General features: G+C 42.0%; 52 protein-coding genes, 1 tRNA gene and 3 pseudogenes (2 of these 56 running past the window's edge). 28 read left to right on the forward strand and 28 right to left on the reverse strand.

Annotated features, from left to right (window positions below):
* Nucleotides 1–221: the final stretch of a pyridoxal phosphate-dependent aminotransferase gene (locus tag RM347_RS15925; protein WP_322719371.1), read on the forward strand. Its footprint begins 946 nt before the window's first position; 221 of the gene's 1,167 nt are visible here — the last part of the coding sequence; its start codon lies beyond the left edge, outside the window; it ends in the stop codon at nt 219–221.
* A gap of 129 nt (nt 222–350) precedes the next feature.
* Here the strand turns inward: RM347_RS15925 and RM347_RS15930 are convergent, their stop codons facing one another.
* The 4 genes and pseudogenes from RM347_RS15930 to RM347_RS15945 all read right to left on the reverse strand — a co-directional run bounded on the left by RM347_RS15930 (nt 351) and on the right by RM347_RS15945 (nt 2,819).
* Nucleotides 351–608 (reverse strand): helix-turn-helix domain-containing protein, encoded by a 258-nt coding sequence (locus RM347_RS15930; protein ID WP_322719370.1) that lies wholly within the window; start codon nt 606–608, stop codon nt 351–353.
* Between the two features lie 101 nt (nt 609–709).
* Entirely contained in the window at nt 710–1,168 is a 459-nt protein-coding gene (locus tag RM347_RS15935; RefSeq protein WP_322719369.1) for a DUF3592 domain-containing protein, read from the reverse strand.
* A 167-nt stretch (nt 1,169–1,335) separates the two neighbouring features.
* Nucleotides 1,336–1,586: pseudogene (locus RM347_RS15940) on the reverse strand (Uma2 family endonuclease); the annotation flags it as partial.
* Between the two features lie 45 nt (nt 1,587–1,631).
* Nucleotides 1,632–2,819, reverse strand: a complete 1,188-nt coding sequence (locus RM347_RS15945) for a tetratricopeptide repeat protein (RefSeq protein ID WP_322719368.1) — start codon at nt 2,817–2,819, stop codon at nt 1,632–1,634.
* Between the two features lie 221 nt (nt 2,820–3,040).
* Here RM347_RS15945 and RM347_RS15950 point away from each other — a divergent pair, with 221 nt between their 5' ends.
* The 11 genes from RM347_RS15950 (at nt 3,041) to RM347_RS16000 (ending at nt 14,706) form a co-directional block, all read left to right on the forward strand.
* On the forward strand, nt 3,041–4,324 hold the full coding sequence (locus tag RM347_RS15950) for a proton extrusion protein PcxA (RefSeq protein WP_322719367.1): 1,284 nt from the start codon (nt 3,041–3,043) through the stop codon (nt 4,322–4,324).
* Between the two features lie 227 nt (nt 4,325–4,551).
* Nucleotides 4,552–5,028: a hypothetical protein gene (locus tag RM347_RS15955; protein WP_322719366.1), complete on the forward strand. Its 477-nt coding sequence runs from the start codon at nt 4,552–4,554 to the stop codon at nt 5,026–5,028.
* A 201-nt stretch (nt 5,029–5,229) separates the two neighbouring features.
* Nucleotides 5,230–6,099 (forward strand): polyphosphate kinase 2 family protein, encoded by an 870-nt coding sequence (locus RM347_RS15960; protein WP_322719365.1) that lies wholly within the window; start codon nt 5,230–5,232, stop codon nt 6,097–6,099.
* Between the two features lie 118 nt (nt 6,100–6,217).
* Nucleotides 6,218–6,844, forward strand: coding sequence for a chemotaxis protein CheB (locus RM347_RS15965; protein ID WP_322719364.1), 627 nt, complete (start codon nt 6,218–6,220; stop codon nt 6,842–6,844).
* A gap of 426 nt (nt 6,845–7,270) precedes the next feature.
* Nucleotides 7,271–9,166: a CheR family methyltransferase gene (locus RM347_RS15970; RefSeq protein ID WP_322719363.1), complete on the forward strand. Its 1,896-nt coding sequence runs from the start codon at nt 7,271–7,273 to the stop codon at nt 9,164–9,166.
* 206 nt (nt 9,167–9,372) lie between these two features.
* Nucleotides 9,373–9,969, forward strand: coding sequence for a tRNA-(ms[2]io[6]A)-hydroxylase (locus RM347_RS15975; protein WP_190893861.1), 597 nt, complete (start codon nt 9,373–9,375; stop codon nt 9,967–9,969).
* Nucleotides 9,970–9,987: 18 nt separating this feature from the next.
* Entirely contained in the window at nt 9,988–10,392 is a 405-nt protein-coding gene (locus RM347_RS15980) for a VOC family protein (RefSeq protein WP_322719362.1), read from the forward strand.
* 1,048 nt (nt 10,393–11,440) lie between these two features.
* Nucleotides 11,441–12,778 (forward strand): alkaline phosphatase PhoX, encoded by a 1,338-nt coding sequence (locus RM347_RS15985; protein WP_322719361.1) that lies wholly within the window; start codon nt 11,441–11,443, stop codon nt 12,776–12,778.
* A 218-nt stretch (nt 12,779–12,996) separates the two neighbouring features.
* Entirely contained in the window at nt 12,997–13,485 is a 489-nt protein-coding gene (locus tag RM347_RS15990) for a GNAT family N-acetyltransferase (protein ID WP_322719360.1), read from the forward strand.
* Nucleotides 13,486–14,163, forward strand: a complete 678-nt coding sequence (locus RM347_RS15995; RefSeq protein WP_322719359.1) for a ComF family protein — start codon at nt 13,486–13,488, stop codon at nt 14,161–14,163.
* A gap of 87 nt (nt 14,164–14,250) precedes the next feature.
* A complete protein-coding gene (locus RM347_RS16000) occupies nt 14,251–14,706 on the forward strand; it encodes a PPC domain-containing protein (protein ID WP_322719358.1) in 456 nt (151 codons plus the stop codon).
* Between the two features lie 119 nt (nt 14,707–14,825).
* Here RM347_RS16000 and cobS read toward each other — a convergent pair whose 3' ends face one another.
* Nucleotides 14,826–15,599 carry an adenosylcobinamide-GDP ribazoletransferase gene (gene cobS, locus RM347_RS16005; RefSeq protein WP_322719357.1) on the reverse strand — a complete coding sequence of 258 codons (774 nt, stop codon included), beginning with the start codon at nt 15,597–15,599 and terminating at the stop codon, nt 14,826–14,828.
* Nucleotides 15,600–15,979: 380 nt separating this feature from the next.
* On the opposite strand from cobS, the gene RM347_RS16010 reads away from it, so the two are divergent.
* The 5 genes from RM347_RS16010 to psbM all read left to right on the forward strand — a co-directional run bounded on the left by RM347_RS16010 (nt 15,980) and on the right by psbM (nt 18,829).
* Nucleotides 15,980–16,432, forward strand: coding sequence for a hypothetical protein (locus tag RM347_RS16010; RefSeq protein ID WP_322676276.1), 453 nt, complete (start codon nt 15,980–15,982; stop codon nt 16,430–16,432).
* A gap of 259 nt (nt 16,433–16,691) precedes the next feature.
* Entirely contained in the window at nt 16,692–17,840 is a 1,149-nt protein-coding gene (tgt, locus tag RM347_RS16015) for a tRNA guanosine(34) transglycosylase Tgt (RefSeq protein WP_322719356.1), read from the forward strand.
* Between the two features lie 78 nt (nt 17,841–17,918).
* The gene (locus tag RM347_RS16020) at nt 17,919–18,056 is read left to right on the forward strand and encodes a photosystem II reaction center protein K (protein ID WP_006195022.1); all 138 of its coding nucleotides are present in this window, start codon (nt 17,919–17,921) and stop codon (nt 18,054–18,056) included.
* A gap of 185 nt (nt 18,057–18,241) precedes the next feature.
* Entirely contained in the window at nt 18,242–18,538 is a 297-nt protein-coding gene (locus RM347_RS16025; RefSeq protein ID WP_322719355.1) for a 2Fe-2S iron-sulfur cluster-binding protein, read from the forward strand.
* 174 nt (nt 18,539–18,712) lie between these two features.
* Nucleotides 18,713–18,829, forward strand: a complete 117-nt coding sequence (gene psbM / locus RM347_RS16030; RefSeq protein WP_084227279.1) for a photosystem II reaction center protein PsbM — start codon at nt 18,713–18,715, stop codon at nt 18,827–18,829.
* Nucleotides 18,830–18,909: 80 nt separating this feature from the next.
* Here the strand turns inward: psbM and RM347_RS16035 are convergent, their stop codons facing one another.
* Nucleotides 18,910–19,761: a universal stress protein gene (locus RM347_RS16035; RefSeq protein ID WP_322719354.1), complete on the reverse strand. Its 852-nt coding sequence runs from the start codon at nt 19,759–19,761 to the stop codon at nt 18,910–18,912.
* 599 nt (nt 19,762–20,360) lie between these two features.
* Nucleotides 20,361–21,932 carry an alkaline phosphatase D family protein gene (locus RM347_RS16040; protein WP_322719353.1) on the reverse strand — a complete coding sequence of 524 codons (1,572 nt, stop codon included), beginning with the start codon at nt 21,930–21,932 and terminating at the stop codon, nt 20,361–20,363.
* 59 nt (nt 21,933–21,991) lie between these two features.
* Here RM347_RS16040 and RM347_RS16045 point away from each other — a divergent pair, with 59 nt between their 5' ends.
* Entirely contained in the window at nt 21,992–22,168 is a 177-nt protein-coding gene (locus tag RM347_RS16045; protein WP_428850563.1) for a hypothetical protein, read from the forward strand.
* A gap of 136 nt (nt 22,169–22,304) precedes the next feature.
* On the opposite strand, the gene RM347_RS16050 is transcribed toward RM347_RS16045, so the two are convergent.
* From RM347_RS16050 to psbZ, 5 genes are all read right to left on the reverse strand, one after another.
* A complete protein-coding gene (locus RM347_RS16050; protein WP_322719352.1) occupies nt 22,305–23,570 on the reverse strand; it encodes a glutamate-5-semialdehyde dehydrogenase in 1,266 nt (421 codons plus the stop codon).
* A 4-nt stretch (nt 23,571–23,574) separates the two neighbouring features.
* Entirely contained in the window at nt 23,575–23,982 is a 408-nt protein-coding gene (locus RM347_RS16055; RefSeq protein ID WP_094348002.1) for a hypothetical protein, read from the reverse strand.
* Between the two features lie 901 nt (nt 23,983–24,883).
* A tRNA-Gly gene (locus RM347_RS16060) sits at nt 24,884–24,955 on the reverse strand.
* A gap of 121 nt (nt 24,956–25,076) precedes the next feature.
* The gene (ribH, locus tag RM347_RS16065) at nt 25,077–25,655 is read right to left on the reverse strand and encodes a 6,7-dimethyl-8-ribityllumazine synthase (protein ID WP_322719351.1); all 579 of its coding nucleotides are present in this window, start codon (nt 25,653–25,655) and stop codon (nt 25,077–25,079) included.
* Nucleotides 25,656–25,847: 192 nt separating this feature from the next.
* Nucleotides 25,848–26,036, reverse strand: a complete 189-nt coding sequence (gene psbZ, locus RM347_RS16070) for a photosystem II reaction center protein PsbZ (RefSeq protein WP_322640982.1) — start codon at nt 26,034–26,036, stop codon at nt 25,848–25,850.
* A 216-nt stretch (nt 26,037–26,252) separates the two neighbouring features.
* Here psbZ and RM347_RS16075 point away from each other — a divergent pair, with 216 nt between their 5' ends.
* Complete coding sequence (locus tag RM347_RS16075; RefSeq protein WP_322719350.1) at nt 26,253–28,961, forward strand: CBS domain-containing protein; 2,709 nt, start codon at nt 26,253–26,255, stop codon at nt 28,959–28,961.
* Between the two features lie 12 nt (nt 28,962–28,973).
* On the opposite strand, the pseudogene RM347_RS16080 reads toward RM347_RS16075, so the two are convergent.
* A pseudogene (locus RM347_RS16080) lies at nt 28,974–29,378 on the reverse strand (Uma2 family endonuclease); the annotation flags it as partial.
* A gap of 290 nt (nt 29,379–29,668) precedes the next feature.
* On the opposite strand from RM347_RS16080, the gene abc-f reads away from it, so the two are divergent.
* Nucleotides 29,669–31,282 carry a ribosomal protection-like ABC-F family protein gene (abc-f, locus tag RM347_RS16085; protein ID WP_322719349.1) on the forward strand — a complete coding sequence of 538 codons (1,614 nt, stop codon included), beginning with the start codon at nt 29,669–29,671 and terminating at the stop codon, nt 31,280–31,282.
* A 16-nt stretch (nt 31,283–31,298) separates the two neighbouring features.
* Here abc-f and RM347_RS16090 read toward each other — a convergent pair whose 3' ends face one another.
* Together RM347_RS16090 and RM347_RS16095 are read right to left on the reverse strand one after the other, a co-directional pair.
* Entirely contained in the window at nt 31,299–31,523 is a 225-nt protein-coding gene (locus RM347_RS16090; protein WP_322719348.1) for a hypothetical protein, read from the reverse strand.
* Between the two features lie 66 nt (nt 31,524–31,589).
* Nucleotides 31,590–31,772 (reverse strand): hypothetical protein, encoded by a 183-nt coding sequence (locus RM347_RS16095; RefSeq protein ID WP_322719347.1) that lies wholly within the window; start codon nt 31,770–31,772, stop codon nt 31,590–31,592.
* Nucleotides 31,773–31,905: 133 nt separating this feature from the next.
* Here RM347_RS16095 and RM347_RS16100 point away from each other — a divergent pair, with 133 nt between their 5' ends.
* The 4 genes from RM347_RS16100 (at nt 31,906) to RM347_RS16115 (ending at nt 35,731) form a co-directional block, all read left to right on the forward strand.
* Nucleotides 31,906–32,232 carry a DUF6825 family protein gene (locus RM347_RS16100; protein WP_322719346.1) on the forward strand — a complete coding sequence of 109 codons (327 nt, stop codon included), beginning with the start codon at nt 31,906–31,908 and terminating at the stop codon, nt 32,230–32,232.
* A gap of 231 nt (nt 32,233–32,463) precedes the next feature.
* On the forward strand, nt 32,464–34,149 hold the full coding sequence (locus RM347_RS16105) for an ABC1 kinase family protein (protein WP_322719345.1): 1,686 nt from the start codon (nt 32,464–32,466) through the stop codon (nt 34,147–34,149).
* An 18-nt stretch (nt 34,150–34,167) separates the two neighbouring features.
* Nucleotides 34,168–34,905: a Stp1/IreP family PP2C-type Ser/Thr phosphatase gene (locus RM347_RS16110; protein ID WP_322719344.1), complete on the forward strand. Its 738-nt coding sequence runs from the start codon at nt 34,168–34,170 to the stop codon at nt 34,903–34,905.
* A gap of 628 nt (nt 34,906–35,533) precedes the next feature.
* Complete coding sequence (locus RM347_RS16115) at nt 35,534–35,731, forward strand: NblA/ycf18 family protein (RefSeq protein ID WP_073640650.1); 198 nt, start codon at nt 35,534–35,536, stop codon at nt 35,729–35,731.
* A 475-nt stretch (nt 35,732–36,206) separates the two neighbouring features.
* On the opposite strand, the gene RM347_RS16120 is transcribed toward RM347_RS16115, so the two are convergent.
* The 5 genes and pseudogenes from RM347_RS16120 to RM347_RS16140 form a co-directional block, all read right to left on the reverse strand.
* Nucleotides 36,207–37,760 carry a serine/threonine-protein kinase gene (locus tag RM347_RS16120; RefSeq protein WP_322719343.1) on the reverse strand — a complete coding sequence of 518 codons (1,554 nt, stop codon included), beginning with the start codon at nt 37,758–37,760 and terminating at the stop codon, nt 36,207–36,209.
* A gap of 488 nt (nt 37,761–38,248) precedes the next feature.
* Nucleotides 38,249–38,359: pseudogene (locus RM347_RS16125) on the reverse strand (IS630 family transposase); the annotation flags it as partial.
* A gap of 369 nt (nt 38,360–38,728) precedes the next feature.
* Entirely contained in the window at nt 38,729–39,742 is a 1,014-nt protein-coding gene (locus RM347_RS16130) for a glycosyltransferase family 2 protein (RefSeq protein ID WP_322719342.1), read from the reverse strand.
* A gap of 291 nt (nt 39,743–40,033) precedes the next feature.
* Nucleotides 40,034–40,480 (reverse strand): hypothetical protein, encoded by a 447-nt coding sequence (locus RM347_RS16135; protein ID WP_322719341.1) that lies wholly within the window; start codon nt 40,478–40,480, stop codon nt 40,034–40,036.
* A 127-nt stretch (nt 40,481–40,607) separates the two neighbouring features.
* Entirely contained in the window at nt 40,608–41,828 is a 1,221-nt protein-coding gene (locus RM347_RS16140) for an anhydro-N-acetylmuramic acid kinase (protein ID WP_322719340.1), read from the reverse strand.
* 503 nt (nt 41,829–42,331) lie between these two features.
* Here RM347_RS16140 and RM347_RS16145 point away from each other — a divergent pair.
* Complete coding sequence (locus RM347_RS16145) at nt 42,332–43,093, forward strand: PEP-CTERM sorting domain-containing protein (RefSeq protein ID WP_322719339.1); 762 nt, start codon at nt 42,332–42,334, stop codon at nt 43,091–43,093.
* A gap of 408 nt (nt 43,094–43,501) precedes the next feature.
* Nucleotides 43,502–44,917 (forward strand): folate/biopterin family MFS transporter, encoded by a 1,416-nt coding sequence (locus tag RM347_RS16150; protein WP_322719338.1) that lies wholly within the window; start codon nt 43,502–43,504, stop codon nt 44,915–44,917.
* Between the two features lie 22 nt (nt 44,918–44,939).
* Here RM347_RS16150 and RM347_RS16155 read toward each other — a convergent pair whose 3' ends face one another.
* The 5 genes from RM347_RS16155 to kdpA form a co-directional block, all read right to left on the reverse strand.
* The gene (locus RM347_RS16155) at nt 44,940–46,097 is read right to left on the reverse strand and encodes a universal stress protein (protein ID WP_322719337.1); all 1,158 of its coding nucleotides are present in this window, start codon (nt 46,095–46,097) and stop codon (nt 44,940–44,942) included.
* Nucleotides 46,098–46,233: 136 nt separating this feature from the next.
* Nucleotides 46,234–46,836 carry a K(+)-transporting ATPase subunit C gene (gene kdpC / locus RM347_RS16160; RefSeq protein ID WP_322719336.1) on the reverse strand — a complete coding sequence of 201 codons (603 nt, stop codon included), beginning with the start codon at nt 46,834–46,836 and terminating at the stop codon, nt 46,234–46,236.
* A 27-nt stretch (nt 46,837–46,863) separates the two neighbouring features.
* Entirely contained in the window at nt 46,864–47,088 is a 225-nt protein-coding gene (locus RM347_RS16165; RefSeq protein WP_322719335.1) for a hypothetical protein, read from the reverse strand.
* Nucleotides 47,089–47,185: 97 nt separating this feature from the next.
* The gene (gene kdpB / locus RM347_RS16170) at nt 47,186–49,291 is read right to left on the reverse strand and encodes a potassium-transporting ATPase subunit KdpB (RefSeq protein WP_322719334.1); all 2,106 of its coding nucleotides are present in this window, start codon (nt 49,289–49,291) and stop codon (nt 47,186–47,188) included.
* Nucleotides 49,292–49,557: 266 nt separating this feature from the next.
* Nucleotides 49,558–51,243: a potassium-transporting ATPase subunit KdpA gene (kdpA, locus tag RM347_RS16175; protein WP_322719333.1), complete on the reverse strand. Its 1,686-nt coding sequence runs from the start codon at nt 51,241–51,243 to the stop codon at nt 49,558–49,560.
* A gap of 547 nt (nt 51,244–51,790) precedes the next feature.
* Between kdpA and RM347_RS16180 the strand changes: the two genes are divergently transcribed.
* Entirely contained in the window at nt 51,791–52,888 is a 1,098-nt protein-coding gene (locus RM347_RS16180) for a sensor histidine kinase (RefSeq protein WP_322719332.1), read from the forward strand.
* A gap of 105 nt (nt 52,889–52,993) precedes the next feature.
* A complete protein-coding gene (locus tag RM347_RS16185; RefSeq protein WP_322719331.1) occupies nt 52,994–53,668 on the forward strand; it encodes a response regulator transcription factor in 675 nt (224 codons plus the stop codon).
* A 117-nt stretch (nt 53,669–53,785) separates the two neighbouring features.
* Here the strand turns inward: RM347_RS16185 and RM347_RS16190 are convergent, their stop codons facing one another.
* The 3 genes from RM347_RS16190 to RM347_RS16200 form a co-directional block, all read right to left on the reverse strand.
* Complete coding sequence (locus RM347_RS16190; protein ID WP_322719330.1) at nt 53,786–55,180, reverse strand: hybrid sensor histidine kinase/response regulator; 1,395 nt, start codon at nt 55,178–55,180, stop codon at nt 53,786–53,788.
* Nucleotides 55,181–55,449: 269 nt separating this feature from the next.
* The gene (locus RM347_RS16195) at nt 55,450–57,285 is read right to left on the reverse strand and encodes a two-component system response regulator (protein ID WP_322719329.1); all 1,836 of its coding nucleotides are present in this window, start codon (nt 57,283–57,285) and stop codon (nt 55,450–55,452) included.
* Nucleotides 57,282–57,671, reverse strand: partial view of an ATP-binding protein gene (locus RM347_RS16200; protein WP_322719328.1) — the 3' end only. It continues 3,375 nt past the right edge of the window; only the last 390 of its 3,765 coding nucleotides appear in the window; the start codon falls outside the window, past its right edge; the stop codon is at nt 57,282–57,284. The genes RM347_RS16195 and RM347_RS16200 overlap by 4 nt, the downstream gene beginning before the upstream one ends.

The raw sequence follows: 57,671 nt of genomic DNA on the forward strand, positions 1-57,671 counted from the left end.
CAAAACCAGATGGCGCTTTTTATCTGTTCCCTGATATCAGCAAAACCGGTCTAAAATCCCTAGAATTTTGTGACGCCTTGCTGGAAAAACACCAAGTTGCAGTCATTCCTGGAATTGCTTTTGGTGCTGATGACAACATTCGCCTTTCCTACGCCACAGATATGGCGACGATTGAAAAGGGAATGGATAGATTAGAGAAATTTGTCAAGTCTCGTATTTAATTAGTTGTCATTTGTGAGGAGAATTTACCAACTCCCCAACTTTTTAACTCCACCTTTTCGACTCAGAACGGGTGGAGTTGATTTTAAAACCTGATGTTTTGTGTTCCAAACTTGAAGTTTCAAATTCTTTTAGCAAGACATCGCTTGTTTAATTGGCTCTAATTCATCCAAAAACAACTCACGGGATTCGAGATAATATAAGATTGCTTCAATAGGATCTAGTGCTTCGATTGGGTAATGCCCTTGCTCGTATGTTTCCACAAGCGTAATTAAAACTTCCAAGCGGTCAAACTCTGGTGTATTTAGTTCTGCATCAAACAATCTTTCAATTTCATCAAGTGCAGCACGATAATCAGCTTTGGTGCGGATCGGACAGGGTTCAAGCATAGGTATTACTGGCTCAAATATTTAATTACATATTCTTAATACAGATTTCAGTCAGAATTTTGATCCAAGATTAAAAAATAAGTCTATTTTCCAAAAAACTTTTATTTAGAACTTATCAAACGCGGAAATGACCTGACTAGTACAATTCCTCCAATCAAGGCAAAAATTGATCCTAAGCTGATAAACATAACAGGTAAAAACCATAAACTTAGCCAGGAGTTGATCGTGGCAGAATTTGGCTTTTCAGGACTGTATAATATTTCTACCTGCTGACCTTTAGTAAATTCTGGTGGATTACTGCCTGAATTTGCTTCAAAAACTGTTGGTTCACCAGAGGGAGTGGTAAATTTCACCACTGGATAGTAGGCATAAGAGAAACGACCTTTACTGTCGGTTGATGAACGTTGCACTAAATCGATTATTGTCCCTTGTGCTGGTATTGCCTTGCCCACAAAAGAACGAGTATTCAGTCCAATTATTATGCCCGTGACGGCAATTATGCTACCAACACCGCCGAATATTGAACCAAATATCCGAAAGAACTTTGTATCTTCATTCATAAAATGTTCAAAAGTTTGATTTCACCAAAAGTTTTGATTTCAACTTTTAGGTTGATATTTTTAGATTAGGTAAAAATCGGGGAGAACTAGGGGAGACAAGTCTTGAGACTATAACCCAATCTGAAATTGGGCGTTCCCAGCCTCATGTTTTTGAAGTTCCGCACATTCTAGACAAACAACCGCGCCACAGTGCAAACAAAATTTGGTAACAGAGGTGAAGAGAGGTCATCTGTTGCAAATAATGTTGCCACTAATTTCAGAACTGCTTTTTCTCGACGATACACTTCAACTTGTTGTAATTGCCAGTTCAAAATCCAATATTCTTGAACTCCTCTAGAAGCATATAATTTTAGCTTGACTTCGCGTAGGCGTAGCCCGCCGTAGCATCGCGTCGCTCGTTTTGGACTCCAGGGGGAAGGGTACAGAGGAGAGGAATTTTCCCCCTTGCCCCCTGCCCTCTCTCCTACATCAACTCCATCTCTCGCAACCCCTGGCGTAGTCTCTTCGCCTCTTCGGGATTATACCTTTCATGAAGGGCGATCGCTTTTTTAAAAGCTGTTAAACTATCTTGATGATTGCCAGCTTTGAGCAACACTACTCCTAAATTTTGATAGGCTTCGGCATAGTTGGGATTTAACGCGATTGCATTTTGATAACATGCGATCGCATCTGTAAATAAACCCAGAGCCTTAAATATCATCGCCAAATTATAATGTCCAAAAACAAAAGTCGGGTCAATTTTCAAAGTTGTGGTGTAAGCAGCTTTTGCACCATTTAAATCTCCTGCTGCTTTGAGTAAGTTTCCCAAGTTATTGTATGCTCCTAATTTGAGCATGGGGTAAATTGGCAATTTGATGGCAGTTTTATAGTGAGAAATAGCCTGTGGGGATTTTTGCAACCGACTGTAGGCAATGCCTAAATGATAGTGGAGTTCATATAAAATATCGTAATTTTCTTCAGCAAAGGTGATTCCTCGTCTGAGTAACTCCATACCTTGAGTAATTTTCCCAGTTTCCACATACAACGCCCCTAATTTACTGCAAACATAAGGGTCATCAGGATGAGTCGCAAGAAACCCTTCCATCGCCGTAGCTGCTTTGGCATATTTGTTATTTTGAGCGATCGCACTTTTTTGATATCCTACGTGTAAAAGCGCCACCCCTGGTAAATAACCTACTTGCCAATGGGGTTCTTTAGTTAAAATTGCTGACACGCTATCATCGACTAAGGCATGGTAAGGACGGTCAAAACGAATATCTGGATGATTGCGGAACAGCCTGGAAACCAGAGAATAGGGAGATTGTTCTGCACCAACTTCATGGCGGACGAGGTTGATGAGCAGGTATTCATCTCTTGCGATCGCCTCTCGTAACTGCGGTACAATTGCTGGAGTCAGAGTTTCATCAGCATCTAATACTAAAATCCAATCACCAGTGACATATTTGAGAGCTGCATTGCGGGCAGCACTGAAGTCATTACACCATTTAAAATGATGGACTTTTGCACCGAGTTGTTGGGCAACATTGGGAGTGCGATCAATTGAGCCTGTATCCAACACTACCATTTCATCCACCACTTTTCTGACACTGTTCAGGCATTTAGGCAGTGTTGCGGCTTCATTTTTCACAATCATGCACAGACTGAGTTTCATATTGCCAATAAATTCTGGATTCAGATTTTTTGCTTGCTATAGTGACCAACTTTTATTTTGTGCCGATATGCATCAGATCATCATACTGGCAAGTTTTTCACAAAATAATAGATTTATCTAATATGTCTTGGGTAATAGTTAATAATATTTTAAACTAGCTATTACCCATTTTTCATGTTTATATAACTATAATACACATTGTATAAATAATCATATATGTAATGAAACCTTCATTTGCCAGAACAGTAAATTTAGTTCGTAGAAATCTTAAAGAATACTTGCGATCGCTTAACCATTGGTTTTTAGATACACCAGAAAGGGCACTCTTAGAAGCTCACCAAGCAGCTCAGAGAATTAAAAACATCGAACTAGAACATTTTGACAACAAAAAAATATCTTTAAAATCAGTAAAATACACTGAAAATGTTATGTCATATTGGCAAGGCTACCTTGATAAAAATTTAACTATTATCAAGATCAGGCTTGCAGAATTCCAGCTTAGTCGGGGAGTTATCAATATTTCTAATTCTGTTCTATTAGAAAAACTAAAGGTTATTGATGAAGTTGTAGAGAAGTACGCTATCAAAGATAAACTAATTAGTAACAGTGCATTCGGGTCAACTTCTCAACCCATACAAATTAATAATAACGAATTTAATAAACAGCCAGACTCATCTATTACTAATGATATTAAAGGAACACCTCCATCTCCAGATACTGGAGTATTTCGGAGTTCTATAGGCAAAACATTTAATAGAGTTAAAGCAGATTTTGCACCACAGGCAGAAGAAGAATTTGTCAGAAATTATCGAATTTCTAGAAATAGAACAATAATTTCCTTAAGATTTTTGGCAGCTCTAATTATTGTACCGCTTTTAACTCAGCATTTATCTAAAGAATTTTTATTAACTCCAATATTAGAAAGGATTAGAGGAGATAATCCAACTCAAATTTTCCTAAATTCTGATATAGAAAAAGAAGCTCTCCACGAATTACATAATTTTCAAGAAAAGCTGAGATTCGAATATTTAATTAATCAAGCGCCGCCACTTTCTTCAGAGCTAACACAAGAAAAAATCAAAGATAAAGCAGTTAAAATATTTGAAGAAGTTCGGATAAAAACTAATCGTGGCATTAGTAATATTTTTGCTGATTTAATATCACTATTTTCTTTTGGTATAGTTATCGCTCTGAGCAAAAGAGAAATTCTGATTCTCAAGTCTTTTATTGATACTCTTGTCTATGGTCTCAGCGATAGTGCTAAAGCTTTTTTAATTATTCTGTTTACAGATATATTTGTAGGATTTCACTCACCTGATGGGTGGGAAATCATTCTTGAAGGATTGGCAGAACATTTAAGTCTACCAGCCAGTAGAAATGTAATCTTTTTATTTATTGCTACATTTCCTGTGATTTTAAATACTATCTTTAAATACTGGATATTCCGCTATCTCAGTCGTTTATCTCCGTCGGCATTAGCTACATTAAAAGAAATGGACGAGTAATTTGGATTACCCCAAACATAAATTTGCTTACTTTGAGAAGGTAATGTATTTTTTCATAAATCAATGAATTAATTACGATTTACGTTAGTGAGTATTTGTACTCCTACTCTTAAGCAAGCTAGCAAGAGCTTCTTGTAGAGAGCGTCATTACCAATTACGAATTATTTTGACGCATTTGTCTTCTGATTCGCTAGGCTATGTATATCCTGGTTCTTCCCAAGCGTGCTATGGATTTTGAAAGTAAAGTCAATGCCTCAACTCCTACAGACAACATAGAGTTTGCTCAACCAACTACTACCCGGAAGCCACTGGAATTGCTGCGAGATACTGAAGCTTTGCTACGTCGCCCAACTGTAGCAACACTGTCGCCAATTTTGCCATCAAAACTCAGCAATAAATTCCAAGCAACCTCGTCTTTTGCAGATGACTACTTTCAGGAACTGGCAGAACTTGACCTAGACACTATTAGTGATTTTGAACTGCGTCCTGCACGAATTTTTGTTGGCTTGAGCCTTGTTGGTTTTGGGGCGCTGATGATATTGTTGCTGCTGCTGTACTTAAACACTTTGCATCCAAAACTCAGTACAGTTGAGCAGATTCGGCAATACTGGTATCAATATGTTTGGTTTGTGAGCTTAGGTGTCACGGGGATGTTTATCTTAGGTCGTGAAGCGATGCGTCCTATGCCAAAGCGACGGAAGTAATTCGTAATGAAGTTTTGTCAGAAGGATTTAGAAAGAGCCATAAAACTTGCTGATGACAAAGAGGGGGATTAAAACCCCCAAAAGATTGCTTGAAAGCTATGAATTCTCAATCAAAATAATTTAATTAATAAATTATAACTTTCAGGAATTAATACTTAAAAATGTGCTTGTGTATTAAGTAACCGTTAGGAGATTTTATACATGAATCATGATGCTTTCATTGTTCCGCCAGGTTCAAAGATTTCTTTGAAAAAAAACTATGACCCAGCTTATAAGACTGATTTTCACGAAAAAACTGATGCTGCAACCAAATTACAGGCAGATATTGAACGACTAGCTAATTACCAAAATATTCTTTATGCTCAAAACACCTATGCTTTATTGATTATTTTTCAAGCAATGGATGCTGCTGGCAAAGATAGCACTATTAAACACGTGACCTCTGGTGTGAATCCGCAAGGATTTCAGGTGTTTAGTTTTAAGGGACCCAGTGCGGAAGAATTAGACCATGACTATCTGTGGCGAACAACAAAGGCTTTGCCAGAAAGAGGACGAATTGGGATATTCAACCGTTCATACTATGAAGAAGTGCTAGTAGTCCGTGTCCATCCAGAAATGCTTAATAAACAACAACTTCCCCACTTCCCTGAGGGAAATAAGATATGGAAACAGCGTTTTGAAGAAATCAATAATTTTGAAAAATATTTGGTTGACAATGGTGTAATCATCCTGAAGTTTTTTCTTAATGTTTCCAAATCAGAGCAGAAAAAACGCTTTTTACAACGGATTGATTCTCCTGAAAAAAATTGGAAGTTTTCAGATAGTGATGTCCGAGAACGAGCTTTTTGGGATGATTATATGAATGCTTATGAAGAAGTTTTCAACAACACTAGTACAAAATGGGCCCCGTGGTATATTATTCCTGCCGATCGCAAATGGTTTACACGCCTGACCGTTGCCAATATCATCTGCACAAAATTACAAGAACTAAATCTGCAATACCCAACAGTTAGTGAGGAACATAGGCAGCAACTTTTGCAGGCAAAACGGATTCTAGAGCAGGAGGATTGACCTATTCAGTTAATAAATAAAAGCAAAAAAAATGCTGCTAGAGTATATATATGTAAATTAATTAATGCTTTTTGTAACAAAAAAGCGAAGCTTGTCTTATAGTGACAGCCAAAAAATCATGATTCAGATGGCAGAAGATGCGAACAATCATCTATCTCACTTTACTAATGCTGCCTTTGATATCGTGGCGATCGCAGCCTCAGCAGGCGGTCTGACTGCTCTAGCTAAAGTGCTATCAACTCTACCCGCAGAATTTCCAGGCGCGATCGCTATTGTGCAACACCTCGCTCCCGAATATCGGTCGCTTATGGCAGAAATTCTTGGTCGGCGCACAGATATTACCGTTAAACAGGCACAAGAGGGAGATTGCCTTACCCCAGGAACGGCTTACATTGCCCCACCCAATCGTCACCTGTTGGTTAACGGTGACGGCACCCTTTCTTTATCACAGTCGGAATTAGTACATTTTTTACGTCCTTCAGCTGACCTATTATTTGAATCGGTTGCAGCCACTTACAAAGATAGAGCGATCGCTGTTGTGCTAACTGGAACTGGTAGCGACGGCGCGATGGGAGTAGAAGCGATAAAAAAAATGGGCGGTACTGTTATTGTCCAAGACGTAAAAACTGCCGAATTTTCCGGGATGCCCACCGCTGCAATTCAAACTGGCAACGTAGATTTTATTCTCCCTTTGGATGAAATCTCCAGCACTCTGGTGACTTTGGTGATGGGAGAATATAACTAAGCAGAGGGGCGGAGGGGCAGGGGAGCAGGGGAGCAGAGGAGATATGTTTTAGAATGCAACTTGGTGTCACCATAGTTTCATGAGTCTTTGATACGCATTAATGAGGCTCAGAACTCCTTTAAGGGACTTCCAACTAAAAAAATATCCTATTGCTGTGGAGGCAGGTGGGCAGGGAGCAGGGAGCAGGGGGAGAAAGAAAAATCTTATCTGAGTAAATTTGGATAATTTATTTTCTGGAAGTCCCTAATGAGTCTTTAATACTCATTAATGAAGCTCAAAACTCCTTTAATGAGTCTTTGATACGCATTAGGGAACTCCAAAAAATAAATTATCCAATTTCAATCTTTCAAAACAACTTTCCCTCTCCCTGCCCCCTGCCCCCTGCCCCCTGCCCTCTGCCCCCTGCCCCCTGCCCCTCCCTACCCTATGACTTCCGCAGAAAGAGATCCCAAATTTGAAAATCTACTGATTTATCTCAGACAAAGTCGGGGATTTGATTTTACAGGCTATAAACGCTCGACTTTGATGCGTCGGGTATGGAAGCGGATGCAGTCATTGACTATAGAAAGTTTTGAAGAGTATCAAGACTATCTAGAAGTTTATCCAGATGAATTCAATTATCTTTTCAACACTATCCTAATTAATGTCACCGCTTTTTTTCGAGATTTATCAGCTTGGCAATATCTCGCAAAGCAAATACTGCCTAATCTGATTAAGAATAAAAAAACTTCTGACCAAATTCGCATCTGGAGCGCTGGCTGTGCTTCTGGAGAAGAAGCTTATACCCTGGCAATGTTAATGGCTGAAATTTTGGGAGCAGAAGAATTTCGCCAACGAGTGAAAATTTACGCCACAGATGTAGATGAAGAGGCTCTCAACCATGCTCGGCAAGCTGTGTATTCAGCAAAAGATGTCCAAGCGGTGCCAGATGAACTACGGCAGAAATACTTTGAGATTATCGGGAATCGCTATGTCTTCCGCCAAGACTTACGCCGCTCAGTGATTTTTGGTCGCCACGATCTGCTTCAGGATGCGCCGATTTCGCGCTTAGATTTGCTGGTCAGCCGCAATACATTAATGTATTTTAATTCTGAGACTCAAGGGCGAATTTTGGCCCGGTTTCATTTTGCACTAAATGATAATGGCTATCTGTTTTTGGGAAAAGCAGAGATGCTATTGATGCATTCTAGTCTGTTTACTCCACTAGACTTAAAAAACCGGATATTTACTAAGGTATCGACGGTGAATCTACGCGATCGCCTCTTAGTTATGGCAAATTCAATAGATGACGAATCTAGCAGCCGTTTGTCTCGAAATCTCCGGCTGCGAGACATGGGTTTTGACAAAGCACCAATCGCCCAAGTAGTGGTTGATATCAATGGCACTCTGGTAATGGTAAACGAGCAGGCGCGGACTTTGTTTGCTCTTTCCCCCAAAGATTTAACTCGTCCCTTCCAGGATCTAGAACTTTCCTATCGACCAGTTGAATTGCGATCGCTAATAGAACGGGCTTATACTGAACGCCGCCCCATCAATCTGACAAATGTAGAGCGTTATTTGTCTAACACAGAAACGCAATATCTGGATGTGCGAATTACGCCTTTGCAAGAAACAGACACCAGCTTTTTAGGAGTCAGTATTTCCTTTCATGATGTCAGCCGTTATATCAAACTCCAAGATGCCCTGCAACGTTCGCAACAGGAATTAGAAACTACCAACGAAGAACTGCAATCTACCAATGAAGAATTAGAAACTACCAACGAAGAACTACAATCTACTAATGAAGAATTAGAAACTACCAACGAAGAACTACAATCCACCAATGAAGAATTGGAGACGATGAATGAAGAACTCCAATCTACTAATGAAGAATTGCAGACAATTAATAACGAACTGAGCGAGCGCACCACAGAACTCAATCGCACAAACATTTTTCTGATCTCTATTCTCAAAAGTCTTCAAACTGGAATAGTGGTAATTGACAGCAGCTTTAACATCTCTATTTGGAATTACATGGTAGAAGATTTATGGGGCTTGCGAACTGATGAAGTTCTAGGAAAGTCTATCTTCAGCCTAGACATTGGGCTACCCGTCGAGCAGTTGCGATCGCCCATCCGCGACTCCCTCGCTGGGAAAAAACAGTTTCAAGAAATGCTCCTCGATGCTACCAATCGTCGGGGTAGGCAAATAAAATGTTATTTGGCAATCACTCCCCTGCTTGGTATTGAAATGCAAGGAGCAGTTTTGATAATGGTAGACGTACAGAAAGTCAGCAGTATGATTTCTATTCAAGAGATAGAGGAAAGGCGGCAGCAAGAATGAAGGAGGCAGGGGCAGGGGGAGCAGGGGAGGCAGGGGGAGAAATTTTGTTAGTTGCTTAATACAATCTGCAAATATGCAACACCGAATATTTTTATAGGGGCGCACAGAGGTGTATGGTTGGAGACTCACGTTTTAACGAGGAAATCTTTTAAAATCAATTTGCTGTGCTACTCAACTAAATTGCAATTTTGGAGTTTTGTGACTCTGTGTTTACTCAGTTACCGACTATCAACGTCCTGAAACAGCCCACTAGCTCTGCTTGGGTTGAACAAGCGATCGCTAACTTAGACATCATTTTACTCGACCACTCCCACTGTGAACGCAAAGCAGCAGGCGTGGCCTTGAACATGATGTTTCGCTATCCTTCCAATACTAAAATGGTTCGGGAACTAACTGCGATCGCCCGCGAAGAACTAGAACACTTTGAGCTAGTTAACCAATGGTTAGAACGCCGGAATATTCCCCTGGCTCCCTTACCACCGCCTCCCTACGGTGCGGGTTTAAAAGCTCAAGTCCGTCCCAAAGAACCTGAGCGATTCCTGGATTCCTTACTAGTCACTGGTTTAATTGAAGCTCGCTCTCACGAACGCCTGGGACTATTAGCTGCTCACTGTCCAGAGCCAGAATTAGCAAAATTTTATCGTGGGCTAATGGCATCCGAAGCGCGTCACTACGGTATATACTGGGTATTAGCTGCTACTTACTTCGACAGGGAAATAGTCATGCAACGGCTTGATGAATTGGCAATTGTCGAAAGTGAGTTGCTGGCGACTTTGCACCCAGAACCTAGAATTCACAGTTAGTAGACTAACCCAATAGATATGAAGCTTCAGCTAACACACCTGAGACTGCTTGTCTCCAACTACAAAGATTCTTTTCTGTTCTACCGGGATCTGCTGAAATTTGATGTCGATTGGGGCGATGAAGATAGCGGATATGCTGAGTTTAATACCGGATATCTCAAGCTGGGTTTGTTCAAAAAAGAATTAATGGCTGAAGTAGTTCCAAGAATCGAACAGCCTTCGTATGTTGTCAATCGAGATAAAATTGTCTTGATTTTCGCAGTCGATAACGTGGATGAGGTTTATGAGCAAGTAAAAGTTCAGAATGCGATCGTTGTGACTGAACCACAAGATCGCCCAGACTGGGGAATTCGCACAGCTCATTTTCGCGATCCTGATGGCAATCTCATCGAAATCTACAACAATCTAGGAATTGTCAGTTAAAAATTCGCTGTCAACAACGATAGTAATCTTGAATCATTCATGATACACAAGAACCCCGACTTATTTGAGAAGCCGGGGTTTTGCGGGTTGCAATTCTCACAAATCAAAGAGGATTGCTATATCCAATATATGAACCACAAACTTGGCTCTAACACCAAGCGTATTGCACTACAAATAGGGGATATATTTGCAATACCTTCCCCTGCAAATTTTAGGCATTTCTAGCCTTCCAAATTTCCCGATCATTAAAGCTAGAATAATGTTTAATTACAGTTCTAATCAGGCTAGCTTCGACTATTCAGGTTCACTGTCTATGTAGATGCTGGCTTTTTCTTCAGGACTATATTTATCAAACCAATCACCAACAGACCAACAATTGCCTCAGGTTCATGAATAGCAGTTGCTATCAACTAAGCGCTAAGATTCAACCTATAGTTTGGGTATGTGTCGCATACTTCTGGTTAAAGGTCTTCCTTCAAGAATATCTTACCCCTTAGCAATCCTTGTTTAGGATTCACGGAAGTATAAAAATCTAACCCTATTACATCTGTTGCAAAGTCAATTCCCAAATCAAAACCATTAAGTGTGTCAAAGTTGCGCGTTTGTAGAACAGTCTTTATGGATGTATCAAAGTTGCAATAGAAACTACTATCTGGTTGCGGAAAATCGTAGTTAAAATTTTGCAACAACTTTCCCTGTGGGTTGAAGAAAGAAATGGCGAAATTCAGTCAGTTGAGTCTTGGTAACAATGGTTACTAGAAAATTATCGTCATAGCTAAATTGCCCCTTAGCAAAATAACCTTGTTCTGCTAGGCAAGCAAGCTCAAAAGAATAGCTTTATTTCAAAAAATATTGAGTCCTATAGCTCTAGGATTTAGGGAATGGTCTTAAATAAGCCCTGTATACATCAATTTGCTAAAAATAAGGCAGATTTTATATAAATTCACCTTTTATTGACTAACCCTAAGTTAAATAAAGCATTACCCAAACTTAATCAAAATCAAATATTTTTTCTTCAGCATTATCTTTAAGTAATCAAACCATCCTCATGACATTTTCAAGACGTAAATTCTTTGCAATAGCAGGTACAACTGCTGTCGGCACCTTGATGGTGTCTCCTTTGGAAGGACTTCTTGCCAGAAAAGCCTTTGGTGAAAAACTTGGTACAGGATATGGGCCACTTTTCCCAGGTGCTGATGGAATTTTAGAAGTACCAAGAGGATTTCAGTATCGAGTTATATCTCGCACAGGCACCCTCATGAGTGATGGTAATTTAGAGCCTAGTAATCATGATGGTATGGCAGCCTTCCCTGGGCCCAAAAACACAACAATCCTAGTTCGTAATCACGAACTTAGCATCACTTCTGATACACGAGTACAAGTACCAAATCCCTACGATCCCATTTGCAGAGGTGGCACTACAACCCTGGTTGTTGGACGCGATCGCCAGTTGATCAAAGAGTTCAACTCTCTCGGTGGAACTATTCGTAACTGTGCAGGTGGTCTAACTCCTTGGGATTCATGGATTAGCTGTGAAGAAGATACAACTAGACCGACTGCAACTAATGGAGTCACAAAGTTACACGGTTATAACTTTGAGGTTCCAGCTAGCGACATCCCTCCTGTAGACCCAGTACCTCTAGTTGCTATGGGACGGTTTAATCATGAGGCTGTAGCTGTAGATCCCGAAACTGGATATGTCTATCAGACTGAAGATAGAGGAGATAGCCTGTTCTACCGTTTTATCCCGAAACAGTATGGCAATTTAAAAGCAGGAGGCACTCTCCAAGCTCTGAAGATTAAAGGTAAACCACCAGGAGTCAACACCAACACAGGTTTCGTCGTGGGACAGAAATGGGATGTAGATTGGGTGAACATTCCTGACCCCAACCCAACAACTACAGATAATGTCCGAGTGCAAGGCTTCAACTTAGGTGCAGCCCGGTTTAATCGCGGGGAAGGCATCTATTATGACGACAACAAAAATAAGAAAGATAAGAAAGGCAACAATGGTAAAGGTGAATTTTACTTCACTGCTACAAGTGGTGGACCTGTAGGCGGTGGTCAGGTCTGGCGCTATATTCCGGGTGAAGAGACAATTGAATTGTTTGTCGAGTCTCAATCTAAAGATGAACTCGATATGCCCGATAACATAGTCGTGGCACCTTTTGGCGATCTTATCCTCTGTGAGGACGGAGGCGGTGACAATTTCTTGATAGGTGTTACTCCCAGTGGTGAAATCTACAAATTTGCGCGTAATGCCCTTGAAACTGGTGAGTTTGCTGGAGCCTGCTTCTCCCCTGATGGCCATACTTTGTTCGTTAACATTCAAAGCCCTGGTATTACTTTAGCTATCTGGGGCCCTTGGAATAGTAATAGAGGCTAATATCAAGTCGTAACATCAATCTCAGCGCTCGCTACTATATCGCTGAATTATCCTTGGTAAGGAGACAAGGGGAGGGAAGACAATTCCCTCTCCTTGTCTGTTCATTGACACCTTGAGAGTACCGCCTGAAACGGACTCTGCCATAAAAGCTATTTGCTGGGTAAATTGGGATATAGATGCGGAAAAATTTTCTGTGTAAACTTGACCAGCAAATGGTAATGAAAAACTATTATCAAGATTTTTTAATTCGTGATTGGGTGAAAAGCGATCGCACAAGAGCCGCCGAAGTCATCAGTTATGTATTATCAGAATACGGTCTGGGTTGGGAACCAAAGGGCGCTGACCAAGATGTGCTGCAAGTAGAGGAATGTTATTTAGCTACTGGGGGAGAGTTTTGGGTAATTGAACACCAAAGCCAGTTAGTAGGTACTGGAGCATACTACCCCATACACCGGGGCGAAAAAGCTGTAGAAATCCGCAAAATGTATCTTTTGCCCAGTATTAGGGGTTTGGGATTAGGGAAATATTTGTTACAACAGCTAGAAGCAGCGATCGCAGAGCGTGGTTTTCAGCAAATTTGGATTGAAACCGCCAGTGTTTTGGTGGAAGCAGTCAAGCTGTATGAAAGCAACGGCTACACTCCAGCAACAGGAGTAGAAACAACAAGGTGCGATCGCGTATATGTTAAATTCCTCAACCAGCCCTAAATGCACACTTGGATTAAAAATCTCACAGGCTTACTCAATCTTTTTCTCCAATCCCATTGCCCCCTATGTCAACGCGCAACTTCCCAAGAATTCTGTCATAACTGCACTAGACAACTGCAAAAATGTCAACGTAAAGACCCGATTTCTCTTTGGCAAGAGCCAATACCAGTGTTTGGCTGGGGGGAGTATGGTGGCCCGGTGAAACGGGCGATCGCAGCGATGAAATACGAAAATCAACCCCAAATAGCTCGTCCCTTGGGTCAATGGTTAGGAGAAGCATGGTTGTTAAATTCACCGAGGCGAGATAGCCAGCCCGTGGTAGTTCCCATCCCACTCCACGCTAGCAAGCAAAAGCAACGTAAATATAATCAAGCCGCACTCATAGCACAAAGCTTCTGCGAAATAACTGGATTAAAATTGAAATTAAACGGTTTAGCAAGAGTGCGAGAAACGGAAGCGCAATTTGGTTTATCGGTATCTAAACGAGAAAAAAACTTGGCTAAAGCTTTTGCTGTTGGCCAAGAATTTCGCCGTCGTCCCCCAAATGCCCCAGTGCTGTTAGTGGACGACATTTATACTACTGGTGCTACTGCCAGGTCTGCTGTGCAAACACTTCGTCAGTATGGAATTGTGGTCTTAGGAATAGTAGCTGTAGCTACTGCCGTCAAAGATGGATAAATCCAGAATTAATGGGCAAGCTTTGGGTTAAAAGTGGATAAATTGACCAATTTACCTTATTTTTGTAGAAAAATTCCTTGAAGTGTTATGAATAAAGTTTTTGCGGCAGGTTTAAAACAACTCATCATTATTCCTGCCACATTGCTGGCAATAGGCATAAGTACAAGTGCAGCTTTTGCTCAAAATAAGTTGTATAGTCCAATTCCTTTATCTAACAGTACTGAGCTTTCCGATAGCCTCTCAGACAAAGACATTCCCACAGGTCAAGGTGGGTTTGCCCGTGATTACACAGTCAAGCTGGAGAAGGGCGATAATTTAGCAGTTGACCTGTCATCTGAAAGTTTTGACAGCATCATCACACTGCTAGCACCTGATGGTTCGACTCTGGCAGAAAATGATGATGGCCCTGATGGTAGTAGCAATTCCCTACTATTTACTCGCATCGTAGAGACAGGGAATTATGTTATTCGTGTCCGGTCTTTTGGGGAAACTGGGGTTGGAGCTTTTAAACTCAAGGTGACAAAGCTGCAACCGATTAAATGAATTAGTGATTAGTCATTGGTCATTGGTCATTAGTCAGGAGTTAGGAATTATTATTCTCCCCTACTTCCCCTGCCTCCCCTGTCTCCCCTACCTCCCGTGCTCCTCTGCTCCCTCATTTCTTAAAAGGCGGTCAGCACGCAGAGAAATAAGGCTTCAGTCCACTCAACGACTGCGCCATAGGTATCTCCAGTGTGTCCACCTAGTTTGTGGTTGAACCATGCACCAGTTAAAGTAGCGATCGCACTTCCAGCAATTATCATTGCCAGTGCGACAAATAGCTGCTGTTTATCTATCAGCACAAGTAAACCACTCAAACCAAACAACAAAAACAGCCCCGGTAACAAATCTTTGTAAGAACGAATGGCTTGTTTGTGAAATGCACCTTTGCCAGTTGGTTTCAGGTAAGGATATCGCGCGATCGCTAGCTGTTGTCCCCAGCGTCCCCAGCCACAAGCAGCCATCAGCAACAACCAACGGTTTTCTGGGATATCACTCAAGGCGGTTATTTTCAGTAGCACCAAGGCGATCGCAGCCATTGCCCCAAAGGCTCCTGTGGCACTATCTGCCATCACTTCCAGTCGCCGATCTGGGTCGCCTACTGCCAAACCATCGGCAGTATCCATTGCCCCATCTAAGTGCAGTCCTCCAGTTATCGCAATCCAAATACTTACCACTAAAGTACTACGAGTTAGCACAGGCATACCAAGATAATTCATCCCCGTATCCAGAAACCCTAAAATTCCCCCAATTAACAATCCTACAAGCGAAGCAAGACGTGCCACTCCCCAAAAGTCCAATCCGTTTAAATACGGTAGTGGAATACTCGTGTAAAATATAATACTAGCTGCCAGCTTTAACAGCAGCTTTCTCCACCACTGTTGCTGTTTCGTCATCTTAGTTACATTAATATTTGGTTAATTGCTAGATAATAGTCATAGCTTGAGTACAATTGAACATCACCAAACTTTAAAGCTTTAGATAAGATTTACTTCCTATTAGAGATTCCCCCTGAAAATTTTGTTATGCTGGTCTCAGTAGTAAATAAATAATTTTGAGTGCTTATTTATACAAAAAAGCAAATGATTCAGGAAATTAAAATTCCATCAGGGATCAAAAGTTGTGTTTTGTATTCGTTAACTAAAAACTTACTCGAAATTATTAGACGATTGCCCCACAAAATTGATATTTTTTTAAATGTAGGGAGTAAACAAGCTATTCAATTATGACAGTTTAGCTATGTTGTTGCTCTCCTTAGCTCAATCGCTATTTTCCTATGAGTCACCATCTACCCGACACCAGGATACCAGCTCCGTGCATTATTAACACGGGCATCATTGTGAATAAGCTCGACATCCGGCGACTGCTGGCAGATTTAGGTCGAGTCCACTACATCTACACCCAAGAAGATAAGGTACTGAGCGAGGGTGAAGGGGATGTGATGGAAGTTTTTGCCAATCCGCAAAGGTCTACCTTAGTGGCTAACCATGCGCTATATCTGAATGTTTGTAGTTTTGATTACTTGGAACTCAAACAGTCGTCACAACAAGAAACCTACTTCGATTTGATGCAAGAAGGAGTGTGTCTGAGGTTGATTCCCCGCTCAACCCCCTTACAAGAACGACGAGAGCGAAGCTTCAATGTCAGCGCCATAGAAGCGATGATGGAGCAAGTACTCTCAGCCAGGTGGGATGCAGAAATCGACGATGACTGTTCTGATTCTTTCTAAATAACAATTATTGCAGTATATACTCGTAAAGTTGGTAACTAGGTTAGTAGTGAATGCTTAAGTGTTCACTAAAACTCAATTACCAGTTTTTATGTTTGTCCATAATTTAGCCAAATAATATTAATTTTGCCCTAATACCATTTGGTTTTATGGCTGCTAGTTATGGATTTCTGAAACTCTTAACCGATTAGCGTTTCACAATCCAAAATCTAAAATCGTTCGGCTGAACGCTCACGACAAGTCTAAAATCCCAAATGGCATGAGTGCGAATTTTTCTTTTCAATGTCTTGCTTGCTGTAGCCAAACCAAAGCTAGAGCAGGAGTGTTTTTCACCCCTCACGGTCTTGTAGAAACCCCTAGATTTATGCCAGTGGGAACGCTGGCAAATGTCAAAACTATTACCCCATCTCAGCTACGAGATACTGGGGCGCAAATGATCTTATCTAACACTTATCATCTTCACCTACAACCAGGGGAAGCGATCGTGGCTGGGGGTGGTGGATTGCACAAATTTATGGGGTGGAATGGCCCAATGCTCACAGATTCGGGTGGGTTTCAGGTCTTTAGCTTAAGCGAGATGCGAAAAATTACTGAAGAAGGCGTAACTTTTCGCTCACCTCATGATGGACAAATTATTAACTTAACACCAGAACGCTCCATTGAGATTCAAAATACTTTGGGGGCCGATGTGATCATGGCCTTTGATGAGTGTCCGCCCTACCCAGCGACTCGCCAAGAGGTAGAAACTGCAACTGAGCGCACTTATCGCTGGTTAGAACGCTGCATAACGGCTCATCAAAGCAGTGAGCAGGCTTTGTTTGGGATTGTCCAAGGGGGCGTGTATTTGGATTTGCGTTGCCGTGCGGCTGAAGCTTTGGCTAAGTTAGATTTACCCGGATATGCCATTGGTGGCGTCAGTGTGGGAGAACCGCCAGAATTGATGGCTGAGATTGTCAAAGTCACTGCACCGCTTCTACCCCCCGAAAAGCCGCGTTACTTGATGGGTGTAGGTACTTATCGGGAAATGGCGATCGCGATCGCATCTGGTGTAGATTTATTTGATTGCGTAATTCCCACCCGCTGGGCAAGACATGGAACGGCAATAGTCCAAGGCGGACGTTGGAATTTAAAAAATGCTAAGTTTCGTGAAGATTTTACGCCATTAGATGAAACTTGTCCCTGCTATACTTGTCAGAATTTTAGCCGTGCTTACATATCTCATTTAGTGCGATCGCAGGAAATTTTAGCTTATACCTTGTTGAGCATTCACAACATTACCGAACTAATTCGCTTTACGCAAAAGATTAGAGAGGCTATATTAAGCGATCGCTTTGCCACAGAATTTGGACACTGGCTCAACTCATCTGAATCAGCACCAGATGAAGGGGAAATTACAAATGACTATTGACCAATGATCAAGACTCAAACCATGTTAAGATATTTCTCAATTATGAAAGCTGTGTTGGATAGGTGGATTTAAACAAACATGGAAGCAGCACTTTTATTAGCAAAACTGCCTGAAGCTTACCAAATCTTTGATCCTTTGGTAGACGTTCTCCCAGTCATCCCCGTATTCTTCTTGTTGCTTGCTTTCGTTTGGCAAGCAGCCGTGGGATTTAGGTAAGTTAATCTATTTTTCAATTGATAGGACAGGTACTCTACCTGTCCTATTTTTTTGTGGCGTCATGTTTGATAAAGTTAATATTTATTAATATTTTGTAATGAATTAATATAATAAATAAGATGTGAATCAAGCCATGTCAATATGAAGCCTTGAAAGCCAAGCTTAGAGTCAAGGAGGAATCAGTTATGGGTAATATCAAATTTGTTAAAGAGAATAAAGAAGTAGTAGCGGCAGATGGTGCAAATCTCCGGCTCAAAGCCATGCAAAATGACATTGATATATATACATTGATTGGTAAGATGACTAATTGCGGTGGTTATGGTCAGTGTGGCACTTGCATTGTCCAGATAGTCGAAGGACTAGAAAATCTTTCCCCCCGCACAGACGTAGAAAACCGGAAATTCAAGAAAAAACCGGAAAATTACCGTCTTGCCTGTCAAACTTTAGTGAATGGCTCAGTCAGCGTAGTCACCAAGCCTTAAGTTCTCAAATCTGCCATTGCTTCAATTTGTATCCAGTCAGTAGTCAAAATACTTACCAAAATTGAGTTTCCTCATTTTGAATTTTGAATTTTGAATTTTGAATTGGTATAACTCTGTCATCGATGATGCTATCCTAATGTTGTTGACTGGAAATTAAAGAGAGGCTTTCTTGCCATGCAAGTTAATGACCTGGGGTTCATCGCGAGCATTTTGTTCGTACTAGTTCCCGCTGTGTTTTTACTAATTCTGTACATCCAAACTGCTAGCCGCGAAGGTGGAAAAGATAGTTAAGAGTTTGTGTATAAAATAAATAACCCCTGCACCAATAGTGTAGGGGTTTTTATTTATCAATTGCTAACTCTATTTTGACTTTAAGCGATTGTCCGCGCTAACAATACCGGACAAGTGGCATTGACTCGAACATAATCAGACAAAGAAGAGCCGATGAGTCGGTCTATATCAACAAAACTCTTAGCGATGGATGGACGACGATCTGGAGAACCGAGCAATAATAAGTCTATATTCAACTCTTCTGCCAATCGACAAATTTCTTCACCAGGTTTGCCACTGCTGATATAAGAACGAGATTTGATACCCTGTTTTTGAGCTTCTGCAACGGCGGCTGCCAAAACTGGATTTTTGTCTGAATTAACTTCAGTTATTTCCGATCTTTTACCGCCTAAATCTGTACTAATATTTGCTAAAATTAACTCGCCGCCCTGAATATCTCGCAGTAAAAATAGTGCCAATTTCAAGCAATTTTTTGCTGAATCAGAATTGTCTATTGCCACCATAATGCGCTTAATTCTTTTGACATAAATGTCATCTTTTACCAGCAACATGGGGCGAGAAGATAGCTGGAAAACATACTGACTGACTGAGTTCGATAAAATCGATTGCAGCCGCTTCAGCCCGCGTGAACCCATAATAATTAAGTCAGCGTCTATTTCATCAGCTACTTGGCAAACTACATCTTTGGGGTCACCTTCACGCAAAATTGAAGAAACTTGGCTAGGATCTAAGTTTAAAGTTTGAATGGCATTCGCCAGAATTTTACCACCATTTTCCCATTTATCTGTCATGGTAGCAGCAGTACTTTGTGCAGGAACAACATGCAAAATTGTAACTTTTGCAGATTGAATTGAAGGGATTTCTTTTAGGGTTTTGAGCATTTCTTCTGCATGTCCCAATCCCGATACAGCCAGCAAAATTCTTCTTATCATCTTACGTAATTTTTGTTAAGTTTACTTTTGTTTTCGCTGTTAGTACTTGGCTCTGGTCAGATTTTTACTGCCTTGCTCGACAACCTAGTTAGTAAGTTGGCACAAATAAACTTTGTTTTTTAGTATTTAACACTCAAACAAATGGCAAAGTACAAAAAAGTAAACAAATGTTTAAGTTTTTTTGCACCTAGTTACTTAAATTATCAACTAGACCTCAATTATTAAGCATACCCTCAACTTAGCCTGAAGAACTTAATAAATTATGATGTTAGTTATTATTTTTAATCTATGTTCACTTTTTTTAATTAGAAGTTAGTTAAGTATTGCAAAGAAATGGCAAAATAACTCTTCAGGAAGATTGATTCAGTGTAACCTTTAGCAGACGCTCGCTTCCGGCTTGAATAGTCTACACTACTCCTAAATTTCCCATATTCTCCACCTTTTTTTTAGTCTCTTGCAGTTTTTGTAACTCAGATCGGATGGCTATATCCGAACAGTATCCGATTGGGATGTTCTAATAGTCAAACTTATATTTCATACTATATTGAAACCCCCCAGATTCTATTTGGGAGGTTTATTTGATTGCTTGTGAGATTTGCTTAACTGAGATGTGCTCCTGGTTGTCCGTTTTGGACTACAAACGAAGCTAGGGTTTTCACAGAGGCATTCAAGTCAACGATGCTTGATACAACGCGGTAATCACTTTGCCAGCGTTTTGGGGTAAGGTTGCAGCGAACGTATCCCCGGTAAGCACCGTCAAAAAACTTAGTATGGGGATTGTTACCTAGGGAAGCTTGAACTGGAGCAATAAATGCGGTGGGAAAATCAGAGGTAATTGAGGTTCCGACAAACTCAGTGCCTACCGTAGCTGAGTTTGGATTATTAAAGTCAAGCTTCAGGTCGTGTACCCAACTAGAATGGATGTCTCCGGTAATCACTACTGGATTAGAGGGTTGGCGCTGGTTTAGAAAACTTAAGAGCCGATTACGTGCAACCACGTAGCCGTCCCACTGATCCAAATTGAAGACACCTGCACCTGGACTACTATTAAAATTGTACTCGGCTAGCATTGTCTGTTGAGCAATCACATTCCAGCGCGATCGCGATTTATCTAAACCTTTTCGTAGCCACTGCTCTTGCTCCGAGCCGGTCATCGTAGCATTTGTATCAAAAGCTTGGGGACAGCGAGGCTTAAGTCCGTCATCACAAGGTTGATTAGTGCGGTATTGCCTGGTGTCTAGCACATTGAACTCAGCTAAATTACCGAAAGTCAACCGCCGATAAAGCAGCGCGTCTGGGCCCTTGGGCAATGAAGACTGACGTAAGGGCATGTGTTCGTAGTAAGCCTGGTAAGCATTAGCTCGCCGTTTTCTAAAAGCCTCTTGGGTTTGGTTATCTTCGGGGATTAAGTTGGCGTAGTTGTTGTCAACTTCATGATCGTCCCAAGTGACAATCCAGGGAAAAGCCGCATGAGCAGCTTGAAGATTTGGATCAGTTTTGTAGAGGGCGTGGCGATCGCGGTAGTCGGCAAGAGTGATAATTTCTGGACTATTATGCTGACGTGGTCCACCGGCTTGTGGTCCGTATTCATAGATGTAGTCACCAAGATGAACCACAAGGTCGAGGTTTTCCTCAGCCAAATGGCGATAAGCCGTATAGTAGCCATTTTGCCAGTCTTGACAGGAGACAAAAGCAAAGTTCAGTTGTTGGGTATAGCTATAAAATGCTGGTGCTGTACGAGTTCGTCCAATGGGGCTAACTTCCTTACCTGCTTGAAATTGATACCAATACCAACGCTCAGGGTTTAGCCCACGGACATCAACGTGGACTGAGTGTGCTAACTCTGGTGTTGCTAGTACTGTTCCTCGCCGCACAACCTGTTTCATGTTTTCATCAAGGGCGACTTGCCACCGCACTGGGACATTTACAAATGGCATTCCACCTCCAGAGAGTGGATTAGGAGCCAGTCGTGTCCAGATAACAACACCATCCGGCAAAGGATCACCAGAGGCAACACCAAGACTGAACGGATAGCCAGAAAACCTTGAGTTAGCCAATACCGGATGCCATTGGCTAGCGATTGTTAACCCTGTTAAAAATCCTGCACCCAGCAAAAAACTCCGCCGTCTGCACCGATTTGCTAGCAGGCGATCACCATCCATAAGTTCCATATTCACCCCTACCCAGATGTAAATACAGTTCAGTTGGCAAACTTAAGGAGGGTCTACTTGTGAAAAGCACAAAGAGTGGCTTGAATTTGACTTGTCTCCTAATTGCTGCTCAACCAAACACAAGGAGCCTAGCAAGCCAGGATCAAGCAGAAATTAAGATTTTGTTAAGTTTAAAATTGGATTGGGGCATTGGACATAAAGAATTTAGACCCCAACTACAGCAGTTTGCTTTTTAAGTAAGCTACAAAATGTAGGACTCACGCATCAGATATAAAGAGTTTCTACCTCTTGCCTTCTCCCTTGGCGCTAGCCTCTCCTTTGGGAGAAGGCAAGACGCTAAAAGCGATCTGCCTTCTGCCTCCTGCCTTCTGGTTAAAACCTGCCATTTCCCTGAACAATATGCTTGACAGTGGTTAAGGTTTCCAGGCTGATAAATCCCCGACGATGACCTTTTTGGTTAGACATGCCGAGAAACACTGAATCTCCCCGCGAGGGGTTGCGGGAAAAACGCGGGGAAGTGTTGATGTATGTAGAGGCACTGTTAACTCCCAAGGCAAACTGCCGACTTTCCTGGTACGATTCAGTGACGATGGAGTCGGCATGACCACTGCTGTGTTCATTAATCCAGGCGATCGCAGCCTCTAAGCTATCCACCAGTTTAAAAGCTACTGTCCTGGTTAAATAAGGGTTTGCCCATTCGCCTTCCTTGACCAACTGCAACTGAGGAAAAGCTTCTACTAGTTCTGCATCCCCTTTTATTTCAAAGCCTTTTTCCATCAAGCTGTTCCACAGAACTGCTAAAGATGATGGCAAGGCTTGGCGATGAATTAGTACTTTTTCAATGGCATTAACTTGGTCTGGTTCGCTCTGATGGCTATCAAGAATCATCCAGCGCACCATTTCTAAGCTGCTATTCAGCGACCAGTAGAGATAACAGTTACCCATCGCTGACTTTAAAACTGGGCAAGTTGCCTGTCGTACTACCTGCTGCACCAAGCTAGAACGTCCGTAGGGAATCACTAGATTCACGTACTCGTCTTGGGTAACTAAATCCCGAATCGAAGCACCATGTTCTGCTGTGATCAGTTCTAAACAACCTGGTGGTAGTCCAACTTCTGCGATCGCACTTTGCAGTACCTCAGCGATCACTGCGTTGGAATGGCTAGCTTCAGTGCTACCTTTGAGAATTAGACTATTGCCAGTTTTGATACAAAAACCCGCTGCGATCGCCCCTAAATCGGGAAACGCTTCATAAATAAATCCAATCACTCCCAAGGGCATTAACTGGGTATAACTTTGGGAATCTTCCAGTTGATAATCAGCGGTTCTAACGCGCCGCAGCGGATCTGATAATTCCCCCAACCGTTGTAAAATGTCCACTGTCATTTCTAGCCTTGTGGGAGTCAGCTTTAGCCAGTCCAATATCAACTCTGGCACTGCCATTTCCCGACTGGCTTCTAAATCTAAGGTATTGGCTTCTAGAATGTCGTCAAATGAGCGCTCAAGGGCTTGTGCCATCGCCAATACTGCACGACTTCGGTCTGCTCCTTTTGTGATCCCCAACTTTAGGGAAGCTTGATAGGCTCGTTGGGCACTAGTAATCGGTTCGGGGTGATCATCCAAAACTTCAACAGTCATTGAGTTAACGTCTGTAGGTAAGCCAGACCATTAGTGCTGGTAGGATAGCCAATAGCACCGCCACCATTGCCCAAGCAATAATGCTGGAACCATTTGCCAATCGCAGTGCTAATGGCAGCCATATAATCACTAGCACGAAAATAATGCCCAGCGCTATAGGCAGATAGCTTTCTCCCAAGCGGGGATGGACAACATGCCAACTATTTCCCATCCAACGCCAAGCCCGCTTGTAGGGATAGGTGGTAGAAAGCTGTTCTAGGACATGACCATTATCTTCTACTACAAAGATTTGCTGACAGCGATCGCAACCAAATGCTTCTGTCAGCGTAATCGGAATTAACTGACCCCTGCGACGACAGGGACAGGGGTATTCGGTATTGAAGTCTATTTTTTCGGGTTTTTGAGATTGCACAAGCGTTCTAATAACTTGAGCGTGTTTTACACGAACTGTGAGAATATAATGCCTTGGTACATGCCTGATAAGGCTTCTTTCTTTATATAGATGGACAGGCGATGCAAATATCGCCATGATTGCAAACAGTAGATGCCGTCAACTCTAAGTATCCTAATTGCCATACTAATATGGGGTTCTCTGTTTGTAGTCTTTCCCCTTTGCTAGCAATCTTGTTTAAAAATTTCCTTCTCCTCATCTGTCTGTCGCTTTCAAGGTAATGTGGTTGCGTTTTGGGGCATTTATTATGCTGACACACCTGGTACAATTTTAAGCCTACGTGGCGACCACTCCTAAAACAAATCGTTTGGGAAGGCTACGCTCATAAACAACAGACACCAATAAACCCGCTAATTGTCCTTTGGGTCGCTATATATTACTATCCACTTATCAAGGTAAGATTGGGATTACGTTCAATCTCTATTCCTTGCAGTTCATAAGCGTTTCAATAGCGGGAATTGCCAAAACATCCAGAGCGTGTGTGTGACTCTTTGCCCGTCATAGATTGTAGTTAACTTCACTGCTAAAAGACGCTTTACACCTGACAACACTATTTTTAAGTAGCCACCTTTAGTCCAGTGTAATACACCTTATACAAAACGAATTGATTACACCTATACAGATTGTAGCCAAGCTAGTGCATATCTACACCAGTCTAAAGCTGGGTTTTATATTTCTTAGCAACTGGGTAACGCAATTTGAGTGGGTGATATTCAAATTGAGACAGTAGACGATTTATTTGCTCAATCTGTCCACATTGGAAGCGATTCACAAAAGTGTAGTGCGAATCATCGAAGACTTCAAAGCAGCCTAAAAACATTAAACCCCTTGTAGTTTTTAACTTCAAGAGGTTTTACTTGGAAGCGGGTAACGCGATTCGAACGCGCGACATTCACCTTGGCAAGGTGACGCTCTACCACTGAGCTATACCCGCAATCGATAACCATATATTAATATCTCAGATTTATCCCTAATTGTCAACCCCTTAATTTAGCCATTAGTCATTAGTCATTAGTCATTAGTGAATAACAAAGGACAAATGACTAATGACTCATTTAGCCAAGTTCTTCTGACTCCGCAGTTAAATTGCCGACGCTGGCACTTTGAAAAGAGGCTGGCAAAGATTGGCTATTACGAGAATATGGCTCTGCCAGGTTAGAACGCAGTTGCCGCATGAGGCTTGCCATTTCTAGGGCATTCAGAGCGTAATCCCAACCATGATTACCTTTTATACCTGCTCGTTCTAAGGCTTGCTGCATAGTATCTACTGTCAAAATGCCAAAAATTACTGGTACCCCAGTTTGAAAGCTAGCGGCAGCAATGCCTTTAGAAACTTCTGAGGATACGTAATCAAAATGGGGTGTTTGCCCTCGAATGACTGCACCTAGACAAATTACAGCATCATAACGATGGGAAAGTGCTAGTTGGCGAGCGACTAAAGGTACCTCAAAACTTCCCGGCACCCAAACATAGTCCACCTGACTACCGTGGGGGTTAGGGTCTACACCGTGGCGTTTTAAACAATCTTGACATCCCTCTAGCAGCTTTCCGGTAACGAGGTCATTGAATCGACCAATAACCACTGCAAAACGCAAAGGTTCCGTTTGAGTAAAAGTTCCCTCGAAAACTGCCATGACTGCCTCTTTATCAACTATACTTCTGGCCAATATACATTTCTTATTTAAATGTAGAGGAGCAGGAAAGCGCGGTCAAAATGAACTAACCAGGAAAAAGAAAAAATTTCTTTTTTCCCTTAACCTTTGACCTTGGCTTTTCTGCCCCTCTAGTTCTTATATTATGTGCCTGCGCCAGAACGAAGCCGTCGCCTACACGACAAAAAAGTTTAACAAACCAACTAAAAATACCAAACCAATCCAGACGGCGGAACCAACCCAGAGCAGTTTTTTAGATTCAACCCAATTTTGGGGAGTGGCGTAAGCAACGGGGACGCCAACAACCAGGACAAAAGACAATAGGACTAGACCTATCAAGGCAAATTGGAATATTATGGTCATTTTTGCTTCTCCCAATACAGCGAAATACTAAGGATAGAATATCCTAAAGGGCGACACTGACACTTTCTTATTATTTTTAAGCTAGCAGAAATTGCAACATTTTAGTCATTTGTCTCCGTTCGCCCAGCGTCTCCCTGAGGAGAAGTTCTGAACGGAGGAAACCTTTGCTCAGACTTCTCTCTTTGTCTAAGTACCAATGACTAATGACTCTTAACTATGGATTTAATTCTTTGTCACACAACAGCAGATTTTGATGCACTAGGAGCAGCGGTAGGGTTAACGCGCCTACTACCGGGAAGCAAAATTGTGCTCACTGGCGGCTCCCATCCTCCTGTACGGGATTTTTTAGCATTGCATCGGGATGAATATCCGTTGATTGAACGCCGTTCAGTGAATCCAGAAAAAATTCGTTCTCTAACTGTGGTGGATACGCAACAGCGCGATCGCTTGGGTAAAGCTGCCCAGTGGTTAGATTTACCCGATGTAAGAGAGATTATAGTTTATGACCATCACTTAGGACAAGAATCAGATATTCCCGCCACGCGATCGCATATTTCCTCAGTAGGAGCCACCACAACTTTAATCGTGGAGCAATTGCAACAACAGGAAATTTCCCTCACTCCTGCCGAAGCAACTGTGATGGCTTTGGGTATCCACGTTGACACTGGCTCTTTGACTTTTGACCAGTCCACACCACGGGATGCCCTAGCTTTGGCTTGGTTGATGCAACAAGGAGCTAGTTTATCAGTAATTTCCACTTACCGTGACCCCGGATTATCACCGCGATTGCAGCAGCTACTAACTGAAGCGCTGGAAAGTTTAGAATATTTCTGTCTACATGGATATACGGTTGCTTGGGTAACTCTGAAAACAGATGGTTTTGTGCCAGGGCTATCGAGTTTGGCATCGGAACTCGTGGAATTAACCGAAATTGATGCCATACTGTTGGCTAATGAGTATCCTCTGGGTGACGGGGATTCACGCTTAACTGTAATTGGGCGATCGCAAATTCCCAAAACAAATCTTAACCTATTATTCCAAATTCTAGGTGGCGGCGGTCATTCACAAGCCGCATCTCTAAATCTAAGGGGAGTTGATTCACAGGCAATATTAAAACAACTCCTTGACGGGGTAAAAGCACAAATTCCTCATCCACCCACGGCTAGAGACTTAATGTCCTCTCCTGTCCGCACGATTTTGCCTGAAACCACAATTGCCGAAGCCCAGCGCATTTTGTTGCGCTATGGACACTCTGGTTTATCTGTAGTCGATACTCAAGGGCAACTAGTGGGTATTATTTCGCGGCGGGATATTGATATCGCTTTGCACCACGGATTTAGTCATGCACCAGTCAAAGGCTACATGACAGTAAATCTTAAAACAATTACACCAGATACTACGCTGCCAGAAATTGAAGCGCTGATGGTAACATACGATATTGGACGTTTGCCAGTATTGGAAAAGAGTCAGTTAGTTGGTATTGTCACCCGTACTGATGTATTGCGGGAATTACATCAAGAAAGAGAAGGTGAAAAGGGAAGAGGGGAAGAGAGGGAGAGGAGAAAAGGGGAGGAAAGTAATCTTAGTCTCCCTAAATTGGAGAATATACTTGCTCCGCAACTGTGGCAATTACTCACCACAGCATCGCAAGAGGCAGAAAAACAAGGTTGGCATCTTTATCTTGTCGGGGGTGCAGTGCGGGATTTGCTATTAGCAGAAGCAGCAAGCACCTTGATGATTAAAGATATTGACCTCGTAGTTGATGGCTTTCACAAATCAGCAGATGTTGGTGCTGGTGTAGAACTAGCAAAGGCACTCCAACAACTTTACCCTGCTGCTCGTTTAGAAATCCACGGAGCTTTTCAAACTGCTGCTTTGTTGTGGCACAAAGACCCAGAATTAGATTCTCTATGGGTGGATATTGCCACCGCTAGAACAGAATTTTATCCTTATCCAGCAGCAAATCCAGAAGTTGAGGCGAGTTCCATTCGTCAAGATTTGTATCGCCGAGATTTTACCATCAACGCCCTCGCCTTGCGACTCACTACTCCCCGGACTGGTGAATTACTCGATTTCTTTGGTGGATTACTAGATTTACAAGCTATGCAAATTCGGGTTTTACACGCCAATAGCTTTATCGAAGACCCCACCCGGATTTATCGTGGCGTGCGCTTTGCTGTGCGCTTCGGATTTCAGATAGAACCGCAAACTGAAGAGTTTATTCGCTATGCCATCAACAGTGGTGTTTACGATCGCACTTCCCAAGAGAATAGCAGAACTCCAGCCCTGCAAACTAGACTAAAAACAGAATTAAAACACATCCTAGAAGCCCCTTACTGGAAATCGGCTTTGCAGTTACTCGATAACTTAGGGGCATTGCAATGTATCCATCCTACCCTCAAGCTAGACGCAGAACTCCTGCGACAATTACGTTTGCTAGAACGCTGCTTGCGGCGATTTGACCCGCAGCCAACCCTTATCCATTGGGAAATGCGCCTAGAAGCGTTAATCACCCATTTAGCACCACAATATCGGGCGAAAGTAGCAAAAAATCTGCAACTGCAAGAGGATAGCATTAAACGCTTGCAAAACTTGGCTTCTGCTCAAACTGAGGCGATCAAATCTTTGCCTAAGTGTCAAAGTCCCAGTCAAGTGGTGCAGTTATTGCGACAGTACGACTTACCAATGCTGATTTTAATTGCTTTGCAAAGTCCGCGATCGCTTAGACATCAGATTTGGGAATATTTAACTGTTTGGGCTAATGTGCAGCCACTACTGAGTGGCAATGATTTAAAGAAACTTGGTTACAAACCAGGGCCGCAGTATCGGCAAATATTAGATGATGTAGTTGCTGCTACCTTGGATGGAGTGATTAAAGATAGGACTGAAGCTGAGGAGTTTTTAGTACAACACTATCCTAAATGAAATAGCGCTAGTCTAAATTGTATCTGGCTCTATGTTTAACTCACGCAATTTTGCTGCCAAACGTTCTGCCTTTTGTTCTGCTTGTTCTGCCGTTTCTTCCGGTGTTGGTACTAGTTGCCCATCTCGTGTAAAAAACCGCAATAAACCTTCATAAACTCCCAAATATAATCCTAGTTGCTGACTCCACAAATATCCTTGCTCACTTGCTTGTAGAGGTTGATATTCTCCATCTACTAAATAAAATCCTGTAAATTCTTGTGTGTAAGGGTCGAACCAAAAATAATCTAGCGTGCGGAAAGTATCTTGATAAATTTCTTTTTTTAAACCTTTATCACTATTCGCTGTTGAGTCAAACAAAATTTCTAGAATTACATTCGGATATTTGCCATCTTCTTCCCAAACTACCCAACTTTTGCGGTTCGTGCTACACTGTAGTCAATATCAAACTTCATCACAACTCCAACGAGATAGCACAAATGAAGTAGTACCAAATACCTGTTGCACCAAAGCAACAAATGTCAACAAAGAATCAACGCAACTAGTTTGACAGGGTTACTTCACATAAGTCATGCACTAAAAATATTGTCATCACTCTTATCTACATTGAACCGCTTGTAAACTGTCTGTGGGTAAGTTTTTTGTGTCTAATCTATCCGTAATTATTGCAAACATACGGGTGGATGTTTGCGAACTGAGGTTTGAGAAGAATGGAGAAAAAATCAATATTATTAGCTGAGAATTTAGCCTATGAACTCAGCTTGGACAGAACTTTGTTTCAAAAAGTTCAGGTTAGTGTCGAGGCAGGCGATCGCATTGCTTTGGTTGGTCGCAACGGTGTAGGAAAATCAACTCTACTAAAAATCCTTGCAAGTCAAATTAGCCCCAATACAGGCTCAGTTTGGCATCATGGTGTTGTCTACTATTTGCCACAAAGCAGCACTATCAGGCAAGAAATTACAGCAGATACAGTACTTAATTTTTTGATTTCTATCTCTGATGAATGGTGGAAGATTGAGGATATTTTGCAAACACAATTCCACACCACACTTGACCTATGTTTACCAATTACTAACTTAAGTGGTGGAGAATTCACGAAACTATTTTTGGCGATCGGTTTAGCTCAAGAACCAAACTTGCTGTTACTGGATGAGCCAACCAATCACATGGATTTACAAGCGCTAGAAAGCTTAAGGCAGTTTCTTTTAGATTTTGCTGGCGCTTTTGTGATTGTCTCACACAAACCTTTTTTCCTAGACCAGGTGACAGATGTTACCTGGGAACTTACACCTGCTGGTTTGAAGGTGTATGGAGGTAACTTTTCTCAGTATCGAGAACAGAAAGAAATCGAGTTAGAGGTAGCATTGCGATCGCACGAAGCCGCCAGAAAGGAACTAAAACGTACCCAAGCCACAGCGATGCAAGAACAGCAACGCGCAGCCCAATCAAGTCGCAATGGTCGCGCCAAGTTTCTGAATGGCAGTATTGATAGAATGGCCGCGGGACTGATTAAAACCAAAGCTGAGGTGTCTACCGGAACTGCGAAAAAGAAACATGAAGCAGCAGTAGCCAAGGCTAATCAAAAGGTTGCAGAGACAAAGGTCAAAACTACCAAAGTAACGAGTATTCAGCTAGAAGAAAAAAATCAAAAGCGCCGAAATCTAATTAATATCCAGGGTGCAAATCTTAGGATATCAGAACATCTATTGATTCAAAATATTCAATTGCATGTATCATCTGGCGATCGTATAGCCATTATCGGCGCAAACGCTTCTGGTAAATCGAGTTTGGTAAAGGCCATTTTGGGAATGGAAAACCAAGCAGCGGTTTTAGAATCAGGTGAAGTTTTGCTTGCACCAGCCATGAAAGCTGTATATCTCGATCAATCCTATGAATTAGTGAATCGCCAATACACAATTATAGAAAATATGCAAGCTGCCAATCCTCATCTCAGCTATCAGCTTTTGCGTCAACAACTAGGACACTTTCTCTTTAAATATGATGACGTTCACAAAAGCGCCTCTGTACTGAGTGGGGGTGAGTTGGCAAGATTAGCGATGGCTATGATCAGTATCTCAGAAATCGATCTACTGATTCTCGATGAGCCAACTAATAACCTGGATATTGAAACTGTTCAACAAATGGTAGTAGGTATCAATGACTATCAAGGAGCGCTTTGGGTAATTTCCCACGATCTAGATTTCCTCAGCCGGATTAACATTACCCAAGGTTTCAAATTGAGGGAACAAACTTTGCAAATGACGACTTATTTACCGAGTACACCAGAGCAATATTATCGAGAGTTGCTGGAATGTCATAAATAAAGCGATCGCTTGACTCTCAATCAAAGCCAATAAAATCAGCAATTTCTGGCAAAATTGGCACCAATACAGAAGGTGGGAAAACCTGATCTCGGCGGGAAGTTGAGGATTTACAAGCAATAGCCAAAAGTAATCGCCATTCCCGAAGGACAATTTCCAGTTCATGGCAGCAAAAATGAGCAATTACCCACCGTTCAAAATCCCTCGCCACATCTCGTCCCGCTTGTGATGCAAAATTTTGCAAAGCTTTTGTTACTACTTGCTTGATAACTTAGTCATAGTATTTCCCTGACAAATACTGTTTTTTTGTTCAGGTTTGATAGTCAAGTGCTGTCTGGGTATCAATTTGCTGCAAAATTAGCGGCTGCTTGAGTATCAAATCCAGTAATCCCAAAAAAGGTAGAAAAGGTTTTACCCAGTGGAGTAAGGGAAGAAAAAATGCTGGCAACCAATAACTAGTTCTTGTACCTTCCCAAAGATTGTCGTATTTCATAGAATTTCATCAAGGATATTTTCTACTGAACTAGTTTAGCGATCGCCAATCCCAAATCTCTAACTCCCCAGCAGAAGCCGTAAAGCATACAGGCAAGTTATAATTCTCTTGCGGTGCAACGTAACAAAAATTTATGAGTAACCCCCTTGTGCAAGCCTTTTTCGTAGGCAGAGCAGTAGCTGAAGTAGTTAATGAGCGTTTAGAGGTCGCCTTGACCGATGCTTTGAGTGATCTGGGCAAATTTGATGCAGAAGCTAGAGAGCAGTTGCGCCAGTTTACAGAAGAAGTCTTAGAGCGGGCAAATCGGGCAGCAGAAGCTGCTAATGCTGGTCAAGCTAATACAGGTAGTGGGCAACCTACTTCTGATTCAGGTGACGTACAAGCAGATATTGATGAATTGCGAGCAGAAATTGCCCTGTTACGAACAGAATTGCAACATTATCGCAGAACTTCTGCATAAATTTAGTCATTAGTCATTGGTCATTGGTCACTTGTACTGAGCGACTCGTGCCGAGCATCTCGACTTCGCTACATGGAACCGGAGCCGAGGTAAGCCGAAGTATCAAGAATTATAGACACATGACAATGACAAAAGACAAAACACAAATGGCACTTTCTCAAAAACAGTTTAGGAATCAGAGTGTCTTTTCTTTCAAGTGATTCGGTTGCAAACCAACGGTAAACAAAGTATATGGAACAAGGTTATTCAGATAAGGCATACCGTTGGAATCGGGAAAAATACTCTAGCAGACGGCGTTTTGTGGACATTTGGTCTTTTGTCTTGACCTTATTGTTCAAACTTTGGCTATATAACAAATCTTGGAGTTATCCGGGTGGTGTGACTGACGCAAAGCAAGCTGAAAGACGCAAAACCCAAGCGGTTTGGATTCGCAATACCCTACTGGATTTAGGCCCAACCTTCATTAAAGTCGGGCAACTGTTTTCTACCCGTGCTGATATATTCCCTGGTGAATATGTAGAAGAACTAGCCAAGTTACAAGACAAAGTACCAGCATTTAGCTATGAACAAGTAGAAGCAACCATTGAGAAAGAACTAGGCAAGAAAATTCCTGAACTCTTTCATAATTTTGAACCGATTCCCTTAGCTGCTGCTAGCTTAGGGCAAGTACACAAAGCTGTGCTACATACTGGGGAATCGGTTGTTGTCAAGGTGCAACGTCCTGGACTAAAGAAGTTATTTGAAATAGATTTACAAATTCTTAAGGGAATTACCCGCTACTTTCAAAACCATCCCAAATGGGGACGTGGGCGAGATTGGTTGGGTATTTACGAAGAATGTTGTCGCATTCTTTGGGAAGAAATTGATTATCTCAATGAAGGTCGTAATGCCGATACTTTTCGCCGGAACTTTCGCGGCTACGATTGGGTGAATGTCCCAAGAGTATACTGGCGTTACGCCACGTCCAGAGTACTGACCTTAGAATATCTCCCTGGAATTAAAATTAGCCAATACGAAGCTTTAGAAGCAGCGGGTTTAGATCGAAAGGCGATCGCTCGTCAAGGCGCTCAAGCCTACTTACTACAATTGCTCAATAGTGGCTTTTTCCACGCCGATCCTCACCCAGGCAATATTGCCATTAGTGCAAGTGGTGCTCTGATATTCTACGATTTCGGTATGATGGGGCGGATTAAGTCCAACATCCGCGAAGGACTGATGCAAACACTGTTTGGCATTGCCCAAAAAGATGGCGATCGCGTTGTTCAGTCTCTAATCGATTTAGGCGCGATCGCCCCAACCGATGATATGGGTCCAGTCCGGCGTTCCGTCCAGTACATGCTGGATCATTTTATGGATAAGCCTTTTGAAAACCAATCGGTGGCAGCAATTAGTGACGACCTTTACGAAATAGCTTATAATCAGCCATTTCGATTTCCAGCAACCTTCACTTTTGTGATGCGAGCCTTTTCTACTCTAGAGGGGGTAGGCAAAGGCTTAGATCCAGAGTTTAACTTTATGGAAGTTGCCAAACCATATGCAATGCAGCTTATGACCGATATGAATGGTTCTGAGGGGAATAGCTTTATTAACGAATTAAGTCGTCAAGCAGCTCAGGTAAGTAGTACTGCGTTTGGTCTACCACGTAGGTTAGAGGATACCCTAGAGAAGCTAGAACGGGGAGACATGCGCTTGCGTGTTCGGTCTATCGAAACTGAACGCCTATTGCGCCGACAGAGCAGTATTCAACTCTCAATAAGTTATGCTCTGTTAATTAGTGGTTTCACACTTTCGGCTACGATCTTAGTGGTTACCAATTATGTATGGTGGGCACTAGTGCCTGGTTTAGTTGCAGCAGGGCTTTCAGTGATCCTGATCCGACTACTTTTACGCCTTGACCGTTACGATCGTATGTATTAACTGTTGCAAAAATAATTTATGAAACTTAATTTCACGGGTTTTAGCGATCCGGGACTTATTCGTTCTAATAATCAGGATGCTTACTATATCGACCCAGAGGGGCGGTTTTTCGTTGTTGCCGATGGAATGGGTGGTCATGCGGGGGGTGAGGAAGCAAGTCGCATTGCCACTGGAGAAATTCAGGCCTATTTAGTGGCAAATTGGGAATCTCCTAAGTCTTCTCAAGAATTGTTAGAGCAAGCTTTGTGGGGAGCCAATGAAGCGATTTTACAGGATCAGCAAAAACATCCTGAACGCGCCGACATGGGTACAACGGTTGTAGCGGTAATTTTTCGCTCCCCAGAATCGCCCTGGTGCGCTCATGTTGGTGATTCGCGGCTATATCGCTTCCGTGAGTCGCACTTAGAACAGGTAACGGAAGACCACACTTGGGTAGCACGGGCAATCAAAATGGGTGACATCACTTTAGATGAAGCACGGTTACATCCTTTTCGTCATGTATTATCCCGCTGTTTAGGGCGTGAAGATTTGCATCAGATTGATGTGCAACCACTAGATGTAAAAGTAGGCGATCGCTTGCTGTTATGCAGTGATGGTCTCACAGAAGAACTTGTCGAACAGAAGATTGCTAGCTGCCTCCAAGATACTCCTTGGGTTGATAAAGCCGCCATCTCTTTAGTTGAGGCTGCCAAAGAGCACGGAGGGCACGATAACATCACAGTTGTCATCGTCTCACTCGAAGAAAATAGTCATTAGTCATTGTCCAAGGACAACTGACAAATAATTAATCTGGTAGATATACTCAGCAATTTGTTCAGCGTGAGCATTTTTCCTTTTTACAATTTGATACAAATATTTTTAGCCTCCAAAGTGACCTAAGGAGGCTAAATTTGCATAAATTGTTAAATTGACATCTTGCACGTAATAAGGTAGAGCGACTATAATTCACGCTTATTACCATCAATTCCCAACCTCCTTAAAATCCCCACCCTCCAAAGCTTTCTCCATACTTGAGGAGACAACATCTTGGTTTTTCTTAAATAGAAAAACTATCGATGGTTAAGGATAGCACTCTGATTTTCTCCTCAAAGGAGAGTTGTGCAAAGCAGGAAGGAGTTAGGGAGGTAGCTATACCTATATCTGGCCAAACAGAGCCTATTTTCCGGAATCTGCTTCGGCTAACTTGGGTGGTATATCAGTAGGATTAGGTGCAAGATATCAGAGCAGAAAAAGTCCACACTTAGGATGTGGGCAATCTGTCAAACAATTGTTATCTTTCGTAATACGGAGGAACAAATGTTGGACAGATGTAAGTCCAAATATTATCCCATTTGGACTTCTGTGATCTATATCACCTTTACGCTTTGTTTTTTTGGAGTTAACTATGAATCAACCAATGAAACTATCCTTGGAACAGCAATTCAGCATTTGCTCATTTGCTACTCAGGTGCAAAACATGAGCCACGAGCAAGCTAAAGACTTTTTAGTCAAGCTCTATGAGCAAATGGTAGTGCGCGAGGCAACTTATCAAGAACTTCTTAAGCACCAGTGGGGCTTAGATTCCGGTTCCACTATGGCATAGAGTCGTTCTGATGTCGCAGTGGGCGACCTCCTTCTCTTGCTTGGTTCCAAGGAGGAAAAGAGCTGGGGATGTCGGGGCGTCAACTTCGATAAGTAATTCCACAAGAGCGGCACAAAAGTTCAATTCACGAAATTAACTAAGAATAAGTAAAGATTGTCGTCTAAGGCACATATGCTGGAATCTAGACATAACTTTAGGATTTGAGGCTAAATTAGTTGTTTGCTTTAGTCAAACTTATTTTTGTTTTGTCTAGTTTGAGAATCACACCTGCGTAAATTTATAATCTCCCGTAATATGCACACAGGAAAATTTAGAGAGAATTTTGATAGCCCTACTTTTGGCAGCTAGTAATTTCACTCTTTATACATATAACTAGAACTTACATCTTTATATATATTTTGTTTATAAAAGTTTACATTCGGTGAGTGACCACCCCTTAGTTACATCGAAAACACGTAATATTAAGGAATTATTCCTAGCTAGAAAGATCGTACGGTGAATCCGTATCAATACTTTCCAGTTTTGTTAGAATTTGAGGCTTAATCTTTTCATACTCGCTTTTGAGTAAGCTTTTACTGATTTGCGGATCGGCAGAGGACATTAAAGTGTTGCTCATTGCAACCCACTCTTGTAGTCGTTGGCGCTGGGCAGAAGCGACGCTGGAAAGTAGGATATGGGTACAGCGACTTGGTGTTTCTCGTGCAAAGAATAACAGGCGGTAACAACCTGTATGCTGTAGTAACCGAGCAATTTCTTGACCAAGACTGGTTTTGAGATCGAGGTAATAAGGTAACCATTTGGCACCATGTTTGCGGTTATAGATGACAGTAATCCATAGCAGCATGGGATGGGGAATAGAGATGAACAGAAATTGATTATAGCGGGTACAGAGTAAGCGCTTTTGAATTTCTTCTTGGGGTAGCATTACCCACAGGGCTGGTAAAATCTCCCCATTGGTATGAATGGTCTGGGGAAAGACAATATCGGCAATTGGTTTGTTTTGAGGCCAGGAAATAGCACGAGCGATTTCATCGTTTGACAAGGATACCCGCAAATCGGCTTTTGTCTTTTGTTCAAGCTCAGTGCTAGCTGTAGTAGCAGGAACTAGGGCATGGCTGTCTTGCTGAATTTTGCGTGTATGCTCAGGCTTTTCTAGAGATGCTAAAACTCTGAGGATTTCAGTGATACTTTGGGGGCGATCGCGTGCTACTTTAGCTAAACAACTCATCACCAAATTTTCGATTTCTTTTGGTAGTTCTAATCCGGGCGCAACCTCAACAAAAGAACGTGGTTTTTGATAGTGATGTGTTTTATACCATGCTCCAAAAGAGTGAGTTGGTGCCACTAGTGGCATTTTACCTGTGAGCATCTCAAACATCATGACGCCCAAACTATAAATATCAGCACGGTTGTCTAATTCCTTACCCTCCATCTGTTCGGGAGAAGAATAAGCCAATGTCCCCAAATAGAATTTTGTATGGTCGCCATCCGACTGTAATAACTTAGCAATACCAAAATCTAGAACCTTGACCAATTCTCCAAAACTGGGATCTTGAATTACCAGCATATTGCTTGGCTTGACATCGCGATGGATAATTGGGCAAATAGTGCCATCAACCGGGATGCCATCATGGGCGCACTGTAACCCCAGACTGAGTTGACGCGCCATACTAAGGAATCTTGGTAAAGGTAATCGTTGCTTGCGAATAATATTGTTTAGGCTTTGCCCTTGTAGGTATTCCATGACGTAGAACGGGGTATTATTGTCATCTACGCCATAGTCCATAACTCGGACAATGTGGATACTTTTTTGCCCTAGTAAAGCACAGGTTTTTGCTTCTCGCTCAAAGCGGTCTTGCAATCGCATCTTTTCATTTTGGATTGATAGAGCAAGAAACTTAACCGCAACAGGTACACCTCCCAACAATGTATCTTTAGCACGATAAACCCGACCCATTGCTCCAGTACCGATTAACTCTTGGAGTTGGTAGCGTTTGCTGAGTAAGCGACCAATGTTGGGGTCTGACATAGAGAATTTGAATCCAAAAGCAGGTTGTAAGTGTTTGGGAGGAAAAGTGTATTTAATCAAACTGATATCTGAATTATTGCGCCCAGAAGTGACTTTATAGGCTAGTAGCGCAAGCTAGAAGTCGGAAGTCAAAAGGCAAAAGGCTTATACAGCTTTTCTGCAATTTCCAATCGTTGGTCTATTTAGGTGGTGCTGTACTAGTTAGATGGTGCTTTACTAGCTTTTTTCAGCCCTCTTTTAGAGGATTGAAACCATAACCTGGCAGTTTGCCACCGAGACGGTTATTACAACTGGTGCAACATACCAGATCAAACAAGCAGAAAGGGTAGATTTATAATGACGCTTTGTATCATTTTGCACTTTAATAATTGTGGTGTAGTTTTAGTTTGCCCAATTTTGACTAAATAAATAACTCTAGGATCTGCCAAAAACCTTAATTAGGAAGTACCACACTCACCACAGAATTCTGAAAAGTGAGTAATGAGTGCAGAGTGGCGACTGATGTTGAACATTTGGCTGGCTTCACTTTTCTCCAAACCATCGAGCTTGATGAACTGGATGACCTTTTGATGCAAGTCGTAACTGTAGGGTTTGGGCATGGGTTGAGCGATCGCTTTGCACCACTTCCAGTCTATGCTCTAACCGCCTTGGTAGTTGCTATATATCAGATTGTTGGTCAATTCACAGTGGGTTAAACCCTCCATACCTAAAACCGAGGTTTTGCGTTGCTTTCTCGCCCTGCAATTTATTGCAGGCTAATAGCTAAAGTAGGTTGAAACGCACTGAAATTAAAAAAATGAATATGTACGAATCTGATGTGTTAGACACCCTATCAATTCGCTAACAGTCTCATTATATTCGTCCAATACTTTTAAAACATCCTCTTATTGCCTGACCAGAATTTTAACCTTTAGGCTGATTTTGACTATACCAAAGATGTATTATTTTTTGGTAAAAATATCATAGTACTAATTGGGAGTTTTTCGCTTTTTATTTAGATTAGGATAAATGTCAAAGCTTGATTTATTACCCATCACATAGTATTGAATTCGACGTTGAATAATAGCGTTAAATCTGGAAATAAAATCATAAAAGAAGCCTGGATTTTTCCTTATTTCTGTCAATGCTGTTAACCATTTCCTTTGCTTGAGAGGCACTACAACTTGAAAGTAAGCTAGATTTTTCTTACAGACTGCAAGATTATAAGACAGAGCACGCATTAAAGCTGGATTTTTTTTCACAACCTCTTGTTCCATGAAATAATTAGTAGCTTTGCAGTATTGATTTAGACGTGGCAATGGGCTTTGATATACAAGAGAATCTGGGCGCGATCGGTAGAAATAGTAGGGTTTTGGCTCAATAAAAAAGCGAGATCCTTTGATTAAGCATTTCATATCAAGCCAAAAATCTTGACCCATCCTGATGGCTTCATCGTACTCGATGCCGTGCTTAACCAGAAATTCTCGTTTGAATAGAGGTTTGCTTAAACCAAGATGCAAGCCTGGTTCCCCATAGACATCAGTTTCTACAAAATAAACAATATCAATTTGGAGAATTTTCTCTATAAGTTCTCCACTTTCTTTAATCAATGTACTCCAAGGAGATGTTTCACCATCCTTGATTAAATAAACATCGTCAGCAATCATGTCTGCATCCATTTCATTTCCCAGCAACACAAGCTTTTCCAATCTTTCGGGAGCATACCAATCATCTGAATCAAGTACAGCAATCCATTCTCCTTGGGCTATTCTAAGGGCGCGATTACGCGCAGCAGCAGCCCCAAGGTTTTGTTGATTAACTATAACTTTAAGACGCTGGTCTGTAAAACTTTTAGCGACTTCTACAGTTTTATCACTTGAACCATCATCGACTATGATAACTTCAATATCAGTGAGCGTTTGTTCTAAGGCTGACTCTATTGCCTTCGCAATATAAACTTCAGTATTGTAAGCAGGGATAATGACAGAGACTTTAGGATTCACGAAACTGAACTCCTGGCGGTTAGGTAAAAATGCTAAAACCTGATGATAATTTGAGAATTTCTTCTTTACTATAAGTAGGTAGAGGTGAATAATTCAAGGTTTGTAGTAATGGCTTTAACCCTTAAAATAGGGCTAAAGCCATTACTACAAGCCTATTTAATGAATTTTCCATTACGTAATATAGTTTGATTGATCTATTCTTGCCTACTTACAACTTAGTAGGTAGGTGAGAATAAACGATTTTTAATGGTTGCTCTATCTTTGCTGTGCTGTACTAGCTACTTACTGCCCTTAAGTTGACTGACGCTCTAGGCTAGCTTCCATTGTGTTAGTTAAAAAATGACCAGCCAAGATGCCACTACTGAGGTAGTATGTATCTTCTGAAATGCGGTGTAGGGTTTCAAAGCCACTACGACGCTGACGATCGCCTATTACCCAGTAACGCTGCACAATAGTATCTAAACCAATCCAACCTTCACCTTCAATCTGCCCCAAAATATTATGTTGTAGTAGAAAAGTATACTGACGCTCTCCCTCATGTAGCCGTCCCTTGTATTGCAAAGAGATTTCTGAGCGATCGCTACCTGGAAATACCAACTTTGTAGCCATAGTGAACCAGTTATCTCGATTCCAAGCTACCAAGGTCATACCCTTGACGCTGATTGGCATACCATTACGTTCCAGCCAATTTCCTTGCATTGCCCAGCGTCCTGGTTCCAATAAAAAAGTATGAGCCACCTTCTATATTCCCTGTCTTGATCGAGTGCCGCCAAGACTACAGTTATAGCAATGCTAAGTTGCGTTAGCGATAGCGGGGCGTTTAGTCCGTGCTGAGTGAAGAATAAAGAAATTTCTTTTATCTTGCTTATTGTTCCTGTCTTAGGACTGTGGACTGACATTGATGAATTTCTCCTAAAAGCACTTCTTGAGGTGCGCCAGTGGCAGTAGGTAGGTTGCCAGGAATACCCAAATGTCGCCAGTAAGCTAAAACTGCAAAGGCGATCGCTTCTTTAAAATCTGCACTCAAGCCGACTTCATCTGTAGTCCAAACTGGTATGGATGTCAACAACAACTGTAATCTTTGTTTCAAATAGAGATTGCGACTACCACCTCCACATAATAGTACCCGTTGTGGCATTTCCGGCAAAAAAGTGCGGTAACTGTGAACAATTGAAGCTGCTGTAAGTTCCGTAAGAGTTGCCAGTAAGTCGGCAGGATTAAGTTGGTATGCTTGGGCATCTTTTAAACACTGATGCAGGTAAGCCACACCAAATAACTCTCGACCAGTAGATTTGGGTGGCGGTAAATGAAAATAGTCTTGGTTGAGCCATTGTTTTACCAATGGATGACAAGGAGTACCACTCGCTGCCCAATTGCCATCTTCATCGTAAGTTTTAGCACCAGCGCTTAAATGCTCCACCGCCAGATCCAACAGACTATTTCCTGGGCCAGTATCCCAAGCGCGAATTTTTGAGAGCCAGTCGCCATACCGAGGCGGAATATAAGCGACATTACCAATACCACCAATGTTTTGAATACAACGCCCTTCCTGGGGATGACTGAGTAAATAGGCATCTACTCTGGGCACGAGAGGCGCACCATGACCACCAATAGCGATATCAGCAACGCGGAAGTTGCTCACAGTTGTAGTGCCCGTAAAATGAGCTATTAATGCACCGCGCCCTAGTTGCAGACTGTAACCTAGTGGGCAGTAGGGAGTGGTTTTCTTCCCCATTTCCCTATCCGCAGGTGGTCGATGATAAACTGTCTGACCGTGGGAGCCAATGAGAGTGGCTGGCTGATGACCAATTTGAATATTTTGGGCGGCTTGGGCAAAGACCTGGGCGATCGCATCATCTATTTCTGCCAATTCTGCCATTGAGATGCCAACGCCTGCACCAACTGCTAATATTCTTTCTCTGAGTTCGGCTGGATAGGGATATGTTACCCCAGCTAGCAGATCAACTTTGATATCCAATTCTGTACCAGAAATATCTACCAAAGCAGCGTCTATACCATCTACGGATGTGCCACTAATTAAACCGATAACGCGAGTAGGGACAGCAGCTTCTTCAGTTGGATGCATTGATAAAGGTTCTTTTTGTTGATTGCAAGAGGTAGTTTAATTCATGTTACTACCCATGTCAAAAAAACTCAGGTGACATAGTTGACTGGAGAAAGACGAGTAAGTAGGCAGAACAAGAGAAGAAAGAATGTCAAAACCAATAGTAATGACCACAAATATCTTTCTATTTATCAGCAAACAGAGAATCTCAAACAGTGTTGTCCGTTGTCTTTATTAGTCCTTAATCAGGACAATATCCGAAAATACAAATTCTTAATATCTATAGTCTAACTTTACAACTTTTTTATCTTTAGATAAAAAACAGGTACTTTATCCAGGTTTTTGGGAAGTAAAACTACTTATTTAGCTTCAGAATATAGCAAATTTTTTACAAAATATAGGGATTTTTTAGAAAATGTAAATCCAGTAATTTCATCCTGTCATTTCTTCTGAAAGGCATTACATAATGAACTCAAATCGCACAACGAATTTATCAACAAATAAAACTACAGCATTTCAAAATTATGTCTCTTAAAAAAATTGCTTGTATCGCTGCTCTATCTTTATCTGCTATCTCCTCATTTATTTATGCAGGTTCTGCCCAGGCTATTTCGTTCAAAGTAACCACTGGTATTGCAGGTCCTAATGGAGAAACTAACCAAGGTGCTTTTTCTGAGTTTACTCAGCTTCCTGGTACGACAACTATTGACTTCAATAATGGTCAAGCACCAACCACTGGTTTCGCTAAGTATTCATTTGAGAACAACAGTGGAGCTAGCAGTGTTAGGTCAGATGTATGGGCACCTGCTGGGGCAAATGGTGAGGTCAATAATGGTAAGTATTTGGCAGTATTCAACGGCGATCAAGTCACAATTAACCTTGAAAGTTCCCTCAATTATTTCGGTATTGACTGGGGAGCTATCAGTCCGAGTAATATTTTTTCCTTCTATAATGGCAATACTTTGATTAAATCATTTACAACTGAGGATGTTAACCCAGTTGCTCCAATTCATGCGTCACAGCATGGCGGTGAAGGCAATGGCTACCTTCACTTCTACTCAGATAGTAGCAATGATATTTTTAACAAGATTGTCATCACCCAAGCAGGTGGTGGTGGATTTGAAAGTGACAACCATTCTTTCCATTTAGGAACTGACAAATTTACAGGTTTTAACCCTGAGTCTGTTCCTGAGCCTAGTGTTACCTTAGGTATGCTGGGTGTAGGTGGTATGTTTCTACGCAAGCGCAAGAACGAGAAGTTGCAAAGTGTAAGGCAATCTCATTAAATATACCAATCTTAACTTAGTAAGATTTTCCTGATTTTCTCTATACACTAATTTCAGGCTACAGGTTCGCATAGCGTGCCGTAGGCAGGGTTTCCAAACTTCCGATGATAATTCAACATTAAATACAAGCTAGGGCGAGTTCACCTAAGTAAACTCGCCCTAATCCTTTGGCTATTTATGATCACCCCTTCTCCTACGGACAACGCAACGCATAGCAAGCTTTTAGAGTAGGTGTATAGACAGGCAGCTAGCTATGCTTAGAGCTATGTTGCTGGAGGAAAGAAAAGTTGTTAGAAAAGCCCTAAACAATACTCAAAGAAGAAATAAAAGGAAAAAGCCTCCAGAAAACCTACGTCCTAAGAATCGATATGATAGAAAAGTAGATAAAACTTAAAAAATATTTATCGAATGGTGCTTCAATCATCTGGCTTGTCCAAGGTCAAAGACTCCATAACACAAAAAATCTTCTTGGGTAATGAACCCAATGCAGAGTTAATTGCAATTCTCACCGTTTATTTTGTCCAAGGAATTTTAGGGCTATCGCGTCTAGCCGTTAGCTTTTTCCTCAAAGATGAACTGCTGCTGAGTCCAGTGCAGGTATCGGCGCTATTGGGAATTGTTTTCCTACCTTGGATGATCAAGCCGGTGTTTGGTTTTATATCTGATGGCTTGCCTATATTTGGCTATCGTAGACGTCCTTACTTAATTTTATCCGGGATACTGGGAACTGCTTCCTGGGTGAGTCTGGCCACAATAGTTCATACTAGCTGGGCAGCTACGTTAGCGATCGCTCTTGGTTCTCTCTCCGTTGCCATGAGTGACGTGATAGTTGACTCGCTGGTTGTCGAACGAGCTAGAGGCGAATCGCAAGCAAAAGCCGGTTCATTACAATCTCTGTGCTGGGGTGCTTCTGCGATCGGAGGTTTAATAACAGCATACTTTAGTGGTCTGCTGCTCCAATACTTTACTACCCGTACTGTCTTTGGAATTACCGCCTTATTCCCTCTCATCGTCTCTGGAGTAGCTTGGTTAATTGCTGAGTCTCCCGTTAGCAAAGATGCTCAAGATAGTAATCAGACCAACTCTTTACCAATCAAACATCAATTGGGGCAGCTACGCCAAGCCATTAGCCAAAAAACAATTTGGCTACCAACGGCGTTTATCTTCATCTGGCAAGCTACCCCAAATGCTGACTCAGCCTTTTTCTACTTCTCTACCAACGAACTCCACTTTGAACCAGAATTTTTGGGGCGGGTGCACTTGGTAACAAGTTTCGCTTCTTTAGCAGGTGTTTGGATTTTTCAACGTTTCCTCAAAAGCATCCCTTTTCGCGTGATTTTTGCTTGGAGTACTGTCCTTTCGTCAATTTTAGGGATGACAATGCTGTTGTTAGTGACTCACACAAACAGGCTATTGGGTATAGATGACCACTGGTTTAGTTTGGGTGATAGCCTGATTCTCTCTGTAATGGGGAAAATTGCCTTTATGCAAGTGATGGTGCTAGCAGCAAGGCTTTGTCCCTCTGGAGTGGAAGCAACATTATTTGCCTTGTTAATGTCTGTCTATAATTTAGCAGGAACGCTTTCCCATGCATTCGGGGCGTTAATCACCTATTGGCTGGGGATCACTGCAACCAACTTTGAGTCACTTTGGCTATTGGTAGTAATTACTAACCTCAGCACTTTGTTACCCCTACCATTTATCAACTGGCTACCTGCTGCTGAGGAGCAAACTGAGACTTCAAAAGATGGGGAACAAGCGTTTTTGCCTGATTTGATGTCTGAATTGGTACTCAGAGAACCAGAGTCGAAAATAGTGGAATAGGTTTTTGGGGAAATTTGATCTCTTATTTGGGTGAAACCATTTTTTCGCTGGCAATGATATGCAAATCTATATTTTTGAGTAAGCGCACTAATTTTTGCGTCAAAGATCCTTTGAGGAGCATTTGCCAGCGCGATCGCTGACTCTCTCCGATTACAATTTGGGTGATTCGATATTTCTCGGCGACTTCAGCGATCGCATTAGCTACGTTATTGTTGGTAACACGAATAAAAGTACCTTCAAATTCCTTACAAAGTTTCTCACAAGTATGGATGTGTAAGCTTTCCTCCTTGGTGAGGAAGCGTTCTGGATCGGCAACGAACAAGGTATAAAGTGGGGCGTTCATATAGTTAGCCAGCCTCGCACCCCGACGTAACAGTTGCACTGAGTTAGGATAGGTGGATACACAGACTAAAACCCGCTCGTGAATATTACAAAATTGCCCGTTGGGGGTAGTAGCGATCGCATTTTCTTCTACGTTGTCTGCGACTTCCCGCAAAGCCAACTCCCGTAAAGCAATCAGGTTACGGCGTTGGAAAAAATTATCGAGGGATTGTTGAATTTTTTGGGGTGCGTAAATCTTGCCTTCTAATAACCGTTCTTGCAAGGTTTCTGGTGTGACATCCACTACCACTATTTCATCTGCTTCATCCAAAATCCTATCAGGAACTCGTTCACGGACTACAACCCCAGTAATTCTGGCTACTAAGTCATTGAGACTTTCCAAATGTTGCACATTCATTGTGGAGTAGACATCAATACCTGCTGCTAAAACTACTTCTACATCTTCATAGCGTTTTTCGCGTGGGGAACCAGGGACGTTGGTATGAGCAAGTTCATCGATTAAGACTAATTGGGGCGATCGCTTTAAAATAGCATCTGTATCCATATCCGTTAGAGTCAACTCACCCCGAGGATATTCCTTACGGGGTAAAATCTCCAGTCCCTCTGCCTTCTCACCTGTCTCTTTGCGCCCGTGGGTTTCCAAAAGCCCAACAACGACATCAATTCCTTCCTGTTTAAGTGCGTGTCCCTCTTCCAGCATCCGGTAGGTTTTGCCTACTCCAGGAGCCATGCCAATAAATATTTTATGCTTGCCCCGCCGTCGTGCCGGAAAAAGCGAGTAACTTCCAGAATTTAAAGGTGCAGTGCCAGTTGAACCAGTATTACTATTATCTGACATTAGACCTCTTGCACGAATATTGAAAAACAAGAATCTTATGTTTCACATAGAGCCGCAGAAGCGCAGAGAGTAACCAAAAAGCTATCTACTAACTCTTATACCGACGCGATTAATCGCGTCTCTCCAAACTCCCCATTTATTGATTTTGCTGACGATTAATATCCTGCAAGTCAAGAGCATAATTCAATCGGAGAACATTGATTCCCGGCTCGCCAAAAATCCATAAAAATCTGCCATCGGTATACTTATTAATTAAACGTAGGATCTCATCTTCTTTCACTCCCCGCGCCCCAGCAACCCGCGTCAATTGCTGCCGTGCTGCTTTGAAGGAAATATGCGGATCTAAACCAGAAGCAGACGTATAAATTATATCAGCGATCGGTTGAAGATTTTCGTCTCGCAATTGATTTGCTTCTTCTAGAATCCGGTTGAGTAGTTCTGGATTGCTAGCAGCGAGATTGCTGGCTCCAGATATGCCAGTTGGCTTGGCCTTTTTCCCTTGGCTATATCTAACAGTACTGGGACGAGGATGGAAGTATCGCTCAGATGTGAACACTTGACCAATCAAAGCCGAACCAATTGGTTCATTATTTAGATTCAGCACAATGCTGCCATTAGCTTGATAGGGCAAAAAAACTTGACCCACTACAAGGATTATCAGAGGATAGATGATTGCAGTCAACAACCAAAGCATTAGAGTTATAAAAATTGCTCTGATAGTTTCTCGAATAATAGTCATAAAAAGTTTTCCAATTACTACTAAAATTTAATTTTTAATTTTTAATTTTAATTCTTTTACCCAATCAGAACGATATTCAAAGATGCTGTCGCTAACAGCATAAATTACTGGGGCAATTACCACATTCAAGCACAGCAGGATAAAAATAGCGAGTGGTAGCTGATGTTTACGCCATTGTGACCAAACAAAGGACATCGTCTGCATCATATCTATCGGCTGAAACTTTTCCCAAGCATTGACCTGTTTATTCATATTTTTCTTCCTTCTCTCAACAGGTAAAAGTAAAATGTTTATTATTTTACTTTGGTCAAGATGCGCTCGTTTGGCAGCGTCTTTACTTATGTTGTCCTTAAGCCAAGCCCACAAGTGTAATCAGTATATCTATCAACTTAATGGCGATAAACGGCGCAATTAGCCCACCTAAACCATAAATTAAGATATTGCGTTGGAGTAGCTGATTAGCTGTCAGCGGCCTAAACCGCACACCCTTCAATGCCAAGGGAATCAAAGCAGGAATAATCAAAGCATTATAGATCAGCGCTGATAGGACAGCAGAATTAGGGCTAGTCAAATTCATAATATTCAAGCTTTGCAAATTAGCAGCGACAAATATCACTGGGATAATCGCAAAGTATTTAGCAATATCATTAGCGATGGAAAATGTCGTCAATGCTCCGCGAGTAATCAACAATTGTTTGCCAATGCTAATGATATCGATCAGCTTGGTGGGATCGGAGTCTAAATCAACCATGTTGGCGGCTTCTTTTGCAGCTTGCGTTCCTATATTCATCGCAACGCCGACGTTAGCTTGGGCTAATGCTGGGGCATCGTTAGTTCCATCTCCCGTCATGGCAACTAGTTTGCCTGCTGCTTGTTCCTTTTTAATGACGCTGATTTTGTCTTCTGGTGTGGCTTCGGCAATGAAGTCATCAACCCCTGCTTCTCTGGCAATAACAGAAGCTGTAATCCGATTGTCTCCAGTTAGCATGATGGTACGCACTCCCATCCGTCGCAGTTGCTCAAAGCGATCGCGGATACCAGGTTTCACAATATCTTTGAGATAAACAATCCCATAGATTTCGTGATCTAGGCTAACTGCTAGAGGTGTACCTCCCAGGTGAGAAACTCGTTCGTAGGCAGCATCTAATTCTGGCGTATTGCGTCCGTTGCGGGAACGGACAAATCCTTTAATGGCTTCTACTGCTCCCTTCCTGGCCTCATATCCACCAGGCAAGTTAGTGCCACTCATGCGTGTTTTGGCGGAAAAATCGACTCCTTCTGCCTGGTTGGAGTCAAAATCAAGCCGTGCGCCTAACTTTTCTGCCAGTCGGACAATGGATTTACCCTCAGGTGTATCATCAAAGACACTGGCTGCCCAGGCAACATTAGCAATTTCCGACATTGAATGACCGTTGATGGGAATAAACTCTTCCGCCAAACGGTTGCCAAGGGTAATTGTACCTGTCTTGTCGAGAACTAAAGTGTTGACATCTCCACAGGCTTCGACTGCTCGTCCTGAGGTGGCAATGACGTTAAATTGGGCAACTCGATCCATGCCAGCAATGCCGATGGTACTTAGTAAGCCGCCAATGGTCGTAGGAATTAACGCCACTAATAGGGCAATCAAAATTGGTACGCTGACTGGACTGTTGACATAGTAGGCAAGTGCGGGCAGAGTTACCACGACTAACAAAAACACTAAGCTTAGAACTGCCAGCAATACTGTCAGGGCAATTTCATTAGGTGTTTTGCTCCGTTCTGCTCCTTCCACCAAGGCAATCATCCGGTCAATAAAGCCTTTGCCTGGGTCAGATGTGATGCGGATAATTAGTTCATCTGAGATAATCCGCGTCCCACCAGTGACGGAACTAGCAACGTCGGAGCCTGATTCTTTTAATACTGGTGCAGATTCCCCTGTAATTGCCGATTCGTCTACCGAGGCGACACCCATGATTACTTCGCCATCGGCGGGAATGATATCGCCAGCAACAACGTAGACGTTATCACCTTGTTGGAGGCTGGTGGATGAAACTTCACTAATTGTGCCATCGGCAGCAAGTTTTTTAGCGATCGTCTCTGATTTCGTTAATCGCAAGGCATCGGCTTGAGCTTTACCTCGCCCTTCTGCCACTGCTTCGGCAAAATTGGCAAACCAAACTGTAAAGAATAAAATCCCCGACAGCAAGCCGTTGAAAAGTTGCGGTTTCTTTTGGAGGGCTGGGCCAAATAGGTTGGGATCAATTGTTAGCAATAGGGTGATGATTGTCCCCACCCAAACCACAAACATCACTGGATTTTTGATTGCATACTTAGGGTTGAGCTTAACAAAAGCATCTCTCATTGCCCTTAAGTACAGCCACTTATTACTTGTCCTGGCCTTTTTACGTACTTGGCGGCGATCGCCAGGACGAGAATTGGGGCGTCTAGCTTTGGAGTTAGTTGCCACTTGATTCATAAATAAAGTTAAAAGTTAGAAGTTAGGAGTTAGAAGTTGGGAGAGACGCGATTAATCGCGTCTGTACAAGAGTTAGGAATTAGGAGTTATTAGGAAGTTCCAATAAAAAAAAATCCAACCTGTAGGGTGCGTTAGTAACGCATTTTCTATCAGACGGTACGTTATGCGATCGCTAACACTGCAACGCAGTGGCTCCCTGACGAAACCGGATAAGTTATTTATTTTTTGGTATTCTCTTAATTCCAAACTTATAACTCATAACTTTTCTAACTGCCAGATGCTAGTTTCAAACCCTCAGCTATGGGACCTAGAGCTAGAACGGGAAAGAAAGTCAACACTCCCAAAACCAATGTCACTCCAGCAGTGATACCAGTAAAGACCAGAGAATCAGTTCTCAGGGTAGCAGGGGTTTCTGGGACTGGTTGTTTGCGAGACATCCCGTCAGCTAACAGCAGGATGGCAATCATCGGAATGTAGCGTCCTCCTATTAAGCTAAATAAAGTACTCAAATTCCACCACAGGGTGTTATCTTTCAACCCCTCTAAGCCGGAGCCATTATTTGCTGCTGCTGAGGCGTATTCATAAACTACTTGAGAAATGCCGTGATAACCAGGGTTGCTTATTCCAGATAGGGAGATGGGATAAGCCAAAGCGATCGCACTGGGAATCAAAACTAGAATTGGGTGAATCAACAGCACTACACTGGCAAGAACGATTTCCCGCTTTTCAATTTTGCGTCCTAAAAACTCTGGGGTGCGTCCTGCCATTAGTCCAGTTAGGAACACTGTGAGAATTAGGTAAATAAATAAGTAAGCTGTTCCAGTTCCCTGACCGCCCCAGATAACCTGGATAAATAAGTTGAAGAGAGTCGAAAATATTCCTTGCGGCATTAAAGAATCGTGCATCCCATTCACTGCACCAGACATAGTAGCAGTAGTCATCACTGCCCAAAACGCCGTTTGTGCCCAACCAAATCGAACTTCTTTACCCTCTAAATTAGGCTGTTCTAATCCAAAGGCGTTATTAACCAGGGGATTACCTTGTAGTTCACCGACGGCTGTCACTCCCACGAGAACGACAAAAATCACAAACACCATCCAAAAAAGTAGCCAAGCTTGTTTGATGTTGTTGGCAAATATACCGTAGGTGTAAATCAGGGCTGCTGGTATAGAAATCATGGCGATCATTTCTATCAAATTAGAAGCGCCATTCGGATTTTCAAAGGGGTGAGCTGAGTTTACGCCAAAAAAACCACCGCCGTTCTCGCCCAAAAGTTTGATCATTTCAAAGGATGCCACCGGGCCTCTGGCAAGATATTGCGTCCCGCCTTCTAAGGTTCTCAGATCCAGAGTCTTAGCTAATGTTTGTGGTACACCTGCTACAAGCAAGGCGATCGCTCCAATAATCGAAATCGGCAGTAATATTCGCGTAATTCCCCGGACGAGATCGACATAAAAATTTCCTAGTCTTCTACCCGTCAACCCGCGAATAAAAGCAATTCCCACAGCTAAACCAGTAGCTGCGGAGGTGAACATCACAAAGCCTAAAGCCGCTACCTGACTAAAATAGCTTAAGGTTGTCTCACCAGCATAGTGTTGCTGGTCGGTATTCGTTACAAATGAAATGGTTGTGTGCAGTAATAGATCCCAACTGGGCGCGCCGAAGCCATTAGGATTCCAGGGTAAGAGCCTCTGAAAATATATCAATAAATACACTGAAATACCCATGATGAGGTTGCTGTACAGTACAGCCCGGATATACTGCGAACCTGTCATATCATCCTTTCTCCGAACACCCGCTAGTACGAACATACTTCGCTCTATGGGGTTCATTAAAAAATCAAGCAGTGTTCTTTCTCCCAAGAAGACACGCCCTATGTATCTACCGAGTAGTGGAGTAATTGCTATGACAATACATAGCGTTAAGCCAATTTGCAAAAAACCTTGTCCCATATATTTCGCGCTCAATTAAATTTAAGTGCTAGCCAGCAAATTATGATAAATAACAGATTATAACTGTTGGTATATATGATTTGGAGCTATTTGGCGATATCTCATATCACCACAATTCTTTAATCTGGATTTACTATTTTTAGTTATTACTATTTTTCAGATATTTGTTAAAGTATCTGTTAAGAATCTTTAAATTTTACTCTTATTTATCTATCTCGCTAGTTAGTATTACTTGTTTATACAATACATTCTCAAAGTTCGCTACTTTCAAAGAAGATAAATATTCAAGAGGATTTTATTAAAGGGATTAGGTATCAGGCATTAGGAAGATTGTGGTAAATACCCCACCCCTTGTAAGCAACTACGTAGTCCCCAATCCTCAATCCCCAAGCCCTTAGTCCCCTTTCTTGCATCTGGACAATCATAATTTTCGGTTTAGTTCTCAAGTTGACAGTTGCAGATATAGATTGCAGATAAATCATAATCGCTGAATTAAATAGTTGTAAAGATTGTAGGATAACGAATTTTTAGTAAATCAAAAATGACAATGTTAAGTCGATTATTGACTATGAAAGAAGCTATAAATGAACGTGGAAAGACGTACGGGCTAATAGCGATCGTCTTTGCTATAGTAATAGTATTGGAATATTTGACACCACCTGAATACGTATTTGGCTACCTCTACACAGGGACGATTTTGTTAGCAGATTCTCGATTGAATCGGGGAGCAGTTTTGGGGATCACTATTGCAGCTACAGGATTAACATTGTTGAATTTGTTTGTTCCAGGAGGAGAAATAATTGATCCCCCAACGTTGGCAAATAGGTTGATTGCAGTGTTGGCGTTAATGGTAACGGGTTGGTTAAGCGACCGCAACCACCGCAATGAAGAAGCGATCGCTTCTACCCAAGCGCAATTACGCTCCCAAGAACAACTAGCTATCATGCGTGAAGATTTTGTTTCTACACTAACGCATGATTTGAAAACACCCCTATTAGGAGCAATTGAAACGCTGAAATATTTTCAAAATGAGCAATTTGGTGAAGTTACACCAATGCAAGCAAAAGTCTTACAAACAATGGCTCGTAGTCATCGGAGTACACTACAATTAGTCCAAACGCTTTTAGATGTGTACCGCAATGATGCCGAAGGGCTGAAACTACAAATATCACCAGTTAACTTGGTAACTGTGGCGGAAGAGATCATAGCCACGCTGACAGAACTAGCGAGAACACGTCAGGTTTATATTTCTCTGCACTATGGCGAATCAGATTTTCGGAGCTTTCTTTGGGTAAATGGCGATCCTTTGCAACTTGGGCGAGTTTTTACTAATCTCCTGAGTAATGGTATAAACCATACCTCCCGTGGCGGTAAAGTAGAAGTAGTACTTGAAGGTTATTCTAGCGATCAGGTAGTAAAAATACTCGATACTGGTTCCGGCTTTACTGAAGAAGAGTTACCCCACTTATTTGAGAGGTTTTATCAAGGACATAGCGATCGCCACGTCTCAGGAACTGGGTTAGGGCTTTATTTGACCAGGCAAATTATAGCTGCTCATGGAGGTACAATTTGGGCAGAGAATCGCTCACCACGAGGCGCACTATTTGGTTTTCGACTCCCTGCTTGTCCACCACCGGGGAGTTGAGGAGTGGAGGTGGGGGGAGAAGAGGGGCAGGGGAAGCAGAGGAGAATAATAATTCCTGACTTAATGACCAATGACCAATGACCAATGACCAATGACCAATAACAAATGACAAAAATCTTGCTCGTTGAAGATGATGAATTGTTTCGGCTTGGTCTGCGGATGCGGTTGCAACAAGAAACCAGTTTGGAGATTGTTGCAGAAGCAGAAGATGGGGAACAAGCTGTAGAATTAGCAAATCGCTATCCTCTGGATTTGGTCTTGCTGGATATAGGTTTACCGGGCATTGGCGGGATTGAAGCTTGTCGCCAAATTAAGCAGAAGCACCCAAATTTACCAATTCTCGTTTTAACGTCTCGTTCTGAAAAACCCCTGATTTCACGGTTAATTGCGGCTGGGGCCCAAGGTTATTGCCTTAAAGGTATTCCCGCTGAGTCTCTGATATTGGCGGTGCGATCAGTTGCAGCGGGCGCTTCTTGGTGGGATCAAACGGCAACAACAGAAATTAGAGCAGCTTTTGAGGGCAATTCTATGGCGGTGTTGCCCACAAAAACTGACGAAACCTTAGAAAATCCTTTAACAAAGAGGGAGCAAGAAATTTTGGCACTCGTGGCAGCTGGCAAAAGCAATCAAGAAATTGCTGAAATTCTCTACATTGCCCCTGGTACAGTGCGGGTTCATGTCCATGCTATTTTACAGAAACTAGAAGTACGCGATCGCACTCAAGCCGCTGTTTTAGCTATCCAAAAAGGATTGGTAGCACCAGAATTGTTGATTAATTAGATTTATCGGGGACTGGAAAGCAAGGAGGAAAGAGGTAATTTTTCATTATCCCCCTTGCCTCCTCTCCCCCAATCCCCACTCCGTGGGGGTACCGAGTCCCCCTGCCCCTCTACCTCTTCAGCCCAATCCCTTTTCCGATTTTGGAAACTGCGATGAGATATCAGGTTGCTCTATGGGAATTTCGATCGCAAACTCTGCTCCTTTGCCAACATCTGAAGTACAGGTAATATTTCCTCGGTGTTTTTGCACGATAATCTGATAGCTAATGGATAATCCTAGCCCACTACCTTTACCCACAGGTTTTGTTGTAAAAAATGGGTCAAATAAACGCGAGCGCAACGACTCTTCGATACCAAGACCATTATCAGCGATCGCAATTTTTACCATATTCAAGTCTGTCACCTCTGTATGAATCCGAATTTGGGGAGTGGAGAGTAGGGAGTAGGAAGTAGAAGATTGATTCCCCATTCCCCATTGCCCCTTATCTCCAGAGAGCGCCATATTTTCTCCACTCCCTACTCCCTCTTCTATTGCGTCAATAGCATTATTCAACAGATGCATAAATACTTGGTTTAGTTCACTTGCATAACAAGCGACTAGGGGCAAGTTACCATAATCTTTCACTACAAGAATTGCCGGACGGTCTGCTGCTTCCCTAAGCCGATGTTGCAACATCACCAAAGTGTTTTCGATGTCTTCATGGATATTTACCCGTTTCATCTCTGCTTCATCATGCCGAGAGAAGTGTTGTAGCGCTAGTACAATTTCCCGAATGCGATCAGATCCTCTATACATTGCACCTATCAGGTTTTGCAGATCCTTAATCATAAAATTCAGGTCTATATCTTTGGCTATTTGCTGAATTTTTGGTGTAGGTTTGGGAAATTCCTGTTGATAGACCTCAATCATATTCACCAAGTCTTGCACATATTGACCAGCATATTGAAGATTGCCATAAATAAAACTGATAGGGTTATTAATCTCATGAGCCAGCCCAGCTACTAACTGTCCTAGTGCCACCATCTTTTCGTTCTGAATTTGTTGAACTTGAGAGGCTTGCAAGTTGTCAAGAGCCTGTTGGAGTAAAAAGTTTTTTTCTTGCAGTTTAACTTGGAGCAAACGTAAATTAATCTGATTTTCAATTCGCAACACAACCTCTGCTCCATGAAAAGGTTTTGCAATATAATCTACACCACCAACATCAAAGGCTTTTACCTTATCTACAACATCATCCAGGGCGCTAATAAAAATTACTGGGACTTCACAAGTTTTATCGTCAGCTTTGAGTTGTTGACAAACTTGATAGCCATCCATATCTGGCATATTTATATCCAGCAAAATCACATCGGGCAAAACCATTTGACACGCAGTCAGTGCCATTTTACCGTTTAAGGCTTTGCGAACTTCAAAACCTTGTGCAGTCAACATCGCCGATAAAAGCCGCAAATTATCTGGGGTATCATCGACCACCAAAATATTTCTTTTATGATGGTTAGTTTGATTAAAATGCATTATTATCAAAAGCTAGGCGTATAATTATTGAGCGTAGTAAATGCTTCTTTGAAATAACCCTGAAATTGGTCAACAAATTTCACCGAAATACTTAATATTTATAGTTTAACTCCCACGGTGGCTGGAGAGTTTTACAGACAATCAAAGCTATTGGCCAGTTATAAGCTTTACGAACCTGATAGCCTGCTTACAGCAGTATAGTAGATAGCACGCGCAGATTATCTAACCGAGCGTCAACAATGAAATTTTTTCCAGGTGCTACTTCATAGCTACCATTTAGGTGCTGCGGCAAGCAACTTAAGAACCAATTGTTGTTCTATGGGTTGAGAAAACAGATATCCTTGAGCAAAATTACAGTTTAAACTTCTCAATTGAGCTAACTGTTCTTGTGTTTCGACACCTTCAGCGATCGCACTCATCCCCATTGAGTTGGCAATGCCAATCATTGCTGGTACTAACCCCATATTCTCTTTGTTCTCCTGCATCCGTTTGACAAAAGATTTATCAATTTTGAGTGCATTCAAAGGAAAGCTGTGTAAGTAACTCAAAGAAGAATATCCTGTGCCAAAGTCATCCATAATCAACTTGATTTTTCGCTGCTTTAGTTGTTGAAGAATTATTTTAATTGCATTAGTATTTTCCATAATTACACTTTCTGTAATTTCTAATTCTAAGTATGCAGGATTTATTTTATTTTCATAAATTATTCGGTCAATTTGTTCTACCAAATTGGGCTGTAAAAATAACCGCGCACTCAAATTGACACTAATAGTTAGGGGTTCTGGTGTCACTGGATGATGTTGCCAGATACTTAATTGATGACAAGCTGACTGTAATACCCAAGTGTTAATGGCATTAATCAAACCTGTTTCTTCGGCTACAGGAATAAATTCTATAGGAGAAACCAGACCACGAGTCGGATGTTGCCAGCGCACTAAGGCTTCAAATCCAGAAATTTTGCCTGTAGTCAGGCAAACAATTGGCTGATAGTAAACAAGGAATTCTTGCCTTTCAACTGCCCTTCGCAGGTCATTTTCTAACTCTAAAAGCTGAATAGCTTCTTGATGCATCGCTGGATTGAAAACGTGATATTTGGCTCTTCCTTGAGCCTTTGCCCGATACATTGCCGTATCAGCATCCCGCAGCAAATACTCTGGGCGTTCGTAATCTTTATTACCCCAACTAATACCAATACTGGCATTCATGAATACTTCATATCTTGACAGTTTAAAAGCAAGTGATAGCTGTTTCAGAATCCGTTCAGCAACTTGGATTGCTATATTGATATCTGTAATATTTTCTAGGAGAATTCCAAATTCGTCCCCGCCCAATCGTGCTAGAGTATCAATAGGTATTAGACATGCTTGCAGGCGGCGAGCAATAGCTATCAACAATTCATCTCCCACCAGATGACCAAGGGAATCATTAACAACTTTGAAGCGATCGCAGTCCAAAAAAAGTACCGCAAACTGATAATTAGATTCTTGCTTCGCCCGATTCAGAGCATTTTCTAGTCGCCTGATAAACAAAACTCGGTTTGGTAATCCAGTCAGTGAATCATGCAGTGCTATATCTAGCAGTTGACTTTGCAATTTCTGGCGGGAATTGATTTCTTGTTGGAGTTTTTGTAGAGCTTTTTCTAGCTCCCCAGTCCGCTGTTTTACCCGATCTTCCAGTTCCACATTTAGTTTCAAGATTTCTAATCGCGCCGACCTCAATGCCAGTTGATTTTGTACGCGCACCAAAACTTCTTGAAACTCAAAAGGTTTGGTGATGTAGTCTACACCACCCACCCTAAAGGCTTTAACTTTATCAAAAACATCATCTAAAGCGCTAATAAAAATTATCGGGATATCGGCTGTTAGCTCCCAAGCTTTAAAGGTCTGACAAATTTCATAGCCATCTACTTCTGGCATCATAATATCGAGTAGAATCAAATCCGGTAATACTGTTTGAGTTGCTGTCAGTGCCATTTGCCAGTTCAAGGCTTTACGAACGTTATACCCTTCCCTTGTCAATATGGAGGATAAAACCCGGAGGTTATCCGCCATATCGTCAATGATCAAAATATCTTTTTTATCAGGGTCTAAATGCTCGTAATTCATTCTACGTTTGTTTTAGTCAATTCCATGATTTTCTCAAACTGGTAGTTATTTGCTAAATCCCTAAGAACCTGGAAAACTTGAGCATTATCTGATGGAATTTGCTTAAGTAACTCTAAAATCAGTTCATCGCTACAGCTGGCTGCGGCATAGTGAATCTGTTGGAGCCACTCAGGTGACATTTTTGATAAACGGCTTAGGAGTTCAGCAACACTGACAAACATCTGTGTCGGTTGATCGACAAAGGCTGTGTTTGTGGTTTCTACTTGGTTGTTATACTTTACACCCAGATGTTGGCTCAGTTTTTCCAATAATACTTCCTGAGTGAATGGCTTGCGAATAAAATCATCGCAGCCAATAGACAAAATTTTCTGGCGTTCTTCCTCAAA

Source organism: Nostoc sp. ChiQUE02 (assembly GCF_034531305.2).
Lineage (GTDB): Bacteria > Cyanobacteriota > Cyanobacteriia > Cyanobacteriales > Nostocaceae > Nostoc.

Coding starts and splice junctions, on each gene's coding strand:
- RM347_RS15930 (WP_322719370.1), bottom strand. CDS start 608: ATGCTTGAACCCTGTCCGATCCGCACCAAAGCTGATTATCGTGCTGCA.
- RM347_RS15935 (WP_322719369.1), bottom strand. CDS start 1,168: ATGAATGAAGATACAAAGTTCTTTCGGATATTTGGTTCAATATTCGGC.
- RM347_RS15945 (WP_322719368.1), bottom strand. CDS start 2,819: ATGAAACTCAGTCTGTGCATGATTGTGAAAAATGAAGCCGCAACACTG.
- RM347_RS15950 (WP_322719367.1), top strand. CDS start 3,041: ATGAAACCTTCATTTGCCAGAACAGTAAATTTAGTTCGTAGAAATCTT.
- RM347_RS15955 (WP_322719366.1), top strand. CDS start 4,552: ATGGATTTTGAAAGTAAAGTCAATGCCTCAACTCCTACAGACAACATA.
- RM347_RS15960 (WP_322719365.1), top strand. CDS start 5,230: ATGAATCATGATGCTTTCATTGTTCCGCCAGGTTCAAAGATTTCTTTG.
- RM347_RS15965 (WP_322719364.1), top strand. CDS start 6,218: ATGATTCAGATGGCAGAAGATGCGAACAATCATCTATCTCACTTTACT.
- RM347_RS15970 (WP_322719363.1), top strand. CDS start 7,271: ATGACTTCCGCAGAAAGAGATCCCAAATTTGAAAATCTACTGATTTAT.
- RM347_RS15980 (WP_322719362.1), top strand. CDS start 9,988: ATGAAGCTTCAGCTAACACACCTGAGACTGCTTGTCTCCAACTACAAA.
- RM347_RS15985 (WP_322719361.1), top strand. CDS start 11,441: ATGACATTTTCAAGACGTAAATTCTTTGCAATAGCAGGTACAACTGCT.
- RM347_RS15990 (WP_322719360.1), top strand. CDS start 12,997: ATGAAAAACTATTATCAAGATTTTTTAATTCGTGATTGGGTGAAAAGC.
- RM347_RS15995 (WP_322719359.1), top strand. CDS start 13,486: ATGCACACTTGGATTAAAAATCTCACAGGCTTACTCAATCTTTTTCTC.
- RM347_RS16000 (WP_322719358.1), top strand. CDS start 14,251: ATGAATAAAGTTTTTGCGGCAGGTTTAAAACAACTCATCATTATTCCT.
- cobS (WP_322719357.1), bottom strand. CDS start 15,599: ATGACGAAACAGCAACAGTGGTGGAGAAAGCTGCTGTTAAAGCTGGCA.
- RM347_RS16010 (WP_322676276.1), top strand. CDS start 15,980: ATGAGTCACCATCTACCCGACACCAGGATACCAGCTCCGTGCATTATT.
- tgt (WP_322719356.1), top strand. CDS start 16,692: ATGAGTGCGAATTTTTCTTTTCAATGTCTTGCTTGCTGTAGCCAAACC.
- RM347_RS16020 (WP_006195022.1), top strand. CDS start 17,919: ATGGAAGCAGCACTTTTATTAGCAAAACTGCCTGAAGCTTACCAAATC.
- RM347_RS16025 (WP_322719355.1), top strand. CDS start 18,242: ATGGGTAATATCAAATTTGTTAAAGAGAATAAAGAAGTAGTAGCGGCA.
- psbM (WP_084227279.1), top strand. CDS start 18,713: ATGCAAGTTAATGACCTGGGGTTCATCGCGAGCATTTTGTTCGTACTA.
- RM347_RS16035 (WP_322719354.1), bottom strand. CDS start 19,761: ATGATAAGAAGAATTTTGCTGGCTGTATCGGGATTGGGACATGCAGAA.
- RM347_RS16040 (WP_322719353.1), bottom strand. CDS start 21,932: ATGGAACTTATGGATGGTGATCGCCTGCTAGCAAATCGGTGCAGACGG.
- RM347_RS16050 (WP_322719352.1), bottom strand. CDS start 23,570: ATGACTGTTGAAGTTTTGGATGATCACCCCGAACCGATTACTAGTGCC.
- ribH (WP_322719351.1), bottom strand. CDS start 25,655: ATGGCAGTTTTCGAGGGAACTTTTACTCAAACGGAACCTTTGCGTTTT.
- psbZ (WP_322640982.1), bottom strand. CDS start 26,036: ATGACCATAATATTCCAATTTGCCTTGATAGGTCTAGTCCTATTGTCT.
- RM347_RS16075 (WP_322719350.1), top strand. CDS start 26,253: ATGGATTTAATTCTTTGTCACACAACAGCAGATTTTGATGCACTAGGA.
- abc-f (WP_322719349.1), top strand. CDS start 29,669: ATGGAGAAAAAATCAATATTATTAGCTGAGAATTTAGCCTATGAACTC.
- RM347_RS16095 (WP_322719347.1), bottom strand. CDS start 31,772: ATGAAATACGACAATCTTTGGGAAGGTACAAGAACTAGTTATTGGTTG.
- RM347_RS16100 (WP_322719346.1), top strand. CDS start 31,906: ATGAGTAACCCCCTTGTGCAAGCCTTTTTCGTAGGCAGAGCAGTAGCT.
- RM347_RS16105 (WP_322719345.1), top strand. CDS start 32,464: ATGGAACAAGGTTATTCAGATAAGGCATACCGTTGGAATCGGGAAAAA.
- RM347_RS16110 (WP_322719344.1), top strand. CDS start 34,168: ATGAAACTTAATTTCACGGGTTTTAGCGATCCGGGACTTATTCGTTCT.
- RM347_RS16115 (WP_073640650.1), top strand. CDS start 35,534: ATGAATCAACCAATGAAACTATCCTTGGAACAGCAATTCAGCATTTGC.
- RM347_RS16120 (WP_322719343.1), bottom strand. CDS start 37,760: ATGTCAGACCCCAACATTGGTCGCTTACTCAGCAAACGCTACCAACTC.
- RM347_RS16140 (WP_322719340.1), bottom strand. CDS start 41,828: ATGCATCCAACTGAAGAAGCTGCTGTCCCTACTCGCGTTATCGGTTTA.
- RM347_RS16145 (WP_322719339.1), top strand. CDS start 42,332: ATGTCTCTTAAAAAAATTGCTTGTATCGCTGCTCTATCTTTATCTGCT.
- RM347_RS16150 (WP_322719338.1), top strand. CDS start 43,502: ATGGTGCTTCAATCATCTGGCTTGTCCAAGGTCAAAGACTCCATAACA.
- RM347_RS16155 (WP_322719337.1), bottom strand. CDS start 46,097: ATGTCAGATAATAGTAATACTGGTTCAACTGGCACTGCACCTTTAAAT.
- kdpC (WP_322719336.1), bottom strand. CDS start 46,836: ATGACTATTATTCGAGAAACTATCAGAGCAATTTTTATAACTCTAATG.
- RM347_RS16165 (WP_322719335.1), bottom strand. CDS start 47,088: ATGAATAAACAGGTCAATGCTTGGGAAAAGTTTCAGCCGATAGATATG.
- kdpB (WP_322719334.1), bottom strand. CDS start 49,291: ATGAATCAAGTGGCAACTAACTCCAAAGCTAGACGCCCCAATTCTCGT.
- kdpA (WP_322719333.1), bottom strand. CDS start 51,243: ATGGGACAAGGTTTTTTGCAAATTGGCTTAACGCTATGTATTGTCATA.
- RM347_RS16180 (WP_322719332.1), top strand. CDS start 51,791: ATGTTAAGTCGATTATTGACTATGAAAGAAGCTATAAATGAACGTGGA.
- RM347_RS16185 (WP_322719331.1), top strand. CDS start 52,994: ATGACAAAAATCTTGCTCGTTGAAGATGATGAATTGTTTCGGCTTGGT.
- RM347_RS16190 (WP_322719330.1), bottom strand. CDS start 55,180: ATGCATTTTAATCAAACTAACCATCATAAAAGAAATATTTTGGTGGTC.
- RM347_RS16195 (WP_322719329.1), bottom strand. CDS start 57,285: ATGAATTACGAGCATTTAGACCCTGATAAAAAAGATATTTTGATCATT.